This window comes from Variovorax sp. AC103, from assembly GCF_979254005.1.
On the sequence record NZ_CEEDFC010000009.1, the window covers coordinates 172581 to 229449 of the forward strand.

Annotated in this window: 47 protein-coding genes and 1 pseudogene (2 of these 48 only partly in view); 22 read left to right on the forward strand and 26 right to left on the reverse strand. The window is 67.4% G+C overall.

The window, feature by feature from the left end; genetic code table 11:
* The 3 genes in view from AC0IYU_RS15400 to AC0IYU_RS15410 are tightly spaced (each overlapping or abutting the next) and all read left to right on the forward strand, a layout consistent with a single transcriptional unit that may run on beyond the window.
* Positions 1-84, forward strand: partial view of a (2Fe-2S)-binding protein gene (locus AC0IYU_RS15400; RefSeq protein ID WP_472118359.1) — the 3' portion only. It extends 420 nt beyond the left edge of the window; only the last 84 of its 504 coding nucleotides appear in the window; its start codon lies off the left edge, out of view; the stop codon is at positions 82-84.
* Entirely contained in the window at positions 78-2363 is a 2286-nt protein-coding gene (locus AC0IYU_RS15405; RefSeq protein ID WP_472118569.1) for a xanthine dehydrogenase family protein molybdopterin-binding subunit, read from the forward strand. Before AC0IYU_RS15400 ends, AC0IYU_RS15405 begins: the two co-directional genes overlap by 7 nt.
* The gene (locus AC0IYU_RS15410; RefSeq protein WP_472118362.1) at positions 2360-3664 is read left to right on the forward strand and encodes a c-type cytochrome; all 1305 of its coding nucleotides are present in this window, start codon (positions 2360-2362) and stop codon (positions 3662-3664) included. Before AC0IYU_RS15405 ends, AC0IYU_RS15410 begins: the two co-directional genes overlap by 4 nt.
* A gap of 57 nt (positions 3665-3721) precedes the next feature.
* Here AC0IYU_RS15410 and AC0IYU_RS15415 read toward each other — a convergent pair whose 3' ends face one another.
* Positions 3722-4552 carry an alpha/beta fold hydrolase gene (locus tag AC0IYU_RS15415; RefSeq protein WP_472118365.1) on the reverse strand — a complete coding sequence of 277 codons (831 nt, stop codon included), beginning with the start codon at positions 4550-4552 and terminating at the stop codon, positions 3722-3724.
* Positions 4553-4972: 420 nt separating this feature from the next.
* Between AC0IYU_RS15415 and mdtD the strand changes: the two are divergent.
* Positions 4973-6322, forward strand: a pseudogene (mdtD, locus tag AC0IYU_RS15420) (multidrug transporter subunit MdtD); the annotation flags it as partial.
* Here mdtD and AC0IYU_RS15425 read toward each other — a convergent pair.
* Positions 6253-7575: an aminotransferase-like domain-containing protein gene (locus AC0IYU_RS15425; RefSeq protein WP_472118368.1), complete on the reverse strand. Its 1323-nt coding sequence runs from the start codon at positions 7573-7575 to the stop codon at positions 6253-6255. The pseudogene mdtD and the gene AC0IYU_RS15425 overlap by 70 nt on opposite strands.
* Positions 7576-7669: 94 nt before the next feature.
* Here AC0IYU_RS15425 and AC0IYU_RS15430 point away from each other — a divergent pair, with 94 nt between their 5' ends.
* Positions 7670-8272, forward strand: a complete 603-nt coding sequence (locus tag AC0IYU_RS15430) for a DJ-1/PfpI family protein (RefSeq protein ID WP_472118371.1) — start codon at positions 7670-7672, stop codon at positions 8270-8272.
* Here the strand turns inward: AC0IYU_RS15430 and AC0IYU_RS15435 are convergent.
* Positions 8269-8679, reverse strand: a complete 411-nt coding sequence (locus AC0IYU_RS15435) for a hypothetical protein (RefSeq protein WP_472118374.1) — start codon at positions 8677-8679, stop codon at positions 8269-8271. The genes AC0IYU_RS15430 and AC0IYU_RS15435 overlap by 4 nt on opposite strands.
* Before the next feature lie 74 nt (positions 8680-8753).
* On the opposite strand from AC0IYU_RS15435, the gene AC0IYU_RS15440 reads away from it, so the two are divergent.
* Positions 8754-9128, forward strand: coding sequence for a hypothetical protein (locus AC0IYU_RS15440; protein ID WP_472118378.1), 375 nt, complete (start codon positions 8754-8756; stop codon positions 9126-9128).
* A 496-nt stretch (positions 9129-9624) separates the two neighbouring features.
* On the opposite strand, the gene AC0IYU_RS15445 is transcribed toward AC0IYU_RS15440, so the two are convergent.
* The 6 genes from AC0IYU_RS15445 to arr form a co-directional block, all read right to left on the reverse strand.
* Positions 9625-9984, reverse strand: coding sequence for a hypothetical protein (locus AC0IYU_RS15445; protein WP_472118381.1), 360 nt, complete (start codon positions 9982-9984; stop codon positions 9625-9627).
* 69 nt (positions 9985-10053) lie between these two features.
* Complete coding sequence (locus tag AC0IYU_RS15450) at positions 10054-10347, reverse strand: DUF3658 domain-containing protein (protein WP_472118384.1); 294 nt, start codon at positions 10345-10347, stop codon at positions 10054-10056.
* A 159-nt stretch (positions 10348-10506) separates the two neighbouring features.
* On the reverse strand, positions 10507-11055 hold the full coding sequence (locus tag AC0IYU_RS15455) for a hypothetical protein (RefSeq protein WP_472118387.1): 549 nt from the start codon (positions 11053-11055) through the stop codon (positions 10507-10509).
* Between the two features lie 221 nt (positions 11056-11276).
* Positions 11277-11618, reverse strand: a complete 342-nt coding sequence (locus tag AC0IYU_RS15460; protein ID WP_472118390.1) for a hypothetical protein — start codon at positions 11616-11618, stop codon at positions 11277-11279.
* A 315-nt stretch (positions 11619-11933) separates the two neighbouring features.
* Positions 11934-13130, reverse strand: a complete 1197-nt coding sequence (locus tag AC0IYU_RS15465) for a GGDEF domain-containing protein (protein ID WP_472118393.1) — start codon at positions 13128-13130, stop codon at positions 11934-11936.
* Positions 13131-13350: 220 nt separating this feature from the next.
* Positions 13351-13746, reverse strand: coding sequence for an NAD(+)--rifampin ADP-ribosyltransferase (gene arr, locus AC0IYU_RS15470; protein WP_435485841.1), 396 nt, complete (start codon positions 13744-13746; stop codon positions 13351-13353).
* 131 nt (positions 13747-13877) lie between these two features.
* Here arr and AC0IYU_RS15475 point away from each other — a divergent pair, with 131 nt between their 5' ends.
* Positions 13878-15263: an MFS transporter gene (locus AC0IYU_RS15475; protein ID WP_472118396.1), complete on the forward strand. Its 1386-nt coding sequence runs from the start codon at positions 13878-13880 to the stop codon at positions 15261-15263.
* Positions 15264-15320: 57 nt separating this feature from the next.
* Here AC0IYU_RS15475 and AC0IYU_RS15480 read toward each other — a convergent pair whose 3' ends face one another.
* The 5 genes from AC0IYU_RS15480 to AC0IYU_RS15500 all read right to left on the reverse strand — a co-directional run bounded on the left by AC0IYU_RS15480 (position 15321) and on the right by AC0IYU_RS15500 (position 21493).
* Positions 15321-17051: an OPT/YSL family transporter gene (locus AC0IYU_RS15480; RefSeq protein ID WP_472118399.1), complete on the reverse strand. Its 1731-nt coding sequence runs from the start codon at positions 17049-17051 to the stop codon at positions 15321-15323.
* Between the two features lie 47 nt (positions 17052-17098).
* Positions 17099-19129: a sensor histidine kinase gene (locus AC0IYU_RS15485; protein ID WP_472118402.1), complete on the reverse strand. Its 2031-nt coding sequence runs from the start codon at positions 19127-19129 to the stop codon at positions 17099-17101.
* Between the two features lie 93 nt (positions 19130-19222).
* A complete protein-coding gene (locus AC0IYU_RS15490) occupies positions 19223-19942 on the reverse strand; it encodes an SDR family NAD(P)-dependent oxidoreductase (protein WP_472118405.1) in 720 nt (239 codons plus the stop codon).
* 210 nt (positions 19943-20152) lie between these two features.
* Entirely contained in the window at positions 20153-20731 is a 579-nt protein-coding gene (locus AC0IYU_RS15495) for a GrpB family protein (RefSeq protein WP_472118408.1), read from the reverse strand.
* A gap of 12 nt (positions 20732-20743) precedes the next feature.
* A complete protein-coding gene (locus AC0IYU_RS15500; RefSeq protein WP_472118411.1) occupies positions 20744-21493 on the reverse strand; it encodes a molybdate ABC transporter substrate-binding protein in 750 nt (249 codons plus the stop codon).
* A 102-nt stretch (positions 21494-21595) separates the two neighbouring features.
* On the opposite strand from AC0IYU_RS15500, the gene AC0IYU_RS15505 reads away from it, so the two are divergent.
* Together AC0IYU_RS15505 and AC0IYU_RS15510 are read left to right on the forward strand one after the other, a co-directional pair.
* On the forward strand, positions 21596-22042 hold the full coding sequence (locus tag AC0IYU_RS15505) for a hypothetical protein (RefSeq protein ID WP_472118414.1): 447 nt from the start codon (positions 21596-21598) through the stop codon (positions 22040-22042).
* A 44-nt stretch (positions 22043-22086) separates the two neighbouring features.
* Positions 22087-23040 (forward strand): phosphate acetyltransferase, encoded by a 954-nt coding sequence (locus tag AC0IYU_RS15510; protein WP_472118417.1) that lies wholly within the window; start codon positions 22087-22089, stop codon positions 23038-23040.
* Positions 23041-23056: 16 nt separating this feature from the next.
* On the opposite strand, the gene AC0IYU_RS15515 is transcribed toward AC0IYU_RS15510, so the two are convergent.
* Positions 23057-24523: an NAD-dependent succinate-semialdehyde dehydrogenase gene (locus AC0IYU_RS15515; RefSeq protein WP_472118420.1), complete on the reverse strand. Its 1467-nt coding sequence runs from the start codon at positions 24521-24523 to the stop codon at positions 23057-23059.
* A 14-nt stretch (positions 24524-24537) separates the two neighbouring features.
* Positions 24538-25806, reverse strand: coding sequence for a 4-aminobutyrate--2-oxoglutarate transaminase (locus AC0IYU_RS15520; protein ID WP_472118422.1), 1269 nt, complete (start codon positions 25804-25806; stop codon positions 24538-24540).
* Between the two features lie 119 nt (positions 25807-25925).
* Here AC0IYU_RS15520 and pdxR point away from each other — a divergent pair, with 119 nt between their 5' ends.
* The 4 genes from pdxR (at position 25926) to AC0IYU_RS15540 (ending at position 30285) form a co-directional block, all read left to right on the forward strand.
* On the forward strand, positions 25926-27443 hold the full coding sequence (pdxR, locus tag AC0IYU_RS15525; RefSeq protein WP_472118425.1) for a MocR-like pyridoxine biosynthesis transcription factor PdxR: 1518 nt from the start codon (positions 25926-25928) through the stop codon (positions 27441-27443).
* Positions 27433-28029 carry a DNA-3-methyladenine glycosylase gene (locus AC0IYU_RS15530; RefSeq protein WP_472118428.1) on the forward strand — a complete coding sequence of 199 codons (597 nt, stop codon included), beginning with the start codon at positions 27433-27435 and terminating at the stop codon, positions 28027-28029. Before pdxR ends, AC0IYU_RS15530 begins: the two co-directional genes overlap by 11 nt.
* A 431-nt stretch (positions 28030-28460) precedes the next feature.
* Entirely contained in the window at positions 28461-28730 is a 270-nt protein-coding gene (locus tag AC0IYU_RS15535) for a hypothetical protein (RefSeq protein WP_472118431.1), read from the forward strand.
* Between the two features lie 502 nt (positions 28731-29232).
* Positions 29233-30285: a hypothetical protein gene (locus tag AC0IYU_RS15540; protein ID WP_472118433.1), complete on the forward strand. Its 1053-nt coding sequence runs from the start codon at positions 29233-29235 to the stop codon at positions 30283-30285.
* A gap of 128 nt (positions 30286-30413) precedes the next feature.
* Here the strand turns inward: AC0IYU_RS15540 and AC0IYU_RS15545 are convergent, their stop codons facing one another.
* The 8 genes from AC0IYU_RS15545 to AC0IYU_RS15580 all read right to left on the reverse strand — a co-directional run bounded on the left by AC0IYU_RS15545 (position 30414) and on the right by AC0IYU_RS15580 (position 38211).
* Positions 30414-31040: a GTP pyrophosphokinase gene (locus AC0IYU_RS15545; protein ID WP_472118436.1), complete on the reverse strand. Its 627-nt coding sequence runs from the start codon at positions 31038-31040 to the stop codon at positions 30414-30416.
* On the reverse strand, positions 31037-32050 hold the full coding sequence (locus AC0IYU_RS15550) for a hypothetical protein (RefSeq protein ID WP_472118439.1): 1014 nt from the start codon (positions 32048-32050) through the stop codon (positions 31037-31039). Before AC0IYU_RS15550 ends, AC0IYU_RS15545 begins: the two co-directional genes overlap by 4 nt.
* A gap of 105 nt (positions 32051-32155) precedes the next feature.
* On the reverse strand, positions 32156-32404 hold the full coding sequence (locus tag AC0IYU_RS15555) for a hypothetical protein (RefSeq protein ID WP_472118575.1): 249 nt from the start codon (positions 32402-32404) through the stop codon (positions 32156-32158).
* Positions 32358-32483, reverse strand: a complete 126-nt coding sequence (locus AC0IYU_RS15560) for a YHYH domain-containing protein (RefSeq protein ID WP_472118442.1) — start codon at positions 32481-32483, stop codon at positions 32358-32360. Before AC0IYU_RS15560 ends, AC0IYU_RS15555 begins: the two co-directional genes overlap by 47 nt.
* A gap of 523 nt (positions 32484-33006) precedes the next feature.
* A complete protein-coding gene (locus AC0IYU_RS15565; protein WP_435485869.1) occupies positions 33007-33444 on the reverse strand; it encodes a CBS domain-containing protein in 438 nt (145 codons plus the stop codon).
* Between the two features lie 44 nt (positions 33445-33488).
* A complete protein-coding gene (locus tag AC0IYU_RS15570) occupies positions 33489-34544 on the reverse strand; it encodes a 2-oxoacid:ferredoxin oxidoreductase subunit beta (RefSeq protein WP_472118445.1) in 1056 nt (351 codons plus the stop codon).
* A complete protein-coding gene (locus tag AC0IYU_RS15575; RefSeq protein WP_472118448.1) occupies positions 34541-36415 on the reverse strand; it encodes a 2-oxoacid:acceptor oxidoreductase subunit alpha in 1875 nt (624 codons plus the stop codon). Before AC0IYU_RS15575 ends, AC0IYU_RS15570 begins: the two co-directional genes overlap by 4 nt.
* On the reverse strand, positions 36412-38211 hold the full coding sequence (locus AC0IYU_RS15580; protein WP_472118451.1) for an FAD-dependent oxidoreductase: 1800 nt from the start codon (positions 38209-38211) through the stop codon (positions 36412-36414). The genes AC0IYU_RS15575 and AC0IYU_RS15580 overlap by 4 nt, the downstream gene beginning before the upstream one ends.
* A gap of 257 nt (positions 38212-38468) precedes the next feature.
* On the opposite strand from AC0IYU_RS15580, the gene AC0IYU_RS15585 reads away from it, so the two are divergent.
* The 3 genes from AC0IYU_RS15585 (at position 38469) to AC0IYU_RS15595 (ending at position 41561) form a co-directional block, all read left to right on the forward strand.
* On the forward strand, positions 38469-39362 hold the full coding sequence (locus tag AC0IYU_RS15585; RefSeq protein WP_472118453.1) for a DMT family transporter: 894 nt from the start codon (positions 38469-38471) through the stop codon (positions 39360-39362).
* Between the two features lie 246 nt (positions 39363-39608).
* Complete coding sequence (locus AC0IYU_RS15590) at positions 39609-40247, forward strand: dihydrofolate reductase family protein (protein WP_472118456.1); 639 nt, start codon at positions 39609-39611, stop codon at positions 40245-40247.
* 315 nt (positions 40248-40562) lie between these two features.
* Positions 40563-41561 (forward strand): hypothetical protein, encoded by a 999-nt coding sequence (locus tag AC0IYU_RS15595; RefSeq protein ID WP_472118459.1) that lies wholly within the window; start codon positions 40563-40565, stop codon positions 41559-41561.
* Positions 41562-41579: 18 nt separating this feature from the next.
* Here AC0IYU_RS15595 and AC0IYU_RS15600 read toward each other — a convergent pair whose 3' ends face one another.
* The gene (locus tag AC0IYU_RS15600) at positions 41580-45200 is read right to left on the reverse strand and encodes an indolepyruvate ferredoxin oxidoreductase family protein (protein ID WP_472118461.1); all 3621 of its coding nucleotides are present in this window, start codon (positions 45198-45200) and stop codon (positions 41580-41582) included.
* Positions 45201-45292: 92 nt separating this feature from the next.
* Between AC0IYU_RS15600 and AC0IYU_RS15605 the strand changes: the two genes are divergently transcribed.
* The 6 genes from AC0IYU_RS15605 (at position 45293) to AC0IYU_RS15630 (ending at position 55578) form a co-directional block, all read left to right on the forward strand.
* Entirely contained in the window at positions 45293-45814 is a 522-nt protein-coding gene (locus AC0IYU_RS15605; RefSeq protein ID WP_472118463.1) for an Lrp/AsnC family transcriptional regulator, read from the forward strand.
* 187 nt (positions 45815-46001) lie between these two features.
* Positions 46002-46388, forward strand: coding sequence for a response regulator (locus AC0IYU_RS15610; RefSeq protein ID WP_435485880.1), 387 nt, complete (start codon positions 46002-46004; stop codon positions 46386-46388).
* A gap of 82 nt (positions 46389-46470) precedes the next feature.
* Positions 46471-50874 (forward strand): DEAD/DEAH box helicase, encoded by a 4404-nt coding sequence (locus AC0IYU_RS15615; protein ID WP_472118466.1) that lies wholly within the window; start codon positions 46471-46473, stop codon positions 50872-50874.
* 232 nt (positions 50875-51106) lie between these two features.
* On the forward strand, positions 51107-51328 hold the full coding sequence (locus AC0IYU_RS15620) for a hypothetical protein (protein ID WP_472118469.1): 222 nt from the start codon (positions 51107-51109) through the stop codon (positions 51326-51328).
* A 138-nt stretch (positions 51329-51466) separates the two neighbouring features.
* Entirely contained in the window at positions 51467-52507 is a 1041-nt protein-coding gene (locus tag AC0IYU_RS15625; RefSeq protein ID WP_472118472.1) for a TRAP transporter substrate-binding protein, read from the forward strand.
* A 56-nt stretch (positions 52508-52563) separates the two neighbouring features.
* Positions 52564-55578 carry a bifunctional diguanylate cyclase/phosphodiesterase gene (locus AC0IYU_RS15630; protein WP_472118475.1) on the forward strand — a complete coding sequence of 1005 codons (3015 nt, stop codon included), beginning with the start codon at positions 52564-52566 and terminating at the stop codon, positions 55576-55578.
* Here the strand turns inward: AC0IYU_RS15630 and AC0IYU_RS15635 are convergent.
* On the reverse strand, positions 55568-56869 hold the 3' portion of the coding sequence (locus AC0IYU_RS15635) for a thiamine pyrophosphate-binding protein (RefSeq protein ID WP_472118478.1). It continues 321 nt past the right edge of the window; 1302 of the gene's 1623 nt are visible here — the last part of the coding sequence; the start codon falls outside the window, past its right edge; it ends in the stop codon at positions 55568-55570. The two genes, AC0IYU_RS15630 and AC0IYU_RS15635, sit on opposite strands and share 11 nt — an antisense overlap.

A 56869-nucleotide genomic window follows, 5' to 3' on the forward strand; every position in this document is an offset into this window, starting at 1 on the left:
CGGGCGGCCATCAAGCAGGCCGCCACCGGCAAGCCCGAGGTGCTGCAGTCGGTCGTGGCCATGCCCGCCAGGAGCACATCGTGAGCGCCGCAGGCATCAGCCGGCGCGCCGCGCTGCAGGCCGGCGGCCTGGCGCTCGCCTTCACCTGGGTCGGGGGCAGCAAGGCCTTCGCGGCCATCAGCGCCCGGCAGCAACCCGCCGACGCGGCCGCCGCGCTGGCGGACGGCAACCCGGCCTTCGCACCGAACGCCTTCATCCGCATCGACGCCGACGGCGGCGTGCGGCTCGTGATGCCGATGGTCGAGATGGGCCAGGCCATCTACACCGGCTCGGCGATGCTGCTGGCCGAGGAGCTCGGCGTGGAGCTCGACCAGGTACGCGTGGAGCATTCGCCGCCGAACGAGGCGCTCTACGGCATGCCGCTGCTGGGCGGCCAGATCACCGGCGGCTCGACCAGCACGCGCGGCACCTACGCCGTGCTGCGCGAGGCAGGCGCCGTGGCGCGCACGCTGCTGGTGGCCGCCGCCGCCGCGCAATGGAAGGTCGACCCGGCGAGCTGCACCGTGGCGCGCGGCGTGGTAAGCCATGCGGACTCGAACCGGCAGCTCGGCTTCGGCGCGCTCGCCGGTGCCGCCGCCAAGCTGCCGATGCCGGGCAAGGTCGCGCTGAAGGAGCCGAAGGACTTCAAGCTCATCGGCCAGCCGCTGCGCCGTGTCGACTCCGCCGACAAGGTCAACGGCAAGACGCAGTTCGGCCTCGACGTGCGCGTGCCGGGCATGAAGGTGGCCACGGTCAAGGCCTGCCCCACGCTGGGCGGCGTGCTGGCCTCGGTGGACGACAAGGCGGCGCGCGCGATTCCGGGCGTGGTAGCCGTCATTCGCATCAAGGACGCGGTCGCGGTGGTGGGCGAGCATTTCTGGGCCGCCAAGCGCGGCCTCGACGCGTTGAAGCTCACGTGGACGCCGGGGCAGAACGCCGCGCTCACCACGCAGCAGTTGCGCTCGGCGCTGACCGACGCACTGGCCAAGGGCAAGGCCATCGTCGGCAAGGAAACCGGCAAGCGGCCCGAGGGCACGCTGGTGCAGGCGACCTACGACCTGCCGATGCTGGCCCACGCGACCATGGAGCCGCTCAACACCACGGTGCATGTGCGGCCCGACGCGTGCGAGATCTGGGTGGGCACGCAGGTGCCGGCGCGCTGCGTGAGCGTGGCGGCCAAGATCACCGGGCTGGCCGAAGACAAGGTGGTGGTGCACAACCAGTACCTGGGCGGCGGTTTCGGGCGGCGGCTGGAAACCGATTCGGTCGAGCAGGCCGTGGCCTTCGCCAGGCAGGTGCCCTACCCGCTCAAGGTGGTGTGGACGCGCGAGGAAGACATTCGCCACGACATCGTGCGCCCGATGTACCACGACGACATCTCGGCGGTGGTCGACGGCGACGGCGACATCCTGTGGTTCGGCGACCGCATCGCGGGCGGCACGGTGCTGGGCCGCTGGGCGCCTGCCTTCATGGGCAAGGACGGCATGGACGGCGACCTGATCGAATGCGTGGCCGAGCCCTGCTACGACCTGCCCAACCTCAAGGTCGAATGGGTGCGGCACGACATGCCGGCGGGCCTGAACGTCGGCTGGTGGCGGGGCGTGGGGCCCACGCACAACCTTTTCGTGATGGAGAGCTTCATCGACGAACTGGCGCAGCGCGCCAAGAAGGACCCGGTGGCCTACCGGCGCGCCCTGCTGAAGAAGAACCCGCGCACGCTCGCGGTGCTCGACCTGGCCGCGGAAAAGATCGGCTGGGGCAAGGGCGCGCTGCCTGCGCGCACGGGCCGCGAAGGAAACGAAGGCCGCGTCGGGCGCGGCGTGGCCGTGGGCGACCCGTTCGGCAGCCGCGTGTGCGCAATGATCGAAGTGGAAGTTTCGCCGCAGGGCGAAGTGCGCCTGCGGCGCGCAGTGGTCGCGCTGGACTGCGGCATTGCCGTGAACGCCAGCTCCATCGAGGCGCAGATCCAGGGCGGCCTGCTGTTCGGGCTGAGCGCGGCGCTGTTCAGCGAGATCACGCTGCAGGGCGGCGCCATCGAGCAGAGCAACTTCCACGACTACCGGATGCTGCGCATCAACGAATCGCCGCCGGTCGAGGTGCACACCGTCAAGAGCGGCGAAGCCCCCGGCGGGCTGGGCGAGGTCGGCACCGCCATCGCCGCACCGGCGCTGGCCAACGCGATCTTCGCGGCCACCGGCGTGCGCTTGCGCGCATTGCCCGTGAACCGCGCGCTGCTGGCGCAGGACAAGGAGGCGCTGAAGAAGAAGGTCGCCGATGGCGGGCCTTCAGCCCATGAAGCGCAGGGCGAAAGGAGCGCGGCATGAAGCGGTTCTTCAAGGTGCTGGTGGTGCTGGTCGTCGTGGCCGCGGGGCTGTATTTCTTTCTGAACCGCACCGACAAGTCCGAGGGCGAGGCGCCGGTGCTGGCCGGCGCGCCGAGCGATGCGGCGCTGCTGGTGCGCGGCGAGTACCTCACCAAGGCCGCCGACTGCATCGCGTGCCACACGGTGGCCGGCAAGGGGCAGCCCTTTGCGGGCGGCGTGCCCTTCGTGCTGCCTTTCGGCACGATCTATTCGTCGAACATCACCGCCGACCCGGCCACGGGCATCGGCGGCTGGAGCGACGAGCAGTTCGTGCGCGCGGTGCACGACGGCGTGCGCGCGGACGGCAAGCGCCTGTACCCGGCGTTCCCGTACACCTCGTACACGGCGCTCAGCCGCAACGACGTGCTCGCCATCAAGGCCTACCTCTTCAGCCTGCCGCAGGTGAACCAGCCGAACAAGGAGGCCGACTTGGGCTTTCCGTTCAACCAGCGCTGGGCCATGGGTTTCTGGAACGCGGCCTTCTTCAAGAGCAGCCGTTTCGAGCCCGACCCGGCCAAGCCGCTCGCGTGGAACCAGGGCAAGTACCTGGCCACGGCGCTTGGCCATTGCGCGGAGTGCCACACGCCGCGCAACCTGGCCTTCGCGCTGGAGACGAGCAACAACCTCGCGGGCGAATCGATCCAGGGCTGGCGCGCCTACAACATCACGTCGGACGCGAAGAACGGCATCGGCGCCTGGAGCGACGCCGACATCGCCAGCTACCTCACGACCGGGCATGCGGACGGCCGCGGCTCGGCCTCGGGCCCGATGGGCGAGGCGGTGGAGCACAGCCTGCAGCACCTGAAGCCGCAGGACACCGCGGCGCTCGTGAGCTACCTGCGCACGGTGCCGGCCAAGCCGGGCAAGGACCCGATCGAGATCGACGCCAAGGCGCCCTGGGCCGTGGCGGCCAGCGCGGCGGCGCCTGCGGCCAACACGGCCGAAGGGCACGAGCAGGGGTTGCGGCTGTTTGCGGCGGCATGCGCCAGCTGCCACCAGTGGAACGGGCAAGGCCAGCAGACCAATTTCGCGTCGCTGCTGGGCACGCGCGGCGTGAACGACCCGGGCGGCGCCAACGTGACGCAGATGATCCTGCAGGGCGTGAACATGCGCGTGCACGACAACGAGGTGTACATGCCCGCATTCGGCAAGGCCTACACCGACACCGAAGTGGCGGCGCTCGCCAACTACGTCATCGCGCAGTTCGGCAACAAGCAGGGCACGGTGACGCCGGAGTTCGTGGCGAAGCAGCGTACGCGCTGAGGCGCTGAAGCGCGGGAGGATCCGGCATCGTCGATGACCGGATCCAGGAACTCGGCCTCAGCCCTTCACGAACGCCAGCAGGTCCGGGTTGATCACGTCTGCCTGCGTCGACAGCATGCCGTGGGGAAATCCGTCGTAGCTCTTGAGCGTGCCGTGCTTGAGCAGCTTGGCCGACAACGGGCCCGAGTCCGCGTAGGGCACGACCTGGTCGTCGGTGCCGTGCATCACGAGCACCGGCACGTCGATCTTCTTCAGGTCTTCGGTGAAGTCGGTTTCGGAGAACGCCTTGATGCACTCGTAGTGCGCATTGGCCGCGCCCATCATCCCCTGCAGCCACCAGCGGTCGATCAGGCCCTGCGAGATCTTCGCGCCCGGGCGGTTGAAGCCGTAGAACGGGCCGGTCGGCAGGTCGATGTAGAACTGCGCGCGGTTGGCCGCGAGCGCGGACCTGATGCCGTCGAACACCTCCATGGGCAGGCCGCCGGGGTTGGCCGGCGTCTTCACCATGATGGGCGGCACGGCGCTCACCAGCACCGCCTTGGCCACGCGGCCCGGCTTGGCGCGCGCCACGTAGCGCGCCACCTCGCCGCCGCCGGTCGAATGGCCGATGTGCACGGCGCCCTTCAGGTCCAGCGCGTCGGTCAACGCGGCGACGTCGGCGGCGTAGGTGTCCATCTCGTGGCCGCCCGACGTCTGCGAGGAACGGCCGTGGCCGCGCCGGTCGTGCGCGATCACGCGGAAGCCCTTGCCCAGGAAGTACAGCATCTGGGTGTCCCAGTCGTCGCCGCTCAGCGGCCAGCCGTGGTGAAAGACGATGGGCTGCGCGGTGCGCGGGCCCCAGTCCTTGTAGAAGATGTTCGTGCCGTCCTTGGTGGTAACAAAGCTCATGGTGGATCCTTTGGTGTGGTCGGGATGGGTTGCGGCTGGCGCTGAAAGCTTCTGCGCGGCAGCCAGGGTCGAGGTGCCAAGGGCGGAAACCGTCACGATGCCTGCCGCACTCGCCAGAATGCTCCGCCGCGAGGCACCTGTCGATGTTTTCGTGTGGATGTGGGACATGCTTCTTTCCATGGGTCGCGTTGCTCGGCGGCGAATGCAGGATTGCCTCGCCGACACCGGTACTCTGGTCGAACGGGCGCGGTAAATCTTGAACGGAATGCCTGTGCTTTGAACGTTGTCGCCGGCAGCCTGCGCAGGTTTGCGCTCGCCTGCGCCCCACCGGCAGCGTCGGGTACCCCGAACTCGGGATACTCCTCACCCTGCGGCGCCCGCGCCGCGTTCTGTGGAATCGAGTTGCAGCAAGCCAGACCGTTGGAAGAGAAAGCCGCCCGCAAGGCCTTGTTGTGGATCGTCGCGGGGGGCTTCTTCATGCAGTCGCTCGACACCACGGTCGTCAACACCGCATTGCCGTCGATGGCCAGCAGCCTGCATGAAAGCCCGCTGGCGATGCAGCCGGTCGTGGTGGCCTACACGCTGACCATGGCCATGCTGACGCCGGCCTCGGGCTGGCTCGCCGACCGCTTCGGCATGCGCGCCACCTACCTCGTGTCGATCCTGCTGTTCGTACTGGGATCGGTGTGGTGCGCTGGCGCGCAGTCCCTGACGCAGCTTGGCGCCGCGCGCGTGCTGCAGGGGCTGGGCGGCGCGATGCTGCTGCCCATCGGACGGCTGGCCATTCTCCGCAGCGTGTCGGCCGAGGGCTACATCGCGGCGCTCGCCACCGTCAGCGTGGCGGGGCAGCTCGGCCCGCTGCTCGGGCCCACGCTGGGCGGCTGGCTGGTGCAGTCCGCCAGCTGGCACTGGATTTTCTTGATCAACGTGCCGATCGGGCTGGTGGGGCTCTGGGCGGTGCGGCGCTTCGTGCCCGTGGGCCGGCTGGAAGACGCGCCGCGCTTCGACTTTGTCGGCTTCGGCCTGCTGTCGCTGTGCATGGTGGCGTTCTCGCTGGCCATCGATGTGCCCACCACCACGCACCGCGGCGCCTGGTCGGCCGGGCTGTTCGCGCTCAGCGCCGTCTCGGCGCTGGCCTACCTGCCGCACGCGCGCAGGCGCAGGGCGCCCTTGTTCCGGCTGGGCCTTTTTCGCGAGCCCAACTTCGGCGTCGGCCTGCTGGGCAACCTGGTGGCGCGCATCGGCAGCAGCGCGGTGCCTTTCCTGCTTCCCCTGTTCCTGCAACTGCAGCTGGGCTACAGCCCCTTGCATTCGGGCCTGATGATGATTCCCGCCGCGCTGGCCGGCATCGTCACGAAGTCGTGGATCAGCGGGCTGGTCAACCGCTTCGGCTACGACAGCTTCCTGCTCGGCAACACGCTGATCGTGGGGGGCTCGATCGTGTCGTTCTGCCTGATCTCGCCCGAATGGCCGTTGTGGGCACAGGTGGTGCAGCTCGCTGTCTTCGGCGGCGCGAACTCCATGCAGTTCGCCGCCATGAACAGCGTCACGCTCAAGGGGCTCGGCAAGGCGGATGCCAGCAGCGGCAACAGCCTGTTCTCGATGGTGCAGATGCTGGCGATTGCGCTGGGCGCCACCATCGGCGGCGGCCTGGTCGGGCTGCTGTCGGGCGAACTGGCCTCCACCGCGCTGGCGTTTCGCTACACCTTCATCGCCGTCGGGGTGATCACGCTGCTGTCGGCGGGCGTGTTTCGCTGGCTCGACGAGGCGCGGTTCACGTGCGCCGACGTGGCGAAGGGCTCGGCCGTCGACACCGACACTCCTTCGCGCACCAGCGCCGCCGCGACCCGGTCGGCGCGCGTGTCTTCCGGCAAGGGCAGCCACACGAAGTACGACGCCGGGTGGCGCACGCACCTGAGGCCCGCCAGCGCCTCGGTGGCAATCGCCTGCCGCAGGGCGGCGTCTTGCCGCTTCTGCGATTCGAGCCGTCCGACCGTGCCGTCGTCCAGCCACGCGCAGGCAATGGCGGTCGTCACGCCCGGGGTGCACCAGGTCGTGGCCCGGATCGCGCGTTCGAGCTTCGACACCCACGCCTCGGGCACCACCACGAACCCCACGCGCAGGCCGGTCGCCACGCTCTTCGACAGGCCCGAGACATACACCGTGGTCTCCGGTGCCAGCGTGGCCAGCGGCACGGGCGGCATCTTCTTCGGATCGTCGGCCAGGAAGGCATAGGCCGCGTCTTCGATGACCAGCAACCCGTGCCGCCGCGCGATGGCCACGAGCCGGCGACGGCGGCTCTCGCTCATCACCCAGCCCAGCGGGTTGTGCAGGGTCGGCATGGTGTAGACGGCCTTGACGCGGCGCTTCGCGCACAGGCGCTCCAGCGCGTCGAGGTCGGGCCCCTGCCCCGACGCGGGAACAGGTGCCAGTTCCAGGCGATGCGCCTCGGCGAGCGCCTTGAAGCCCGGGTAGGTCAGGGCGTCGACCGCCACCACGTCGCCCGGTTTCAGCAGCGCCATCACCGTCACCGCCAGGCCGTGCTGCGCGCCGTCCACCAGCAGCACCCGCGACGGCGGCACGACCAACCCGCGCGACACCAGGTGCCGGGCGACGCAGGCCCGCTCGTGCATGCGCCCGCCATGGGGCGCGTAGCGCAGCATCGACTCCAGCTCGCCACCGGCGGCGAGTTGCCGCAAGGCAGCGCGCAGCAGGTCGGCCTGCCCCGGCAGCGACGGGTAGTTGAAGTTCAGGTCCACCAGGCCCGCCGCCACCGCCTGCTGGTCGATGCCTTGGCCCGGGGGCAGCGCGGTCTCGCGAACGAAGGTGCCGCGGCCGACCTCGCCGCTGACCAGGCCCATGGCCTCCAGCTCCGCATAGACGCGCGAGGCCGTGGCCAGCGCCAGGCCGTAGTGCCCGGCCAGCCGCCGGTGCGTGGGCAGGCGGGTGCCCGGCGGCAGGCGCCCGCTGCGGATCTCGGCCGCGAACTCGTCGACCAGTTGCTTGTATCGGGCTTCAGCCATCGCGGGATGTATCCATGACAATTTTTTGATTGTATGGAGCGGCTTGCCTACGATGAGCACCTTCCGCGCCCCAACCCCAACACGCCCCCTCGCCATGCACATCGCCATCCTCACCTTCGAAGGCTTCAACGAACTCGACTCGCTCATCGCGCTCGGTGTGCTCCACCGCATCAAGACGCCGGGCTGGCGCGTGACCCTGTGCTGCCCGAGCCCGCAGGTCACGTCGATGAACGGTGTGACGGTGCACGCGCAGTCCTTGCTGGAAGAAGCGCGCCATGCGGATGCCGTCGTCATCGGCAGCGGAAGCAAGACGCGGGAGGTCGTCGGCAACCCCGAGTTGATGGCGCGCCTGGCGCTCGACCCCGCGCGCCAGCTGATTGCCGCCCAATGCTCCGGCACCTTGATCCTGGCCAAGCTCGGGCTCGTGGGCAGCGTGCCGGCATGCACCGACCTGACCACCAAGCCGTGGGTGCAGGAAGCGGGGGTGGAAGTGCTGAACCAGCCCTTCTACGCACGGGACAACGTGGCCACCGCGGGCGGGTGCTTTGCCGCGCCCTACCTGGCCGGCTGGATCATCGCCCGCACCGAAGGGCTGGAGGCCGCGGCGGCGGCGCTGCACTACGTGGCGCCCGTGGGCGAGAAAGAAGCGTACGTGGCCAACGCACTCGGCAACATCAGGCCCTACCTGCCGAATTAGGGCCGTGCGGCCTGGCTGCGTTGCTGGGTGACGGGCACGTGCACGTCCCACTTCTGCGCGGAGTTCACCGCCCGCGTGCAGACCACCGAAATCACGCGGCGGCTGTGCTCCGACAGCTCGCCGCCCTTCGTGTTCGAGAACCAGCGGATGGAGCCCCACCGCGCCGTCAAAGGCACCGCGCACCTCGGCACCAGAACCTTGAGGTTCGGCTCCATCGCTTTCCAAGTGCCGTGGGTCCTGGCGTTCTCGCGGGCGATGAATTCACGCGCCGCTTCGCGTATTTCGTAGAGGCCGTGGACCGCGTCATTGGAACGCATGCCCTCGATGCCCGAGGCGGCCAGACAGTGCGCGGACGCGGCGAGCCACAACAGGGGAAAGAAAGGCAGGAGCCGGCGAATGCTTTTCATGGTTTTACGGCGCAGGGAAGCGATAGGTGTGGGCTACATTGCCGAACGATTTCCAGGCTTGGAGGAGCGTTGAAATGACGGAAGTCTGCATGGTATTTTTTCGGGCCGGCACATGCGATCTGGCGGGGGCAGCTTCTTCGCTGCGTGAGCATGGCCTCGATGTTTCGCAATTGCCCGACGTGTTGGTTGCGAGCAGTGCGGAGTCTCCACCGTTTTGCATTCGCGTTTCGAGCGCACCGTACGTTCAAACGGAGGCGCGCGAGATCGCCGTGGGTACGCCGCACGAAGCGGCAATGCGCGAGTGCACGGCACGTTTCGAGATAGAGATCGACGACCTGGACGAAGCGCTCGACGAGATCAACACGCTCATCGAAGTGCAAGCCGCACTGCAAGAGGCGTCGAACGGCTACCTGTTCGTGCCTTGGAGCGGGCATCTGTGTGAGCCATGAAATTTCTACCTTCGCCGGGCTGCATTGAGTCGGGCGAATCGAGAATTTCCGGCGCATTTGTTTTTCGGGCCGGGCCGCCTTTCTCAATCGTGAATGCCCTTTTCACTCAAAGCCCTGCCTGTGAGGCGAGGAAGGCATCGCACGTCGAACACCGGCTACAAATTGATTGATTGAATGAATGAGCCGCTTCGCCTCGCGACATAGGGCTTGAGCGGGTGCAATTGAAGTCGAGCTTGATGCCGGCCAGCTGAGGACAGAAAGGAGGCGCACTTCGATACGCTGCCACCTTTCCCTCATCCGGCCAAGCACGGGGGGTGCTTTACGCCTGCACCGCGGTCGGCGGGTCAGCGCGGCTGCGGTACTTAGATCGCGATGACTGACCGTCGCGTTCGGGCCCGAACCGGCTGTACAGGTTTCTCCAGAGCGGACCTCCATCGCCTTGCCTTCAGCATTGGTCCGAGCACCGTCTCCGACGTCGAGGTCCAGGTCGAGCGATTCAGATGGATTTCTGCAGTTCGGCCGCTGAAACAACAGGCACAAGTGGGTCCCAATGAAAGAGCTGGACGTATGTGTCCCACCCGGATTCGCCTGAACACATAGCCATGGATGCAACCGCCATGTGCACCTTGTGCTCTGGAGCTTCGTAAATCAGCGCAAGCATCGTGCGCCACAATTCTCCAGGCTGCTCAGTTCCGAAAGTGAAATTGAAGTAGGCCCCGCTGTCTTCTCCGCTCTGAAATGCGTGGTGCCGGACAAGGTCTACACGACTCGCCAACTCGGTGAACAGGTCGGTCAGCCGAGCGATGTCTATGCCCGGCGACCTCTCAGGTTGTACCTGGACGGAGATGGATTTCAAATCTACCCTCGGTTGATGCGGGTGCTCGAAGAAACAGCGTTGCGAAGGACCGTTGATGGCCGTCTGCCGTCAGGCACGCCGGCGCCGTACTTCGCTAAAGCGCATGCGCCGTAGGCTGCCTTGCGACTCAAGTTGACCAGACTCGACGAGCAGCGCGAGCCGCTTCACGAAGAAGACATCAGGAATTCCGCTCAGGCGGTCAGGCATCGAAAGCATCGCCATCCCGACCACGCGTGCGACCTTCCTCCAATCGTCGGAGACTTGAGAAAGAATTGCCGCATCGATGCGCGCCAGCACGCCTTGAGGCAGCCTGGCGAGCCGTTCGCTTTCAGCGGGTGAAAGCTCGGTGTCTTCGTCATTCATCGTGCTGAATTGTTGGATGTGTCAGCCTAATCGGATGGGCTGCTCGCGGCCGGATTTTTCCCTGCAGCGCGACTGGCTGGTTCTGGCCGATGGAAGTCGAAGGCAGGGGAAGCCAAAGGTCAGATGGAGCCGTACGGCGTTATCCTTACCAGACAGTCGTCAGCTACTTCGAAGTTCCTCAAGATCGATACCCACTAAGGAGTTTGCCTTTATCGCGAGCGCGGTACGCAACCCTACGACGACTTGAAAGGCCTTAAGAGGCACTGAGCCGAACTCGAGGGAGGAGCGATAGACCCCCGCTGCGATGGGTTCGACAAGTTTGCCCAGAAACAACGGGATGGGGACTACTTCATCGAAAAACTGCCCGCACGCTGGGCAGCGTTTTGCACGTTCAGCCGCCGAATATTCCAGTGCTTTTTGCGGGCGCAGCCAGTAGAAATCCGGGTCCGCCGGTAGCGCAATAAAGTCTTCTTTCGTAGCACCGCCCTCCTGGAGCACCCTGCGCAGGCGTTCTGACACCAGGATATAGCCGTCATACGTAGCGGTGATGTCCCTACGACGCTTCTTCACGCGGTACTCGGGACCGATGTAGAGGGCATCGACCTTTACGCCGCATGCCGGGCAAGTCGCCGGATGAGGTCGCCCCACGACTCCGAAGCGCCATTCACCGATTTGATCATCGGGCTCGTAGGTTTCGTCGCCCAACATGTAAGAGTTGTCGTTGTGCCCGAATAGCGTATATGCCCACACTGTCTTGGCTTGCTTCACCTGCCTCCCTTGCATGTAGTCGTGCAGCCGTCGTTGGTCAATTTGTTCCTCTGCTGTGACTGGATTTTGACCACTGGCGCGACCGACCGGTCCTGGCCGACTGTAGCCGCATGATTTGCCGAAAGCTGGCATCCCATCCACGCGTGTGAAAGCCGCTACCGCTATCGTTGTTCTGGTTTTCGCCTGGCTTTCAATTCAGATATTTCTTTCTCGACGAGGGCGACGAGTTCCGGAGTTTCCTCAAAAGACTCGGCGCTAACAATCTTGGACATGGCTTCGATGGCCAACTCCAGATCCTCGTCGTAGTTGTGAATCGGCCATACGTAGACACGACCGAGCATGACGAACAGAGCGCCCGCAGCACGCACGACTTCTGGTTCGTCAGTTGCATCGGCCTTGATTCCCTCGAGCCACTTATCCCTTAACTTGGTCGAATCCATGAGATTGCCAAACCAATCGGCAGCGGCATCGTTGTCCCAAGGTTCAAAAGCCCACATTCCCATACCTTGCCTCCTTTATCTAGTACGCGACGACAGGCCGTTTCCTGGCCGAATTTTTCCAGAAGTGGCGAGCCACCGAAGGCGACCAATCAATCACCAAGGAAGACCAACTCTCCGCCTCGTGAAGTCCGGCGGCAGTTGCCCGCCAACGGTTACTTTCCAGTCGATCATTCGATAGCTCGCGTTTCTGGGTGTCTTTTCATGGCCGACCGTGGCTGAAGCGAGGTCTGCATCGCATTGCTCTAAGCGGTCGCCCGCATCTCCAATTTAATTGCCGACCTTGTCACGTTGCCAAACTCTCCAAACGCGACCCACTCCCTACGGGACGTGAATCGATGCGGGGACATCGCAGAAGGTGGCTCCCGCAAGTTCGACCCGGTTGCGCCCGGCGGCTTTGCCATGGTAGAGGGCCGCGTCGGCTTCTTTCAGGGCATTTCCCAGAGCATCTGCCCCCGTGAAGGCGTGCGAAATCCCGATCGTGATCGTGCATTTCAGCGGGGGGTCGATCCCATGGACAACAGTTGTCGAATTTTCGATGGCCGAGCGCAAGCGCTCCGCCAAGTGCGTGACTCCCCGAACGTCGGTGTTCATGCAGATGACAACGAACTCTTCTCCGCCGTTGCGGACCGCCAGATCGCTCCCACGAACATGGGCACGCAGTACCTCCGCCACATGGCACAGCACCTCGTCCCCAGCTTGGTGACCATAGCGGTCGTTGATGCGCTTGAAGTGGTCCACGTCGGCCATCACCACATAGGCCGAAACGGCCGTGCGCGATTTGAAATATCGTTGCAGCGCCTCCGTGAGTCCGCGGCGATTGAGCAGCTTTGTCAGGGGGTCGCGCGCGGCCAGGTTGCGCAAGTCATCGGACAAGCGGCGCAACACCAACCAGACAATCGAAGGCGGCAGCACGGTGGCCAGGAATGACATGTAGACGTAGAACACCAGCTGGAAATTTCCGCTCATGCGCAGTGAGTCCAACCCCGTGCCCAGAAGATGCACGAACTTGACGGTGTTGAGGATGCAGATGCCGCTGATCAGCAGCGCAAAAAATATCATCTCTCCGTACAGGTCCCTGGCAAATGTGAGCACGCCATAGATCACGGTGATGGTCATGACCAGGAACAGCAGCGCCGACATCCCTGAGAGCATGGCGTACCGGGCGACGGGGCCTAAGCTCCATTGCACCAGCATCTGCGCCACGACGTAGGCACCGGCAACTGCAAACAGCGGGCGCCACAACGGAACCGCTCGGCCAAAGAAGCGCATGGCACCCAGCCAATACGCCACCGGCGCAGCGAGTGTGAGCGTGTGATTGATGACGCTCATCAAACTCCAGGTGGGACCTCCTTCGGCAAATTGCAGCGCATATGCCAAACCCAGCAACAGATTGCCCGTCGCAAAGAAATCCATCCCCATCTTCTTGCCGTGCAGGCGCTTGCTGATGAGAAAGAACATCGCCGAGAAGCACAACAGGTGTGCGCACAGCATGCCAACGAGAATGGTTGCGACCATTTGATGTCGAGAGAATGAGGCGGAAGAACGGGCCCGAAGGGACTAGGTGACATCTAACTGGCGTTGAGCAGCAAGTCCCGGAAGACACTGCCAGAAAGAGGTTCGATGCTGCGGCCGATTCTGGCCGAGTTCTGCCGCACAGCGGTGACTGCGAGGGCCCCACGGCGATCAACAACCCAGCCCATTTCGGATCGCTTCCCAGCGCACTTGCCGGCGGGTGTCAGTTGATGATCTCCCCCATGCCCACGCGCACACGCTCCCTGAGTTGCCGTACGTACTCCGCATCGAAGAGCTCCCAGGTGGCCAGTTCGCCGACGATCCGAAGCGGCTCCCGGCTGCGGTACGAGCGTGTGGGGTTGCCCGGAAACTTCTTGTCGGTGACGTTGGGGTCGTTCTCGAAGGCACCCGTGGGTTCGACGATGTAGACGCGGCCACGGCCTTCGCCCTTCGCCATTTCGGCGGCCAGCCCGGCGCCCTTTGGCAAGGCGGTGAAGTAGATGTGATTCATGACGACGCGGCCGTCGTAGTTCGACCGGAAGCCTGCGGTGAGCAGGTCGCCCACCTGGAGGTCCGCCCGCGTGCCGTGGTAGTAGGGGCCGGTGTCCAGTACATCCATCGCGGGTCGCTCCTCTGCGGAAAGGAAAAGCCGCGGAGTCTACCCGGGTCGATTTTCAAGCGATTGCCACACCCATACGCGGCAGCCAGCCCGCGAAGCGTCGCCTAATTCGCGTCCCGGACAATGCCCCCATGCCCCCCCGCAACCGCATCGTCCCGCTCATCGTCGCCTCCCCGCTCTTCCTGCAGAACCTCGACACCTCGGTGATGGCCACCGCCCTGCCGACCATCGCCGGCGCGCTCGACGTCAGCGTGCTGCACCTGAACCTGGCCATCACCTCCTACCTGCTGAGCCTGGCCGTGTTCCTGCCGGTGAGCGGCTGGCTGGCCGAGCGCTTCGGCGCCCGGCGGGTGTTCTGCGTGGCGGTGGCGTTCTTCTCGCTGGGCTCCACCCTGTGCGGCGCCGCGCAGACGCTGCCGCAGCTGATCGCGTTCCGCGTGCTGCAGGGGCTGGGCGGCGCGATGATGCTGCCGGTGGGCAGGCTCATCCTGCTGCGCAGCGTGCCGCCCGCGCAGATGGTGTCGGCCATGGTGTGGTTCACCGTGCCGCCCGCGTTCGGCCGGCTGGCCGGGCCGCTGTTCGGCGGCGCCATCGTCACGCTCACCTCGTGGCGGTGGATCTTTCTCGTCAACATTCCCTTCGGCCTGCTCGCCATTGCCGGGGCGCTGCGCTTCATCAACAGCGACCTGCCCGAAGACAGCGCGCCCGCGCCCTTCGACATCGAAGGCTTCGTGCTGCTGGCCGTGGGGCTCACCGCGCTGCTGGGCAGCCTGGAGATGGTGGGCAAGGCGCTGCTGCCGGTGCCGGCCATCTGGGCGCTGGCGGGCTTCGGTGCGCTGGCCTCGCTGGTGTATCACCTGCGAAGCCGCCACAAGGCCAGTCCGCTGATCGACCTGGGCATCTTGCGCTTCTCGACGTACCGCGCGTCGATCGTCGGCGGCACACCGCTGCGCATTGCCATCGGTGCCTCGCCGTTCCTGCTGCCGCTGATGCTGCAACTGGGCTTCGGGCTGTCGCCGCTGGCCTCGGGCAGCCTGACGATGGCCACGGCGCTGGGCTCGCTGGCCACGCGCACGGTCATGGCCCGGGCAATTCGCACGGTCGGGTTCCGCTCGCTGCTGGTGGGCGCCACCTGCCTCACCTGCCTTTGCTATGTGAGCTACGGCTACTTCCGTCCGACCACGCCGCATGTGCAGATCTTCATCACGCTGCTGTTCGGCGGGCTGGTGAACTCCATGGTGATGGTGTCGCTGCAAACGCTGGGCTTCTCGCAGATTCCCAAGCCCCGCATGAGCCATGCGGCCACGCTGAACAGCATGGCGCAGCAGCTGTCATTGAGCCTGGGCGTGACGCTGGGCGCCTCGCTCGTCACGCTGGCGGCGTGGTGGCACGGCAGCGGCGCCCAGCTGACGGCGGCCGATTTTTCTCCGGCCTTCGGCGTGGTGGGGGCGATGACGCTGCTGTCGCTGCTGTCGTTCACCAAGCTCTCGAAGGACGAAGGGGCGGGTTTGCGCTGACACGGTCACGCATTGCTGCGCCGCCCGCGCTCGAAAGCACGTCGGCCGGCGGCCCGTTCAGGCCAGCACCGCGAGCAAGCTCACTACCCCCAGTCCCACCGCCGCCAGCGCATCGCCGGCGATCAGGCCGCCACCGAACAGCGACGCGCCGCTCATGTCCTGCGGCGCATCGGGCCGCGCGGGCGCACGATGCGCCCACACGCTGCCTGCGACCCCGCCCGCGCCGAGCCACAGCGACGTGGGCAGGCTGACGAAGCCGCCGAAAGACAGCGCATACGGCGACGGCAAAACGATCGCGTCGAGCACGAAGCTGCGCGGACGCAGCCACTTGCGCAGCACCTCGATCGCCAGGCCCGCCGCCATGCCCACGCCGATGGCCGTGCGCTGGAACGGCAGGTCGGTGGTCAGGCTGCGCAGCACGCCGACGAACTTGTAGGTCATGGCCGAGCTCCACTCGGCCGGCTGCTGGTCGGCCTTCAGCACGGTCTGGTCCTGCAGCAGCACGGGGTAGGCGGCCATGAAGAGCTTCGCGAACACCACGGCCAGCACGGCGCCCACCACGACACCCAGCACCTGGTAGCGGAACTGCACCACGCGCGAGGTGCCCAGGCGCCAGCCGGTGGAGCGGTCTTGCTGCATGTCGCAGGCCACGCCGGTCGCCACCAGCAGCACCGCACCGGCCATCAGGCCCACGCCGGGGTCGCGCAGGCCCAGGGCGGCAAGGATGACGATGGTGACGACGAACGCCGACGAGATCGGGTTGGCGTCGCTCACGCCCACCGAGATGCCGTTGACCAGCGCGAACACGAAGACCAGCGCCACCGCCACCACAAGAAAGAACACGGGCTGCCCCAGCAGCCAGTGGCCGCAGGCCACGGTGGCGCCCGCCCAGAACACCACCCACAGCACGAGGCGCCTGCCGTCGATGCGCAGCCCCGCACCGGCGACGGGCTGCGGCGCATCGAGCGCGGCCTGGCGCCGCGCGTGCGGCAGCGCCCGCGCAAAGATGAGTGCCATGTCCACCAGGGCGGCGCCCATGATTGCGCCCAGGGCAATGAGAAACATGATCTTGCGCGGCGGGTCGCCGGCCTGGAGCCAGCCGATCGAGACGAAATACGGCTGCAGTGCCACGCCGATCAGGCCTCCCATCACCGCGGGAATGCCGATGCGCGCGCCCACCACCAGCCCCGCGCCGAAGGTCGATGCCGACAACCCGATGGCGCCCAGCCAGGGCAGGCGTGCCGCGGCCAGCCCGGTCATCAGCCCGAGACCCATGCCCCCGCCGAGCTGGCGCACCGAACGCCGCAGCAGCGCGGGGTCGGTCAGCGCCCGCAGGATGTTGGCCACCGCCAGCCCCGACGGAAACGCCAGGCGCATGCGGTCGACCAGCACCGGCGTGTAGAGCATGCCCACGCCGACGCCGAACATGCCGACGCAGGCCAGGTACAGCACCATCTGCCAGGCCGGCGGCTGCGGCAGCCCCATCCACGCCATGGCCTGCAGCAGCACGCCCAGGCCGCTCATGCTGGCGACCGAGGCGGCGGCGGTCTGGATGTAGTTGGCGCCGTGCCGCCCACTGGCGCCATAGCCCGCGGTGACGACGGAGCCGAGCAGGCCCGCCAGCACCTGGCCGCCGACGAAGAAGCCCAGCGAGAGGTTCATGTAGGCCGCGGTCACGCCGGCCAACGGCCCCAGCACGCACATGCCCACGGCCGCCAGCAGCAGGTGATAGCGCCAGCTGCCCTCGACGGGCAGCCAGCGCCAGCGCGGGCCTTGGGGTGAATCCATGGGCGAGATGATCTCGCAGTCTGCGAGCTTGGGCGGAAGACGGCTCGCTAAGCCGCAGTCGGCGCCTGCCCGCGCAGCGCGGGCTGATCGGCGTCGGGCTTGCGCTGAAGCGGCAGCCACAGCGTGAAGCGCGTTCCACCGAGGCCGGATTCCCAGCTCACCGCGCCGCCGATGGCCTGCGCGCGCCGCTGCTGGTTGCGAAGGCCCCGGCCGCCGCGCTGAAGGGCGTGGTCCACCGCGAAGCCCGCGCCGTTGTCCTCGATCACCACCGACACGCCCTGGCCGTCCGCGGCGGTGCTGAAGCCGATGGTCGTGGCCCTCGTGTGGCGCAGCACGTTGGCCACGCACTCCTGCATGATCCGCAAAATGTGCAGCGCGCTGCTCGGGTCCAGCCAGGGCAGCGCGGGCACGGGCTGCACCTCCCAGCGCAGCGCCACGCCGGCGCTCTCGATGCGCGGCGCCAGGCGAAAGCGCAGCGTGGCCAACAGCAGCAGCAGGTCGGCGTCCAGGCTTTCCATGGAGTCGATGGCCAGCTTCAGGTCGTCCATGCAGCCCTTGAGCACGCCGGACACCTCCGCGTCGTTCATGGCGCCCTGCTCCACCGAACGGATGGCGCTGATGAGCGACGAGCCCAGCCCATCGTGCATGTCCTGCATCAGGCGCCGGCGCTCGGCACCGAGCATCTGCTCGTTCTCGATCACGCGCAGCCGCAGGTAGCTTTGCTCCAGCTCGGCTTCGCGCGCCTGCAGGCGTTGCGCCAGGCCGGTGTTCAGGCGACCCACCTCGGCGAACGCGTCGGTGTACCGCTGGAACATGATGTACGAGAAGATGAAGAACAGGCCGATGATGGCGTAGGGTGACGTGTACACACTCTCCGGGCTGACCAGGTTGTTCTGCAGCAGCCCGTCGTACGAGGTGAAGACCACGGTGAAGAAGGCCCAGCCCGCCACCAGCCGCCCTTCGGGAAACTTCGAGCGCAAGGCCTTGCGCAGGTTCACCGAGAAGATCAGCACCGCCACCGGCAGCACCACCAGGTTGAGCAGCGGCGTGAACAGGTAGAGGCTGGCAACCGACCTGGACACATGCGGCAGCGTGCCAATATTGCACACCACGGCCAGGGCCACCGACGAACGGGTCAGCCACACCGAGGGCTGCCGGTGCAGGCGCTGCAGAAACAGGTGGATGAGAATGATCAACCACAGCATGGAAGCCACGGTCATCCATTCGAACCACTCGTCGGAAATGGGCAGGTAGTCGCCGCTCACGAAGTAGTGAAGCATGCGCACGAAGGCCAGCGCCGAGATGGCCGAGAACAGCAGGTAGAGCGATTCGCGCCGCTTGCCCGCCCACACCGCGAACGCGAACGCACCGACCGCCAGGAACGCGGCGCTGCCCATGAAGGGCAATTGCACCTGCAGCAGCTGGCGCGCCTGGTAGCGCCAGTTCAGCGCATCCTGGTCGCCCACCCAAACGGTCGAAAAACCGCTGCCGCTGCTGCGCAGCCGGTTCACGCGGATGAGCACGGTGGTGGGCGCCGGCGTGTGGGCCGCCGCGTTCAGCGGCAGCAGCAGCGGATGGTTGTAGCCGTTGTGCACGGGGCTGCCGTGCGACTGATACAGCAGCGCGCCGTCGCCGTACACCGCAATGTGGCCCAGGGTCTTCCAGCGCGGAAGGTAGAGCAGCAGCGGCCGCGCCGACGGCGCCAGCCCGGCCAGGTCGATGCGGTACCAGTCGGTGAGGGTCTGCACGCCGCCGCTCGGTGTGGGCACCAGCTCGCGCGCAGCCGTATGCGGCAGGCTGATCGCCTTCCATCCTTCGCTCGGCAGCCCGGCGTCTTCGCTGCGCCGCTCGGGGGCCGAGTAGCCCGTGCCGGGAACCGACAGCAGTTCGGCCCGGGTGATGTGGACCGCACCGTCGCGCTGCAGTTGCGCATCCGCTGTCGCCGATTGGCTGGCGGCCATGCAAGACAAGGCAATCAACGGCAGGGCCAGCCACAGCTTCGCGGTCCAGCCGCCGAGCCACCGGGAGTGCTTGCTGGGTAGCTTCACGGCGGCGGAAGAAGACCGGGGTGAGGGCATGGTGCGATCGAAGTGACCAGCGGCTGGAACAGCCGGGAAGGCCGGCCATTATCCATACGCCTGAGGATGCCACCTTCGCTGCTTCGCGCGGCCTCAACTCACCATGTAGCCGCCGTCCACCGGCAGGATCACGCCGGTCATGAACGATGCGGCCGGCGTGCACAGGAACACGGCCGCGCGTGCCACATCGTCGGGCGTGCCCCAGCGGCCCATGGGCGTGCGCGCCAGGATGGGGCCGGCGCGCGCCGCGTCGTCCTGCAGCGCCTGGGTCATGGGCGTGGCGATCCAGCCCGGCGCCACCGCGTTCACGCGGATGCCGTCCGCCGCGTAGGCGATGGCCAGGGACTTGGTGAGCTGCGCCACCCCGCCCTTGCTGGCCGCATAGGCCGGCACCAGGCCGCCGCCGAAAAAGCTCAGCATCGACGCCGTGTTGACGATGCAGCCCTTGCTGGCCTTCAGCCGCTCTCGCGTGGCGCCGCACACGCGCATGGTGCCGGTGAGGTTCACGGCGAGCACTTTCTCGAACACCTCGATGTCGTGCTCGGCGCCGCGCTGCAGGATGCCCGCGCAGTTGAAGACGATGTCGAGCCGTTCGATGTCGGCCAGCGCCGCGTCGAGGCCGGCGCCCGAGCCGATGTCGGCCTGCCTGAGCTCGACCGCCGCATCGAGCGTGCCGTCGCCGCCGCTGCGCCCCAGCGCCGTGACCTGCGCACCGAGCGCGGCCAAGTGGTTGGCGATGACGGCGCCGATGCCCTGCGTTCCGCCGGCCACGAGTGCGCGCTTGCCGTTGAAGAGTCCGGGCTGGTAGGTCATGGTGGGAGTGTTGCCTTGGGAGAGTGGAGAGGGATGTGCGTGCGCAGTGTAGACAAGCACCCGCCCGCCACGGGCCTCCACAAAATCTCCCAATTCGGTCGCCATCATTCCCCTGTCCGCTTGATTCCTCCGGCGGACACCTCCCTCCACAGGCCCTTTGCGAGATCGGGGCCATTCAGCCCGCCTTCGTGCGGGCTGTTTTTTTTGGGGTCAGCGGGACGCCTGAATCTGCCTGATGACAGCTTCCTTCTCGCGGTTGTAGACCTGCGGGTTCGCCGGATCGATGGCGTGCGCGCGATCCTTGGCACGCTCGTATCTCTCTCGCAGGTCGGGCCTGCGCCGCAGGATGTCGATGAAGGCCAGCGAATCGACGTGCACCGGATCTCCCCGATGGCAGATGTGCACGTTCACGTTGTAGGTCTGTCCTTCGTGCCGCACGCTGCCGCACACATAGGGCTTCTCGTCCTTGTCGACCCACACCGGGCGCCGGTGGAAGCCCAGGCGCTCGAACGCGGCCTGCTCTTCGCGCAGGTCCGAACGACCCGAAAGGGCCGCGATGTCGACCATCGGCTTGCCCCTCAAGCCATCGATGGCCGTGCTTCCGATGTGCACGAGCTCGACGCCGTCGATGCCCTGCGCAACAAAGGCGAGCACCTGCCGGAACACCTCGGCGTACGCGGGGTTGAAAGGGACGATGTGACGGTGCCGCAGGTCCTCGTCGAAAGCCTCGATGTGCATGGCCGGCTCCTTCTCGTGAATGCCCGATCCCGGCCGACTGTAGCCGGGCATGGGCGGGGCGCGTCAGGGCGCCTCCATGCCCTTCTGCACCAGCACCGCACGCCCCTCGGCGCTGCCCAGCAGCGCCAGGAAGGCCTGCGCGGCCGACGGGTCGCGTGCGGCCGAGCCCACCGCGCCCGCGTACACGGTGTAGTTCTGCACCTCCGCCGGAATCGGCCCGACCAGCGTGGCGCCCGGCACGGCCAGGATCTCGCTGACCTGGTGCACCGCGATGTCGGCCTCGCCGTTCACCACGCGTTGCGCCACCAGCCCGCCGGGCACCAGCACCGCCTTGGCCTGGATCTGCGGCGCGATGCCCATCTTCACGAACAGCTGCGACAGGTACACGCCGCTGGAGCCGCCCGCGGCCGGGTCGATGTAGGCGACCGCGCGTGCGTCGAGCAGCGCCTGCCTGAAGCTGGCCACATTGGAGATGTCCGGCGCGGGCGCACCCTGCTTCACCGCCACGCCGATGGCCACGCGCGCGAGCCGCGCGGCGCTGCCGGCCGCCACCTTGCCCGACGCACCCAGCTGCTCGATGGCGGCCGGCGTGAGCACCACCAGGTCGAAGGCCTCGCCGTTGCCGATGCGCTTTTGCAGCGCGCCGGTGGTGTCGTTGTCGATGCTGAGCTTGTGACCCGTGCGCTGTTCGAACACCGGGGCCAGCGCCACCACCACGGGCTTGAAGGCACCAGCGGTCAGCACCTTCAGCTCGGCCGCCAGGGCGCCGGTGCACAGGGTCAGGAGCGCGAGGGTCAGGGTGAGTTTTTTCATGTGTTGCCTTGAAGGAAGAGTGCAGCCGCCACCGGCCGAAGTCTCGCATTGCCGTTGCGATGCAATGACCCTGCCGCACTGTATCGACTAAGCTTTGCCGCCATGCAGTTCCCGTTCCCGCCCAAGAACCGATGGCTGTGCGCAGCCGTCCTGACGATGGCATGTCTCCAGAACGCGCTTGCGGCCGACGAAGAGTCGGTGCGTGAACTCGCCGAGACTTCCCAGCACATGCTCAACGAACTGGCCAGCCAGGTGACCGACCTGCGGGCCATGGCCGAGCGCAAGACCTTCAACACCGTCACCAAGACGCTGGAAAAGCAGGTTGGCCAATGGCCCACCGAGACCGACGCCACCGAGAAATACCGGCCATGCAAGAACGCGCTCGAACGCGCGCTCGACGTGGCGCGGCTCACGCACGCCAAGGCCACCGGCACCAAGGCCGCCACGCCGGCCGAAGAAAAGGCGTGGCTGCAGGAACACGCGAAGCTGACCGACAAGCGCACCGTCTGCGAGCGTGTGCTGCGGCATCCGCTGATCCGGGCGTCCTGACCCCCACGCTCGCGCCGCTTCTTCTTCCACTTTCCGGAGCCCGCATGGCGTCTTCATCCACCGCCGCACACCCCCACTACGACCGCCTGATCGCCGCGGCGCGCACCCTGCCCCCGCTGCGCGTGGCCGTGGTGCATCCGGTGAACGACGTGTCGCTCGAAGCGGTGCTGTCTTCCGTGCGGCTGGGCCTGATTGCGCCGGTGCTCGTCGGCCCGCGCGAACGCATCCAGGCCGCGGCGGCGGCCATCGGCGCCGACCTGTCGGCCTTCGACATCGTGGACGCACCGCACAGCCATGCGGCCGCCGATGCCGCCGTGGCCATGGCCCTGCGCGGCGAGGTCGACGCGCTGATGAAGGGCAGCCTGCACACCGACGAGCTCATGGGCGCGGTGGTGCGCCGCGAAGGCGGCCTGCGCACCTCGCGGCGCATCAGCCACTGCTTCGTGATGGACGTGCCGGGCCACTCGCAGCCGCTGGTCATTTCGGATGCGGCGATCAACATCGCGCCCACGCTCGAGGAGAAGGTCGACATCGTGCAGAACGCGATCGACCTTGCGCATGCGCTGCACATGCCTGCCGTGCGGGTGGCGATTCTGTCGGCCACGGAAACCGTCAACCCCAAGGTGCCCTCCACGCTGGACGCCGCCGCGCTGTGCAAGATGGCCGACCGCGGCCAGATCACCGGCGCGCAGCTCGACGGCCCGCTGGCCATGGACAACGCCATCGACCCCGAGGCCGCGCGCATCAAGGGCATCGTGTCGCCGGTGGCCGGCCGCGCCAACGTGCTCATCGTGCCCGACCTCGACGCGGGCAACATGCTCGCCAAGAGCCTCACCTTCCTGGGCGGCGCCTACGCCGCGGGCATCGTGCTGGGCACGAAGGTGCCGGTGATCCTCACGAGCCGCGCCGATTCGGAATCGGCACGGCTCGCCTCGTGCGCGGTCGCGTCCATGCTGGCGAAGGCCGGGCGCGAGCGGCTCATCAAGGCCGTCGGCTGACGGCCTTGCGAATTCATCAGTCCTGCAGGCAGAGGTACTTGAGCTCCAGGTAGTCCTCGATGCCGTGGCGCGAGCCTTCGCGGCCGAGCCCCGACTGCTTCACGCCGCCGAAGGGCGCGACCTCGTTGGAGATGAGCCCGGTGTTGATGCCGACCATGCCCGTCTCCAGCTGCTCGCCCACGCGCCAGATGCGGCGGCGGTCTTCGGTGAACACATAGGCCGCGAGGCCGAACACCGTGTCGTTGGCCATCGCGATGGCTTCTTCTTCGGTGTCGAAGCGAAACAGCGGCGCCAGCGGACCGAAGGTTTCCTCGCGCGCCACGCGCATGCGCTGCGTCACGCCGGTGAGCACAGTGGGCTCGAAGAAGGTGCCGCCCATCACGTGCGGCTTGCCGCCGGTGCGCAGCTGCGCGCCCTGCGAGAGCGCGTCGTCGATGTGCTCGCGCACCTTGGCCACGGCGCGCGCATCGATCAGCGGGCCCTGCGCCACGCCGGCTTCCAGCCCGTTGCCCACCTGCATCGCTTCCACCGCCTGCACCAGCCGCTGCGAGAGCGCGTCGTAGATGCCCGACTGCACGTAGATGCGGTTCGCGCACACGCAGGTCTGGCCGGCGTTGCGGAACTTGGAGGCGACGATGCCCTCGACCGCGCGCTCCAGGTCGGCGTCGTCGAACACGATCAGCGGCGCATTGCCGCCGAGTTCGAGCGACAGCTTCTTGATGGTCGGCGCGCACTGCTGCATCAGCAGGCGGCCCACGCCGGTGGAGCCGGTGAAGCTGAGCTTGCGCACGGTGTCGCTCTCGCACAGCGCGGCACCGATGGCCGGCGCGTCACCGGTCACGATCTGCAGCACGCCCGGCGGCAGCCCGGCCTCGAGCCCCAGCACGCCGAGCGCAAAGGCGCTCAGCGGCGTGAGCTCGGCCGGCTTCACGACGATGGTGCAGCCCGCGGCCAGCGCGGGGGCGACCTTGCGCGTGATCATCGCGGCCGGAAAATTCCACGGCGTGATGGCGGCGCACACACCGATGGGCTGCTTGAGCACCACGATGCGCTGGCCAGCGCGCTGAGGTTGCAGCACCTCGCCGTCGACCCGCTTGGCTTCTTCGGCGAACCATTCGATGAACGAGGCGGCGTACGCAATTTCGCCGCGCGCTTCGGCCAGCGGCTTGCCCTGCTCCAGCGTCATGAGGCGGCCCAGGTCGTCCTGGTGCGCGAGCATCAGGTCGGCCCAGCGGCGCAGCACCTGGGCGCGTTCGCGCGCGGTGCGTGCGCGCCACGCGGGCAGCGCGGCGGCGGCGCCGGCAATGGCGCGCTCGGTCTCGGCGCGGCCCATGCGGGGCACGTCGGCAATGTGCCGGCCCGTGGCGGGGTCGGTCACGGCGAGCGTGGCGCCGCTGTCGGCGGCGGTCCATTCGCCGTCGATGAGGCAGGCGGGCTTCAGCAGGTCGGGGCGCTTCAGGCCCAGGGCGTGGGTGTTGTTCATTGCAGTGATCCCGCTCATGCCTTCAGTGCGCCGTCGATGATGCCCAGCGCGCGCTCGAACAGCGCATCGGGAATGGTCAGCGGGTACAGGAAGCGGATCACGTTGCCGTACATGCCGCAGCTCAGCAGCAGCAGGCCCTGCTCCATCGCCTTGGCCTGCACGCGCTTCACGGCTTCGGCGTCGGGCGCGCCGGTGGCGGGGTCGCACAGCTCGATGGCAACCATCGAGCCCTGCGCACGCACTTCGGCGATGGCCTGGTTCGACTCCTTCGCGTCAAGCAGCCGCGACACCAGGCGCGAGCCCAGCTCGGCGGCGCGGTCGCACAGCTTCTCGGCTTCGATCACGTCGAGCACCGCGTGCGCGGAGGCCACGGCCAGCGGGTTGCCCGCGTAGGTGCCGCCCAGGCCGCCCGGTGCGGGCGCGTCCATGATGTGCGCACGGCCCGACACCGCCGACAGCGGCATGCCGCCCGCCAGGCTCTTGGCCAGCGTGACGAGGTCGGGCTCCACGCCATGGTGCTGCATGGAGAACAGCTTGCCGGTGCGCGCGAAGCCGCTCTGCACCTCGTCGGCGATGAACACGATGCCGTGCTCGTCGCACAGCGCGCGCAGGCCCTGCATCAGCTGGGTGGGCGCGACGTTGAAACCGCCCTCGCCCTGCACCGGCTCGATGACGATCGCGGCCACGCGCTTCGGGTCGATGTCGGTCTTGAACAGGCGCGCCAGCGCGGCCAGCGAGTCCGCCGCGCTCACGCCCTGCAGCCCGCTCGGAAACGGCACATGGAACACGTCGGCCGGGAACGGGCCGAAGCCCAGCTTGTACGGGGCGACCTTGCCCGTCATGGCCAGCGTCATGAGCGTGCGGCCGTGGAAGCCGCCGCCGAAGGCCACCACGCCGGCGCGGCCCGTGTGGGCGCGCGCGATCTTCACGGCGTTTTCGAGCGCCTCGGCGCCGGTGGTGAAGAAGGCGGTCTTGACCGGGCCCGCAATGGGCACCAGCGCGTTCAGGCGCTCGGCCAGCGAGATCACGCTTTCGTAGGGAACGATCTGGTAGGCGGTGTGCGTGAAGTTCGCCAGCTGCGCCTGGATGGCGGCGACCAGCTTCGGGTGGCGGTGGCCGGTGTTGAGCACCGCGATGCCGGCGGCAAAGTCGATGTACTCGCGGCCCTCCACGTCCCACAGGCTCGCGTTCTCGGCGCGCTGGGCATGAAAGTCGCACATCACGCCGACGCCGCGCGGGGTGGCGGCAAGGCGGCGGGTCTTGAGTTCGCTGTTGGTGGTCATGGAGGCTCGCTTGAAAAAGAAGGGGGTGGTGATCGCTCGGAAGATCTGATTGAATCCCCTATTGGCCCCACCGAAAAGATCCACTTTTGCTACAACGCATGGGGCCAATTGAAAACCGCATGAAATCCATCTGTGCCGACCTCGTGCTGCAGCGCCTGGCCCCCGACGCGGCCACCGCGGCGACGGCGCTGAACCGCCAGCTCTACGACTGCCTGCGCGAGGCCATCCTCGACGGCAGCCTGCCGCCTTCGAGCCCCCTGCCCGCCTCGCGCGACCTGGCGCGCGAGACCGCCATGTCGCGCAACACCGTACTGCACGCCTATGCCCAGCTGCAGGCCGAGGGCTATGTGCATTCGCGCGTGGGCAGCGGCACCTTCGTGGCCGCGACCACGCCCGAGAGCCAGCTGAGCGCCGGCCGCGCGCGCACCGTCGCGCCCGAGGCGCCCGGCACCGTGCGGCTCGCCAAGCGCGCACAGGCGCTGGTGGCCGACGCCTCCGCCGCGCCACGCCAATGGGGCGCCTTCATGCCCGGCGTGCCCGACGTGACGCAGTTCCCGCACCGCACCTTCGGACGCATCGTGTCGCGGCTGTGGCGCGCGCCCACGCCCGAGCTGCTGACCTACTCGCACGGCGGCGGGCACCCCGCGCTGCGCGAGGCCATTGCCGAGCACCTGCGCGTGGCGCGCAGCGTGCGATGCGACGCAAACCAGGTGCTGGTGACCGAGGGCGTGCACCAGGCCATCGACCTGTCGCTGCGCATGCTGGCGGACCCGCGCGACACGGTGTGGGTCGAAGAGCCCGGCTACTGGGGCTTTCACAAGGTGCTGCAGATGGACGGCACGCGCGTGCGCGCGCTGAAAGTGGAGGCCGGCGACGAAAGCCCCCAGGCCGGCTGGCCGCGCGGAGGCACGCCGCCGCGCCTGATCTTCGTGACGCCCTCGCACCAGTACCCGCTGGGTTCGGTGATGAGCCTGGCGCGCCGCCGCGCCCTGCTCGACCACGCGCGCGCCTCGGGCGGGTGGATCTTCGAGGACGACTACGACAGCGAATTCCGCTTCGCGGGCCGGCCGATTCCCTCGATGCAGGGCCTGGAGGCCGACAGCCCGGTGATCTACGTCGGCACCTTCAGCAAGACGCTGTTCCCGGGGCTGCGGGTGGGCTACATGGTGCTGCCGCGCGCGCTGGCCGCGCCCTTTCGCACCGCGCATGCCGACCTGTACCGCGAAGGCCATGCCATCACGCAGGCGGCGCTGGCCGAGCTGATCGAGCAGGGCCACTACGCGGCGCACATCCGCCGCATGCGGGTGCTCTATGCGCGAAGGCGCGCGCTGCTGGCGGGGCTCATCGCCACGCACCTGGGGCCGGCGTTTCTGCATCCGCAGGCCAGCAATGCCGGGCTTCACCTGGTGCTGCAACTGCCCGAGGGCAGCGACGACGTGGCGGTGGCGCGCGACGCCGAGGCCCAAGGCGTGCTCACGCGCCCGCTATCGCGCTACTACCGCCGAGGCGGCGCACAGCGCGGGCTGTTGCTGGGGTACGCGTGCGTGCAGGAGGCCGACATCGAGCCGGCGTTTCGCGTGCTGCTGGGCTGCCTGCAGCGCGCCGGCGCGGCTACCATTCGCGCGCATGTCTCCTGATGCCCTGCTCCCCGTCGCTGGATCGATCGGCTTCGAAGGCCCGTCGCTCGAGGTGGCGCGCCGCCTGATCGGCGTGACCCTGCTGATCGACGGCGTGGGCGGGCGCATCGTAGAGACCGAGGCCTACGACAGCACGGAGCCCGCCGCCCACGGCTTCGGCGGCCTGCGGCCGCGCAATGCCGCGCTGTTCGGCCCGCCGGGACGCGCCTACGTCTACCGCTCCTACGGCATTCACTGGTGCCTGAACTTTGTCTGCCGCGAGGCCGGGCACGGCGCCGGAGTGCTGATTCGCGCGCTGGAGCCCACCCACGGCATCGAGCGCATGCGAGAGCGACGCGGCCTCGACGACGTGCGGCTGCTGTGCGCAGGCCCCGGCCGGGTCGGCCAGGCGCTCGGTGTGGACCTTGGCTTCGGCGGCATGGCGCTGAACGCGCCGCCCTTCGCGCTGCTGGCGCAACCCGGCGACCACCCGCCGCTGGAGATCGCGGTCGGGCCGCGCATCGGCATCTCGAAGGCGATCGAACTGCCCTGGCGCTTCGGTGAGAAAGGCTCGCGCTACCTGAGCAAGCCGTTTCCGCGGCAGTGAACGCAGGCATGCCCGGCTCGGGTCGGGTGTGTCAGGCGGCACGCGGTGCCAGCTGCCGGATTTGTGTCTTGCGTGGAAGCAAATGTGGCGCTTCCTTGCACGGTGGCAGCAGGCCGGCGAGGCCCTTGCACGGCGTATTGCAGAAGCTGTATTTGTTCGCGCTTATCGAGACTTCGTGCCGCTCGTAACGGCTATAGCGCCGAGACGTTCTCTACAGTGAATGCCCCTGTCACTCACTACCCCAACAAGGGGACAAGGAAGGCGCTACACACACAGCACACAGATCTTTGAAGGCTGCTTGCCTCGCGGCAGGTTGTCGGTGCGAAAGCAGCGATGCAGATGCGAGGTATCAAAGGCGACGGCCGGGGTGTTACTAGCATCCCGACCGTCTAACCAAATCAGTGCAACAACCTTGGAAGGAACGCACAAAAATGGCTACCAAGACTATAGCCCGGCCACCCACGCCCGGAGCTTCCGAAGACAACGCCCAAGACTCGGCGGATCTTCTTGAAAACACCCTCTCTCAGCTCGAAGCTCTCCTGTGGGTCTGCCACGGGGAAGACATCGACTGGTTCAGCGGGGATGGGCCTCGGCAACTGGACAACTTGCTTTGGCTTGCGGCTGAACTGGCGCGGAAGGCTGGGGAGTTGTTTCAGCTGAACGAGAAGGCGCGGAAGGAGGCGCCTGCGACCGGCACCTAGCGGCCGGTCTGACGGGCTGCGAATTTCGCCGCCCGTCTATTGAGTGCGGACTGCCAGGTGCCCAGATCACTGCTAGCGTTCAATCGCCAGATGTGAGGGGCTCGGATGGTCCCGTGAGTTGTGGATACCCTGCAAGGCAACGGCGCGGCACACGCGTTTGGTCCAGCGGAACTGGCCGAAGCGGTGTGGTCTGCGGATGTTGATGCTGTCGTTGATGAAGCATTGCACGCTGAATATCTGATTGTCAAAGTCCGGCTTCCATAGCAGAAGGTGAATGACGTAGTGCTCATTCGGGGTCAGCCGCAGAGGTTGCCGAATTCGTCCTTGCCTCCCATGCTGCGAGGAATATGTGACGCGCCTCGTAATGCTGGCTTGACCATGGCTTTCGGTTCAGTGCGAGGTTGATGATGCGATCGTGAAGCTTTCGTAGTTCGACTATTTAGTTGATAGATCGATCTCTCCATGACCCTTTAAAGAACGCCGTAGGCACAATGGCGCGGCCATGATCACCACTGCTGTCGCCCAACCCGTACCCACCGTTGCTGCTCCCGCGCAGGCTGCATCAGCACCTGTGCCCGGGCCAACTGGGCCTCAAGCCGCGACGGTGCCTGTGACCCCGGCATATAACGCGATCACCGTTCAGTTACAAGATGGAAAGAAGGACAAGGACTGGTATGTCGATCCGACTTTTTGGGCAGCAGTCGTTCCAGCGATAGCGGTGCTGGTAACCATCTGGAATACAAACAAGCAGCTGAAGTTCAGCAGGAATTCCCAAGACAGGCAACTGGCCGATGACAGGGAGCGGCAGGAACGAGAGATCAAAGCCGAACATGAACGCGCGAGACTCGATCGCGTCACGAAGGCTCGGCAAGAGATTTATAGCGGCATGCTTGCGGACTATCAAAAGGTGCAAGGCTTAATCGCTAGCTTGCCCGAAAGCGACCTCGACAAGGAAATCACTTTCACTGAAATTGCGGTGATGAGCGCCAACGTGAACAAGCTGTGGGTTTGGGGCGAAACGGAGTCGGCGTATCAGGTTCGAGAGTTTTTCTCTCAGGTCAACGAAATGGCATGGCTGGCTCGTGGCAAAGCCGAAGCAATCCGAGCGCTGAAGCGCCAGTACAACCACTTAAATAATCAGTTAACTGAGTCGACGCGCGAGCGCGACAAGTCAGTGCATCAAATTCGCGAGCATGAGGCGATGGCGGAGTACCTGCACAAAGAAGAGACTTGGATTCAGCTAAACGACCTTTTGCAGCGGGACTACAAAGCGCATGAGGCGAATAGGAGCTCTGCGAGTGACCTGTTGCTTAAGGTATCAGTGCGAATCGTTGAGCGTCGCGAGGCATACCAAGAGTTTCTTATCGAAGCTCAGGATAAGTTGATGATCCAAGTTAACAAGGTCATGGCACTAGCCCGAGGCGACGTTCAGCTTGACGGCGATTTTTCGCGACTGGAGAAGCAGAGCCACGAAATGTCCGCACGGGCGCGTGCAGCCATTGTCAGCATGCGCACAGAGTACGAAGAACAAATGGAGCTTGCTCGGCTCATCTAGCAATCGAGGATGGAGGGGACATATGAGTGCCTGGGACTTTCCCTACGAGATGAACGAGCGCGTCTACAGCGCGGAAGACATAGCAGACGCGGCTGCCTGAAGCGCCTGCGCGCTCGCAAGCACGGCGCTTACCCCGCGTGAGAGGAGCCAAGCTCCGTATGCAATTGCTCGAAAATCTGATCGGCCCCCCATGCCTGCGCGGCCGTGAACGCGATCTGCCGCTGCTGCAAGGTGGAAAGAGGCTCGCTCGGCTTATAGGCTAGATCGTGCTCCGCCTCGCTCCAGGCGTGCTGAAAGAGCGTCTTTACCTGCAGCTCGAAGAACTCAGGCATCTTTGCACGGTCCGCGTCGTCGTCGATCACGTCTTCAGGCATCGCCAAGATGAAGTGCCTGCCGACGTAGCCAAATTGGTTCACGGCGTCGGGCACCAAATCCTTGCCCTCGATGCGGCGAAAGTAGCGGTCGACCGCCGCGCTCACAGCGTCCACATCTTGCTTGTAAAAGACGATCGCCCTCGCGCCAACGAGATCCTGAATCTGTTCGAAGGGGTGCTCGTATTTCAGCGCGCCGTCGTCCTTGCGCTTCATCGCTTTACCCAGAAATCGATCAGGGCTCTTCGCGCGGGCGGACACCCGGTCGATGCGCGGGATGCCGGTCAGCGTTTCCTGAATGTGCGCTTGCAACTTGCTCGCGAGCGGCGCCAGGATGGTCCCGTGACGCGCGCTGTATTCGGAAAGCAACTCGTCTTTCGTCATTTCGTGCTCTTAAGCTTTTCATCGACGATGTGCCCAGCAGCGACAAAGACAGCTTTGTCCTTGTGGTGCTCGGTTTTGAAGCACTCGTCGAACTTCTCAGCCGGCGCGGTCATCATGGCGCCCGTGTCCAACTCCACTTGCTTGTATGCCAAGTGGCGCGAAAACTCCGTGACGTCGAAGCGAAACTTCTCGTGGACCAGCCGCGGCGGATCGACCTTGGCGATGATGGCTTGCTTCGCAGCGTCGGACATGTGGAAGCTGTCGCAGAACTCCGAGATCGTCATGGACTTCTTCGAAATGTTGGCGGCCAATTGCACCGCCGACGTGAGCTGCGTTTTGATCGCGATGTCGGTCGTCGCCTGAAGGGCTCCCTTGATCGCTTTCGCCAACCGCTTCGTCCCCTGCGCCGCGGTAGTGGAGAACTCGGAGCGCAGAAAATCGACGATCCAGTAATCGGCGACAGCTTTGCTACCGTGGTTTACCTGCTTGTCGACGACGTGTCCCTTCCAGAGCTGGGTTGGCGTGCCGTCCCAAAGATACGTTGCCGCCTTATAGGAATAGGCGCTTTTCATGAAGACCTGCTCGACGAAGCTGACGGTAAGCCTCTCGCTCTTCTTCTCGGCCACGATGCCTTCGTCCGCCGGAAAGCGGGAGATCACTACGCGCGTATCGCTCTCGCCGTCCTTGCCGATGCAGATGAACAACAATCCCATCCCGGATACTCCCCCCGTCGAAGCCTGCAACCGTTTCGCCAGTGGGGTAGAGGCGGACACCGACGGCTTCTGCAGCAACGCGAGCAGCTCGGTTCTCACGGCGTTTTCCTGATTCTCGCCGTCGGAGACGAACATGACAGGCACATTGCAGTCTTTGCCCGCGTTGTCGTAAATGTCGGTGAGCATCTTGCAAAGCTTTCCGTTATCCAGCGGGATCTGCGTCCCACTGACGACCGCTACTTCCGGCTGATTCTTTTTCGGATAGGTCAGGAAACTAAAAATCTTCTCCACTGGCATTCGTCGTCTCCGAAGTTTTGGTTCGAGCCGATGATGGGACTTTGACACCAAGATAGTGTCCACGTATTCACCGTGAGTTGTGGTGGACACGAGGCGCTTATGAGGCTAACGGCCGATCAGGTTGGGGCGCCCCGCCACTTCCAGTGGTGACAGAATTTCGAGCTGAACGGCTGCTTGGCGCCAGTCGGCGTGAGTACGTCTGCGGGCGGTATAGGTCGGCAATTGCTGCGAAGCGGGTTCAGGCTCGAAACGCCAGATCTCAAATCGAGCGTTGCTATTGAGATAGCTTAGATTTTTTCGGGGCTCGTCAGTGGCAGTGGGAGCCCCCATTCTTGTTGTCGCGATGACAGCCATTTTTGTCAGTACCTCCTGAGTGCGCGAGTACTCCACAGCTCAAGCAAAGCGCGGCGATCAGTATTGCAACCTTCTTCATGACATCTCCTCGTTCCAATGAGCGCTGGAGTGTGTACCCCCGCTTCTGTGATCGGGCAGGGGTTTACGAGCGTTCTCCCATGAACATGGGATGAAAGCGGGGCATCGAGCATCGAATGTGACGATGATCGGTGGCTGAGGCCGTTGAATTGAAAGTCTGATTCAGGCGGCGTAGCCGCCATTAGGTAGCAACGGCTTTAGTTCAAATGTTCCCAGGCGTATTCAAACCCTCCTGAGTGGCACTAGCCACCAACACCCCGTTCAAGTCGCGCACCGCCGCAATGGACGACTCCTCCCCCGCTCCGCACCTCGAAGCAAAGCCGCCCATCCGCACTGAACGGACGATGAACCTAGATCGCATGGTTCCGGCTCGCCACATGCGGCCGCTCCCCATCGCGGTCCCGCTGCGCGCACACGAATGCCCATGGCCGCAAAGTTGAGCCACAAGTCCGACAGGTACGCGAACGCAGCCGCGTGCAGCGCGGCGACAGCGGCAAAGAACCGCAGGGCTCCAATGCCGTTCCTCACCCCAAAACATCCTTCCCCTGCTCGTTGAACTCCGTCTGGCTGAGGGCCGTGCCGATCTCCCGCGGCAGCGCGTCGCGCACCGAGAACACGCCGAGAATCTTCGTTCCCGACACCAGCGGCAGATGGCGAAAGCCCCGTTCGAGCATCAGCACCACGGCGTCGGACACCCGCATGTCGGGTGGCACGCAGATCGGGTTGGGCGTCATCACCTCGCGCACCGCCGTGCGATCGGCGTCGAGCCCGCGGGCCAGCACCCGGGTCATCAGGTCGCGCTCGGTCAGGATGCCCAGCAGGGTGTCGGGCAGCTCCATGACGAGCACGCTGCCGCAGTTGGCGCGCGTCATCACGCAGGCGGCGTCGCGCACGCTGGCCTGCGGGCCCAGGCTGACGACATGCGTGCGCGAGATGGACTGAAAAACAGTGCGCTCGGCCATGGTGCGACCTCCGGAAGTGGCGTGATGGTGCGCCCGGCCGCCGCTCAGCGCAAGGAGGCGTTGAGCCGCTCCAGCGCCTGGGTGCCGGGGCAGAGCTGGGCCGGGCCCAGCGCGTTGAGCGGCCGGTCGCTGGTGTTGAGCGCCGTGTGCAGGTCGGTGGCCAGCGGGTCGACGTAGAGCAGGCCCGTCACCACCTCGCCCATCTCGTGGTGCCGCTGCATGTAGGCCATGGCGGCGTAGCGGTCGCCGGGGTTGTAGTCGGGGTGCAGGCTGCGCAGGCGCAGCAGCGTGCCGTCGTGCTGGCGCACGTCCAGCACTTCGCCCGGCCCCATGTCGACGGTGATTTCTTCCCGCCCGCTGATGAAGTCGATGCGGCTCACCGCCTCGTTGTGCTCGCGCACGTAGTCGTAGCTCTTGGTGCTGCCAGGGTGGTTGTTGAAGGCGACGCAAGGGCTGAGCACGTCGATGAAGGCAGACCCGCCGTGGCTGATGGCCCCCTTGATCAGCGGCACCAGCTGCGCCTTGTTGCCCGAGAAGCCCCGCCCCACGTAGCTGGCGCCCAGCTGCAGCGCCATGGCCACCAGGTCCACGGGGTTGTCGGTGTTGACGACGCCCTTCTTGCTCTTGGAGCCCTGGTCGGCGGTGGCCGAGAACTGGCCCTTGGTCAGCCCATAGACCCCGTTGTTCTCCACGATGTAGGCCATGCGCACGCCGCGCCGCATGGCATGGGCGAACTGGCCCAGGCCGATGGAGGCCGAGTCGCCGTCGCCCGACACGCCCAGGTACAGCAGGTCGCGGTTGGCGAGGTTGGCGCCGGTGAGCACGCTGGGCATGCGGCCGTGCACGGTGTTGAAGCCGTGCGACGCGCCCAGAAAATAGTCGGGCGTCTTGGAGCTGCAGCCGATGCCCGAGAGCTTGGCCACGCGGTGCGGCTCGATGTCCAGCTCCCAGCAGGCCTCGATGATGGCGGCGGAGATCGAGTCGTGCCCGCAACCGGCGCACAGCGTGGAGATCTTGCCCTCGTAGTCGCGCCGCGTGTAGCCGACCTTGTTGGTGGCCAGCGTCGGGTGGCGCAGGCGTGGCTTGGCAAGGTAGGTCATGCGGATTCCTTCCATTCCTTCGTGGGGGTGGCGCGGGACGCATGCGCCTGTGCCTGCGTCTGCTGCAGGTGCGTGCCGATCGCCTCGACGATGAAGCGCGCCGTGATGGGCGTGCCGTCGAAATGCAGCACCCGCACCAGCCGGGCCGGGTCGGCGTCCAGCTCGTTGACCAGCAAGCTGCGCATCTGCGCGTCGCGGTTCTGCTCGACCACGAACACCTGCCTGTGCTGCGCCAGGAACTGCACCACGCTCTGGGGGAAGGGAAAGGCGCGCAGCCGCAGCGCGTTCAGGTGGATGCCCTGCGCCTCCAGCGCGTCCAGCGCCTCGTGCATCGACGGGCTGGTCGAACCGAAATAGATCACGCCCAGCTCGGTGGCTTGCGCGGCCGGCCGCGGCACCGGCTGCGGCACCAGCGTGGCCGCGGTCGCAAACTTCTTCAGCAGCCGCTCCATGTTGTAGATGTAGTCGGGCCCGCGCTCCGAATACCGGGCGTAGGCGTCGCGCGTGGTGCCGCGCGTGAAGTAGCTGCCCTTGGTCGGGTGCGTGCCCGGCAGCGTGCGCCAGGGAATGCCGTCGCCGTCCACGTCCTTGTAGCGGCCGAAGTCGCGGCCCGCCTCCAGCTCTTCGGCGGTCATGACCTTGCCGCGGTCGTAGGCCTTGGCGTCGTCCCAGGCAAAGGGCTCGCACAGGCGCTGGTTCATGCCGATGTCCAGGTCGGTCATCAGGAACACGGGCGTCTGCAGCCGGTCGGCCAGGTCCAGCGCGGCGGCTGCGTGCTCGAAGCACTCGTGCGGGTCTTCGGGAAACAGCAGCACGTGCTTGGTGTCGCCATGCGACGCATACGCGCACGAAAGAATGTCGGCCTGCTGCGTGCGCGTGGGCATGCCGGTGGAAGGGCCGCCGCGCTGCACGTTGATGAGCGTGACGGGAATCTCCGCAAAGTAGGCCAGGCCGATGAACTCGGTCATCAGCGAAATGCCCGGCCCCGAGGTGGGCGTGAAGGCGCGCGCGCCGTTCCAGCCGGCGCCCACCACCATGCCGATGGAGGCGAGCTCGTCTTCGGCCTGCACGATGGCAAAGCGGTGCTGGCCGGTGGCCGGATCGACGCGGAACTTGGTGCAGTATTTCTGGAAGGCCTCGGCCACCGAAGACGACGGCGTGATCGGATACCAGGCCGCCACGGTGGCGCCGCCGTACACGCAGCCCAGTGCCGCGGCGCTGTTGCCGTCCACGAAGATGCGGTTGCCCACCCGGTCGGCACGCCGCACCTTCAGGCCCACGGGTTCGCGCAGGTTTTCCCTGGCGAAGTCGCAGCCCAGGTGCAGCGCCTGCACGTTGGAGGCCAGCAGCTTCTCCTTGCCCTTGTACTGCTCGCCGAACAGCTTTTCCACCACCTCGGGCTCGATGCCGAGCAGGATGGCCAGCGCGCCCACGTACACGATGTTCTTGAACAGCTGGCGCTGGCGCGGGTCTTGATAAACGGCGTTGCAGATCTCGGTGAGCGGCATGCCGATCACGCGGATGTCGCTGCGGAACTTCGACGGCGGCAGCGGGCGCGTGCTGTCGTAGAAAAGATAGCCGCCGGGCTCCAGTTCGGCCACGTCGGCGTCCCAGGTCTGGGGGTTCATCGCCACCATCATGTCGGTGCCGCCGCGCCGCCCCAGGTGGCCCTCTTCGGTCACGCGCACCTCGTACCAGGTCGGCAGGCCCTGGATGTTGCTCGGGAAGATGTTGCGCGGGCTCACCGGCACGCCCATGCGCAGGATGGCCTTGGCGAACAGCTCGTTGGCCGAGGCCGAACCCGAGCCGTTGACGTTGGCGAACTTGATGACGAAGTCGTTGATGCCTTCGATCTGTGGAATGGCGCTCATGCCGCCACCCCCTGCCCTGCGGGCGTCATCTTCAGCAGGAACTTCTGCATGTCCCAGGCGCCCGTGGGGCAGCGCTCGGCGCACAGGCCGCAGTGCAGGCAGACGTCTTCGTCCTTGACCATCACGCGGCCCGTCTTGAGCCCGCCGGACACGTACAGGTCTTGCGCCAAGTTGAGCGCCGGCGCCTTCAGCCGTGGCCGCAGCTCGGCTTCGTCCGCGTTGTCGATGAAGCTGATGCAGTCCATCGGGCAGATGTCCACGCAGGCATCGCATTCGATGCAAGCGGGCTCGGTGAACACGGTCTGCACATCGCAGTTCAGGCAGCGCTCGGCCTCCTTGAAGGCGGTGGCTGCGTCGAAGCCCAGCTCCACCTCCACGCGAATGTTCGCCAGCGCCGTCTCGGCCTTGGCCCAGGGCACCTTGTAGCGCAGGTCGTTGGAGGTGTCGTTGTCGTAGCTCCACTCGTGGATGCCCATCTTCTGCGACACCAGGTTGGTCATGGGCGCGGGGCGCACGTACACCGGCTCGGCGCGCAGCAGCTTGTCGATCGACACCGCGGCCTCGTGGCCGTGGGCCACGGCGGTGATGATGTTCTTGGGGCCGAAGGCCGCGTCGCCGCCGAAGAACACGTGGGGCACCGTCGACTGGAAGGTGTTCTTGTCGAGCGTCGGCAGGCCCGACTTGTCGAAGCCAACGCCGCAGTCGCGCTCGATCCAGGGGAACGCGTTTTCCTGTCCCACGGCGACCAGCACTTCGTCGCATTCGAAGTAGGCGTCGGGCTCGCCTGTTGGCACCAGCGTGCGGCGGCCCCGGTTGTCGTATTCGGCACGGACGATCTCGAAGCGCATGCCCAGCAACTTGCCCTCCTCGTGCACGAAGGCCTTGGGCACGTGGAAGTCGATGATCGGAATGCCCTCGTGCTGGGCGTCTTCCTTTTCCCAGGGCGAAGCCTTCATTTCGTCGAAGCCGCTGCGCACGACGACCTTCACGTCGGTGCCGCCCAGGCGGCGCGCCGAGCGGCAGCAGTCCATGGCCGTGTTGCCGCCGCCCAGCACGATCACGCGCCGCCCGATCCTGCTGACGTGGCCGAACGAAACCGAGTTGAGCCAGTCGATGCCGATGTGGATGCTCGCCGCCGCTTCCTGGCGGCCGGGCACGTCGAGGTCCCGTCCGCGCGGCGCGCCGCAGCCGACGAAGATCGCGTCCCAGCCCTGCGCCATCAAGGCCTTCATCGAGCCGATGCGCTCGCCGCCGCGGAACTCGACGCCCAAGTCGAGGATGTAGCCCGTCTCCTCGTCGATCACCGACTCCGGCAGGCGAAAGCGCGGGATCTGCGTGCGGATGAAGCCGCCGGCCTTGGCCTCGGCGTCTAACACCGTCACCTCGTAGCCCAGCGGTGCCAGGTCGCGCGCAACGGTGAGCGACGCCGGGCCCGCGCCGACGCAGGCAATGCGCTTGCCGTTCTTCGGCGCGGGCCTGGGCATGCGCGCGCGCACGTCGTCCTTCATGTCGGCGGCCACGCGCTTGAGCCGGCAGATCGCCACCGGTTCGGGGGCCTGGGCGTTGCTTTCCTCCACGCGCCCACGCCTGCAGGCAGGCTCGCAGGGCCGGTCGCAGGTGCGCCCCAGGATGCCGGGAAAGACGTTGGACACCCAATTGATCATGTAGGCGTCGCCATAGCGGCGCTGCGCGATCATGCGGATGTATTCAGGGACGGGCGTGTGCGCCGGACAGGCGTACTGGCAATCGACCACCTTGTGAAAGTAGGCCGGGTTGGCTATGTCGGTTCGCTGCAAAGCGTTGTCTCCTGACGGTCGCCCGGGAGCCCGAAGGGGCCGGCGCGCGGCTCTGCGGCGAGTATGCGCCGCACTGGCAGCTCGCAAGACTTGGTGGAATCCCGCAGAAACACGGGCCATATGGGGCCGACCTTGTGCACGCTCCGTGCGCAACGCGACCACCCGGCACTGCACCGTCGGCCGACTGCCGGCAGCACCTATGCTAGGCGGTCAAGAACAAGGCCCCTCCCCGGCCACTGGTGCAAGACAAACCTCCCATGCAATCGACCGGAACCCTGCGCGGCATCGCTGCGATGCTGTTGGCCTGCGCCTTCTTTGCGTGCATGGACGCGCTGCTCAAGAACCTGGCCGGGCACTACCCGCCGGTGCAGGTGATGGCACTGCGCGGCCTCACCGCGCTGCCCCTGGTGTGCCTGTACATCGCATGGCGGCGCGAGGCCGGCGGCGTCTTCAACCGCCGGCTGCGGTGGCGGCTGCACCTGCTGCGCACCGTGCTGAACATGGCGATGCTCGTGCTCTTTGTGCATGGCCTGAAGACCCTCGGCCTGGCCGAGGCCTACACGCTCACCTTCATCGCTCCGCTGTTGATGGTGCTCATCGCGGTGCCGATGCTGGGCGAGTCGGTGCAGCCCCGGCACTGGATCGCCATCGGGCTGGGCTTCATCGGCGTGGTGATCGCACTGCGGCCCGAGCAGGGCGCCTTTCTCTCGATGGGTGCGCTGGCGGTGCTGGTCGCTGCGGTCTTCTATGCGCTGTCGAACATGCTGGGCCGGCTCATCAGCCGCACGGAACCCAGCGCCGCATTGGTCTTCTGGACGACCGCCGGCATGGCGGTGGGAGGCACCTTGCTGGCGGTGCCGCAATGGGTGCCCATTCAGCCCCAGCACATGTGGGTGCTCGCGGGCCTGGCCATCAGCGGCTTCCTGGGCCAGATGGCCATCGCCGAAGCCTTCCGGCACGGCCAGGCCGCTGCCATCGCTCCGTTCGAATACAGCGCCCTTGCGTGGGGGTTGATGCTCGACTGGTGGATATGGAAGGCCGCGCCCGATGCATGGACGCTGGGCGGCGGAGCACTGATCGTTGCAAGCGGACTCTGGCTGGCGCGAAGCGAGGCGCCGAGGTCTGCAGTAAAGAAGCGGCAAGCCGTCTGAGCTTGCCGAGCTGTCCGATCTTCGCCATGTCCCTCGGACGCATGCGAAGGCCACCGCCGGCGTCGCTGTCTCTGCCCATTCAGCTCCATTCTTCGCCCGACATGCCCAGGGGCTCCAGCTGGCTCGCTCGCGCGAACTCGTCGAGTGGCTGCCGCATGTGTCGCGAATCGGCTCCTGTGGACACCATCCACTTCTCCAGGACATAATTGTGGACAGCGTTCACAACAAGGATGGAAGGCCAGCCCCATGAGCAAAGTATTCGTCAACATCGGACTCAGCCTCGATGGCTACATGGCCCCCGAAGGGATGACCATGGACGACCCCGGCTACAAGAACTGGGGCGCCAAGTGGGGGGCAATGATGGGTTGGCTGGTCAAGCTGCAGCACTTTCGCGAGAACGTCCTCAAGCTCGGACCCGGGGGAGAAACCGGCCCGGTCAATGACCTGGTTCGCAGCACCTTCGAGCGCATCGGCGCCAACATCATGGGCAAGCGGATGTTCGACCAGGGCGAGGTCGCCTGGCCCGACGACGCGCCGTTTCACACGCCGGTCTACGTGCTGACCCATGAAAAGCGCGAGCCCTGGGTGCGCCCCGGCGGCACGACCTTCCACTTCATCAATGACGGGCCGGAACGTGCCCTGGCGCTCGCGCGGGAATCCGCCGGCGGGCGTGACATTCGCATCGCCGGCGGCGCGGACGTGATCCAGCAGTACCTGAAACTCGGTGCCATCGACGAATTGGAGATCGCCCTGGCGCCGGTGTTGTTCGGCAGCGGGCGGCGCCTGTTCGAGAACCTGGGCGAGCTTGGGACGCAGTTTCGAATCGACAGCGTTCTGGCGGGTCCAGCCGCCACGCACCTGCGCTATTGCAACGCACGAGCGTGACCGACAAGCAAGACAGTGTGACGCCACGCCGATAGACGGACGCGCGAGCGCGCAAAACCACGAGTCCCGACCGTGCCTCAGCCGGGAGCGTCGTTCTTGTCACCGTGCCCCTTCTGCGGTAAGTTTTGCCCGGCTCGAGGGTCGTCGAACAACGCGTTCGCATCGAATCGGCGGGCGCATTTCGATACAGGCACGCAACCGACGACCGGCGCCGACACTGCGACGACGTGCACGATCAATCACGCCGCCGGGCCGCGCAATCGGAATGGATTTCGGGTCGCACAGCCAAATCAACAACATCAGGGAGGATCCAGAATGACGCTCGTCTATTCGTCTTTCAACGACCACTTGGGCACGCTGCCGCCCGAGCTTTCGCGACACGGCATGGCGTTGCGCGCGCAAGTGCAGCAGCGCATCGGCACCTTGCCGGATTCCGGCCTGTCCGCCTTCCTCTTCCTGCCCGACCAGACCGACCACCCCGACCACGAAGACGCACCGCAGGTTTTCGCGCAGGCCGTCGAGCAGATGTACCTGCCCAAGCCCCACGTGGGCGACGAGATTCCGCTTCTGTTTCTCGGCTATCACGCGATGAATCGGCTCAGCGGCAAGCGAGCGTCGCAGGGGTTTCTGCTGACCGACCAGGCGATGTACGTGCAGGACGATTTCACGGTGCTGCTGGCGGCGCCAATGGCGCAAAGCCACGTGCTGCCCGGGCGCATCGGCGAAGTGCCCTCGTTCGTATCGACGCTGCTCGAACGCTACAAGTCCTGGAAGGACTGGGCCGGCGTGTCGGGCTTGCCCGAGCCGATGCTGCTCGAGCGATGCGGCGCGCTGCTGGCGCCGGTCGTGAGCGCAACCATCGAATACCACGCGCAACATGCCAGCCAGCGGCAGGCACCGCAGCGCACATGGAAGTTGTCCGAACTGGTGGCCGACCACGGCGCGGCCGATACGCTGCTCGACCCGCTCAACCCCAAGCTGTCGAAAAAGCTCGGCAAGGTGGCCGGCAAGTTCCAGGTTCCGGCCAATGAAACGCTGCAGTTTGCGCTGGTGGATTTCCCGCTGTTCGGCGGTCCTTACGGCCTTGCACTGACCACGCAGGCCTTGTACGGCAAGGACCTGATGGAAGCGCCGGTGCGCATTGCGTTGCAGAGCGTGGATGCCAGCGCGCTGCAAATCACGGAAAAGGGCGACGAGCTGCTGACCGGCTCGAACGAGCCCGTCGCGCTGCCCGCGCACATGGAGGCAGCGCTTCGGGAGCCCTTTCTCGCGTTTCTCAAGCAGGAAATCGTGAGCCTCCAGTCGCAAGCCTGAGCGGCGCGCGCGCCTCGCTCAGGCCCCTGAGCCGGCCACGATCGCGATGCCGCGAATCTGGCCTGCCGTCGGCGCGCCTTCGGCCGACGCCGGCTTCGCATAGCGCGACGGCGCAAAGCGGTGCAGCAACTCGGCTTCGCGAACGCGCGCCGACGCGAGGTTGTCCAACTTCACATGCCCGAAGCCGCGCACCGACATCGGCAGCACGGCCACGCGCGCCGCGGTCGACTGGTTGTCGGCGGTGAGCTCGGTGCACATGTCCTGCAGCAGGCCGTCGAAGTGCGCGATCAGCTCGCGCTCGATGCGGCGCTCTTCGGTGTAGCCGAACAGGTCGAAGGCGGTGCCGCGCAGCCGCTTGCCGTGCGCCAGCCACTTCATGGCCGGCAGCATCCAGGCGCCAAGGCGCACCTTGACCGGCGCCTGCCCGTTCGCCGGGCGCGCGAGCAGCGGCGGTGCCATGTGGAACTCGAGCTTCAGATCGCCTTCGAACTGGTCTTTCAGCTTCTGCAGGAAGGCGCCGTCGGTGTAGAGCCGCGCCACTTCGTACTCGTCCTTGTAGCTCATGAGCTTGAGCAGGCTGCGCGCCGCATTGCGCGTGAAAGGCAGGCTGGTGTCGCCGCCCGGCAGCGCGGACTCGGCCTGCTGCAGCGCGCGAATGCGCGTCTCGAAGCGGGCCGCCCACGCGGCGTTCTGGTAGCCGGTGAGATGGCGGCGCGCATCGGCCAGCAGCGCCTCCAGCGGGCGCTCGTCGGCCTGCTGCGCTTGCGCATTCGTCGGCGCCGCGCGCAACTGGTCGAGCGCGGCGGGGTCGCCCGCCGCGAGCCGACCCAGCGAGAAGGCCGACTGGTTGGCCGCCACGGCCACGCCGTTGAGTTCGATCGCATGCATCAGCGCCTCCAGGCTCAGCGGCACCAGGCCGCGCTGCCATGCGTAGCCGGTCGCCACGATGTTGGCGGCCAGCGTGTCGCCCAGGAACTCTTCGGCCAGGCTCTGCGCGTCGAAGGTCTCGACCTGTTCCTCGCCCGCGACGAAGCGCATCTTCTCCAGCAGCAGGTCGACGTGCAGATCGGCGTCGGGGTTGCGCAGCGACTCGGCCACCGGGATCTCGTGGATGTTCGCAAGCACGCGCGTGCGCCCGTGCCGCACGGTCTGCAGCGCATCGGCCGATGCGCCCACCACCACGTCGCACGCCAGGATGGCGTCGGCCTGCTGGGTGTCGATGCGCACCTGGTTGAGCCGCTCGGGCGCGTCCGCCAGGCGCACGAAGCTCAGCACCGAGCCGCCCTTCTGCGCGAAGCCCATGAAGTCGAGCACGCTGGCGGACTTGCCTTCGAGGTGCGCGGCCATGGCGATGACCGCGCCCACGGTCACCACGCCGGTGCCGCCCACGCCGGTCACGAGCAGGTCGTACGGCGCGCTCCATGCGTGCGGCGCGGGGTGCGGCAGCGCGGCCACGCGGTGCAGGAAGGCATCGCGCCCCGCGGCCAGCGCGCCGCTCTTGCGGCGCAGCTTGCCGCCGGTGACGCCCACGAAGCTGGGGCAGAAGCCCTTGGCGCAGGAGTAGTCCTTGTTGCAGCTGGTCTGGTCGATCTTGCGCTTGCGGCCCATCGGCGTTTCCTGCGGCAGCACGGCCACGCAGTTGCTCTGCACGGTGCAGTCGCCGCAGCCTTCGCACACGGCCTCGTTGATGAACAGGCGCTTGGGCGGCTCGGCCAGCTCGCCCTTCTTGCGGCGGCGGCGCTTCTCGGCGGCGCAGGTCTGCTCGTAGATGAGCACGGTCACGCCGGGCATCTCGCGCAGGCGGCGCTGCACCTCGTCGAGCGCGGCGCGGTCGTGGAACTCGGTGCCCGCCGGAAAGCGGTTCCTGATGGCGTCGTAGTTGCCGATGGCATCGCTCACGACCACCACCTTGGTGACGCCTTCGGACTCGACCTGCCGCGCGATGGCGTCCACGCTGATGACGCCGTCGACCGGCTGCCCGCCGGTCATGGCGACCGCGTCGTTGAACAGGATCTTGTAGGTGAGCGTGGCCTTGGCGGCCACGGCCTGGCGGATCGCGAGATAGCCCGAGTGGTAGTAGGTGCCGTCGCCCAGGTTCTGGAAGACGTGCGGCGTCTTGGTGAACATGGCGTGCGAGATCCAGTCGACGCCCTCCCCGCCCATCTGTATGAGCCCCGCCGTGCTGCGGTCCATCCAGTTGGCCATGAAGTGGCAGCCGATGCCCGCGCGCGCGGTGGAGCCTTCGGGCACCTTGGTGCTGGTGTTGTGCGGGCAGCCGGCGCAGAAGTACGGCAGGCGCTTGACCGCGTCGCTCGCGTTGCCCAGCAGCTCGGGCGGCGTGAAGTCGCGCACATGCTGCAGGTGGTCGCCCAGGTCGTGGTTGTCGGGGAAGTGCACGGCCAGCCAGTGCGCCACCAGCTCGATGAGGCGCGAAGGGCGCAGCTCACCCAGGGCCGACACCAGCGGCAGGCCCGCGCGGTCGTGCTTGCCCACGAGCACGGGGCGCGCACCGGCAGGCGCGTTGTAGAAGATGTCGCGCAGCTGCGTCTCGACCACGGCACCCTTTTCTTCCACGACGAGGATCTCGTCGAGCCCCTGCGCAAAGGCCTTCAGGCGCGTCTGCTCCAGCGGAAAGCTCAGGCCCACCTTGTACAGCCGCACGCCGGCGCGCGCGAGCTGCTCGGGCGAGAGCTCGAGCCGGCGCAGCACCTCCATCAGGTCGTGGTGCGCCTTGCCGCAGGTGACGATGCCCACCTTGGCATGCGGGCTCACGATGACGTGGCGGTCGATGCTGTTGCGCTGGGTGAAGGCGGCCACGGCCGCGAGCTTGTCTTCGAGGCGCGACTCGATGCGCAGCGAAGGCAGGTCGGGCCAGCGGTAGTGCAGGCCGTCGGGCGGCGGACGGTGGCCGGTGGCGGCGCGCACGGCGTCGGCGTCTTCCCAGGCGGCGACGCGCGCGTTGACCGCGTCGAGGTCCACCGTGCCTGCGCTCTCGACAATTTCGGACAGCGCCGCCATGCCGACCCAGGCGCCCGAGTAGCGCGACAGCTCGTAGCCGTACAGGCCGAACTCCAGGTACTCGGCCACGCTGGCGGGCTGCATCACCGGCATGCGCCAGGCCATGAAGGCGTGGTCGCTCTGGTGCGGCATCGACGACGACACGCAGCCGTGGTCGTCGCCCGCCACCACCAGCACGCCGCCGTGCGGCGACGAGCCGTAGGCGTTGCCGTGCTTGAGTGCGTCGCCCGCGCGGTCCACGCCCGGGCCCTTGCCGTACCACATGGCGTACACGCCCTCGACGGTGCGCTCGGGGTCGGACTCGACGCGCTGCGTGCCCAGCACCTGCGTGGCGGCCAGCTCTTCGTTGACGGCAGGCACGAAGCGGATGCCGGTCTGCTTGAAGCGCTCGCCGGCCTTCCAGATGGCCTGGTCGACCATGCCCAGCGGCGAGCCGCGGTAGCCGCTGACGAAGCCCTGCGTGTGCAGGCCGCGCGCCGCGTCGCGCCGGCCCTGCATCGCCAGGATGCGGATCAGCGCCTGGGTGCCGGTGAGGAAGACCGAGCCGGCGTCGGCCCAGAGGTTGTCGGAGAGCTGGTAGTCGGGCCGTCTGAGTGCGGTTGCGGTGTGTGGGGCGTTCATGCCCGGAATTGTTCTGCCGCACCCGGAGGAAGTGTTTCTTCAATACACTGGCGCAGACCCTTGTTTGAAGAATAATCCTCTCGAAAATCGCCATGAACGTTGGTTCTGTTTCTCTTGACGAGCATTGCCTCAAGATTCTTTCTGCGCTGCAGCACGACGGGCGGCAGACGGTGCAGCAGATCTCCGAGGCCGTCGGGCTGTCGCCCACGCCCTGCTGGAAGCGCATCAAGGACATGGAAGCGGCCGGCGTGATCCGCGGCTACACGGCCCTGGTCGACCCCGAACTGGTGGGCCTGCATGTGTCGGCCGTGGCCGAGGTGAACCTCGACCGGCACAGCGAGGCGCTGGTGCAGCGCTTCGAGGAAGTGGTGGCCGCGAGCCCGCAGATCATCCGCTGCGTGTCGGCCACCGGGCCGGCGGACTACATCCTCCACGTGACCGTGCCGGACATGAAGCACTACGAGCGCTTCTTGCACGAGGTGCTGTTCAGCCTGCCAGGCGTGACGCATGTGCGTTCGAGCATCGTGCTGCGGGAGATCAAGTCCGAGACGGCGCTGCCGCTGGCGCACCTGCTGGGCACGGCGCCCCGGGCAGCGGGCGCGCGGCGCGGTTGAGCCCGATGCAGCAGGTCCCTCCAGCGGGCAAGCCAACGTCCGCGAGGTCGCAGGGCATGGAGATCGGCCGGTAGGTCCGGCGTAGGAGACCCGCTCACAGCGACACGCGTGCATGGACCACCACGGCCGTACAGGCTTCGCCTCACCGTCGGCACCAGGGACACACAGAGAATTTCAGGGAAAAAAAATGGCTGTCATCACATTCCTCGTCGAGGACAACAAGACGATTCGCGACCAGCTCATCCCCACGCTCGAGGACCTGACCAGAGCCCGTGTGCTGGGAACCGCAGAGACCGAGGCACAGGCCATTCATTGGCTGAAGTCGCACGACGGCGACTGGGACGTGGCTGTCGTCGATCTCTTTCTGAAGGAGGGTTCCGGGCTGGGGGTCTTGCGCGGCTGCGAGCAGCGCGCGCCGCACCAGCTCGTGGTGATCCTGTCGAACTACGCGACGCGCGAGATGCGGGCGCAGTGCCTGGCGCTGGGTGCCGACGCCGTGTTCGACAAGTCGACCGAGCTGGACAACTTTCTTCACTTCGTGCAGCGCATTCCGGGTCAGGCGGACCGCAGCTGAGAGGGCCGTGCCTTGACATTTGCCCGCGCAGTCCCGATCTTCGTGGCTGCAGGCGCATGCCGTCGCGTGCCTGTCCGCCCCCGTGACCCTGAACCCGTTCCACCCCGCCGTCGCCCAGTGGTTCCTTGGAGCCTTTCCCGGCCCCACGTCCGCTCAGGTCGCGGCGTGGCCGGCGATTCGCGCCGGACGCGACACGCTGGTCGCGGCGCCCACCGGCTCCGGCAAGACGCTCACCGCTTTCCTGGCCGCGCTGGACGACCTGGTGCGCCGGGGGCTGGCGGCGGGCGGGCTGCCGGATGAAACCGCCGTCGTCTACGTCTCGCCGCTGAAGGCGCTGTCCAACGACATCCGCCTGAACCTCGACGCGCCGCTCGCGGGCATTCGCGCCGCGCTGGCGGCGCTCGGCCTGCCCGACGTCGACATTCGCACCGCCGTGCGCACCGGCGACACGCCGCAGCGCGAGCGCCAGCAGAGCCTGCGCCGGCCGCCGCACATCCTGGTGACCACGCCGGAGTCGCTCTATGTGCTGCTGGGTTCGGCGTCGGGCCGCAAGATGCTCTCGAACGTGCGCAGCGTGATCGTCGACGAGATCCACGCCATTGCCGCGAGCAAGCGCGGCAGCCACCTTGCGCTGTCGCTGGAACGGTTGCAGGCGCTGTGCGTGGCGCACACAGGCGCGCGGCCGGTGCGCATCGGCCTGTCGGCCACGCAGAAGCCGATCGACGAGGTGGCGCGCTTCCTGGTCGGCGCCGGTGCGCTGCACGCCGACGGCACGGCCAACTGCGCCGTGGTCGACATCGGCTATGCCAAGCAGCGGGACCTGGCGCTCGAGCTGCCGCCGACGCCGCTGGAAGCCGTGATGTCGGGCGACCAGTGGACGCAGGTGTACGCCCGCGTGGCCGAGCTGGTGTGGCTGCACAAGACCACGCTGGTGTTCGTCAACACGCGCCGCATGGCCGAACGCGCGGCGCGGCACCTGGGCGACATCCTCGGCAAGGAGGCCGTGGCCGCGCACCACGGCAGCCTGTCGAAAGAGACGCGCCTGGACGCCGAGCAGCGCCTCAAGCGCGGCGAGCTGAAGGTGCTGGTGGCGACCGCGTCGCTGGAGCTGGGCCTGGACATCGGCGACGTCGACCTGGTGTGCCAGCTCGGCTCGCCGCGCGCCATCGCCACCTTCCTGCAACGTGCGGGGCGCTCGGGCCACGCGGTGGGCGGCGTGCCGAAGGCGCGGCTGTTCCCGCAGTCGCGCGACGAGTTGGTCGAATGCGCCGCCCTGCTCGACTGCATCCGCCGCGGCGAGCTCGACGCGCTGCGCGTGCTGCCGGCGCCGCTGGACGTGCTGGCGCAGCAGATCGTGGCCGAGACCGCCTGCCGCGAATGGCAGGAGGACGATCTCTTCGCGCTGGTGCGCCGCGCGTGGCCCTATGCGACCCTCACGCACGAGCGCTTCATGGACGTGGTGCGCATGGTGTCCGAAGGCTTCACCACGCGGCAGGGGCAGCGCGCGGGCTACGTGCACCGCGACGCGGTGAACCGCCTGCTGCGCGAGCGCAAGGGCGCGCGCATGACCGCGCTCACCTCGGGCGGCACCATTCCGGAGACCGGCGACTACACGGTCATGCTGGAGCCGCAGGCCGACAAGATCGGCACGGTCAACGAGGACTTCGCGGTCGAGAGCCTGGCGGGCGACGTGTTCCAGCTCGGCAACACCAGCTACCGCATCCTGAAGATCGAGCCGGGCCGCGTGCGGGTGGAAGACGCGCACGGCGCGGCGCCCAACATTCCGTTCTGGCTCGGCGAGGCGCCGGGGCGCAGCGACGAGTTGTCGTTCGGCGTGTCGCGGCTGCGCGAAGAAGTGGCGCAGGCGCTGGAAGAGGGCGGACAAGGCGGACAAGGCGGCCGCGACGGCGCGATGGCACTGCTGACGCAGACCCTCGGCCTGGACGACGAAGCCGCGCGCCAGATCGTGGCGCACCTCGCGCACGCGCTCGACGTGCTCGGCGCGCTGCCGACACAGCGCACGCTCGTCATGGAGCGTTTCTTCGACGCCTCGGGCGGCATGCAGCTGGTGATTCACTCGCCCTTCGGCAGCCGGCTCAACCGCGCGTGGGGGCTGGCGCTGCGCAAGCGCTTTTGCCGCACCTTCAACTTCGAGCTGCAGGCCGCGGCGACCGAAGACGCGATCGTGCTGTCGCTGTCCACCAGCCACAGCTTCGCGCTCGACGAGGTGGCGCGCTACCTGCACTCGGCCTCGGCGCTGCACGTGCTGGTGCAGGCGCTACTCGACGCACCGCTGTTCGGCGTGCGCTGGCGCTGGAACGCGACCACGGCGCTCGCGCTGCCGCGCTTCAGCGGCGGGCGCAAGGTGGCGCCGCAGCTGCAGCGCATGCGCTCCGAAGACCTGCTCGCGGCCGTGTTCCCCGACCAGGTGGCGTGCGCGGAGAACCTCGTGGGCGAGCGCGAGGTGCCCGAGCATCCGCTGGTGGCGCAGACCCTGGACGACTGCCTGCACGACGCGATGGACGCCGAGGGCTGGCTCGCGCTGCTGCGCCGCATGGAGTCGGGCGAGGTGCGCGTGCTGGCGCGCGAACTGCCCGCGCCCTCGCCGCTTGCCATGGAAGCGCTGAACGCGCGCCCCTACGCCTTCCTGGACGACGCGCCGCTGGAAGAACGTCGCACACAGGCCGTGCAGAACCGCCGCTACACCGACCCCGAAAGCGCCGACGACGTCGGCCAGCTCGACGCGGACGCCATCGCCAGTGTGCGCGAAGAGGCCTGGCCGCAACCGCGCAACGCCGACGAGATGCACGAGGCGCTGGGCATGCTCGGCGCGTTGAGCGACGACGAGGTGGCGCACGAAGTGGCGCGAGGTGCCGGCTGGAAGCAATGGCTCGCCGCGCTCGCGAAAGCCGGCCGCGCGACGCGCCTGCTGCGCGAAGGCAAGGGACGCGGTGCGCGCGGCCTGTGGGTGACGGCCGAGCGCCTGCGCCTGCTGCAGGCCGTCGCGCCCGATGCACCCATGCAACCCGCCATCGAAGCGCCCGCCGACGCCGAGCAGCCGGCCGACCGCGACACCGCGCTGCGCGAGTTGCTGCGTTCGCGCCTTGGCGGCCTCGGGCCGGTCACCGTGGCGCAACTGGCCGCGCCGCTGTGCCTGCCGAGCGCCGACGTCGAAGGCGCGCTGCTTGCGCTGCAGGCCGAAGGCAGCGTGCTGCAAGGCCGCTTCACGCCGGGCACGGCAAGCGTCGAATGGTGCGAGCGCCACCTGCTCGCGCGCATCCACCGCTACACGCTCAAGCGCCTGCGCCGCGAGATCGAGCCCGTGGAACCGCGCGATTTCGTGCGCTTTCTCTTCGAATGGCAGCGCATTGGTGCGGCCTCCCGCGTGAGCGGGCCGGAAGCGCTGTCGGGCATCCTGTCGCAGCTCGAAGGCTACGAGGCGCCCGCGCCGCTGTGGGAGGCCGAGCTGCTGCCCGCGCGCGTGAGCGACTACGCCGGCGCGTGGCTCGACGACCTGTGCACGGCCGGACGCGTGCTGTGGACGCGGCTGCGCCCGAGCACCGCGGAAGGCCGCAAGGGAGCAGGCAGCCTGTCGTTGCGCGCCACGCCGGTCGTGCTGTTGCCGCGCCGCAGCGCGGCGCTGTGGACCAGCCTGGCGCCGGCCCCCGTCGACGACGAAACGCTCGGCTCGCGCGCCATGCGCGTGGCCGCGCACCTGGCGCAGCACGGTGCCTGCTTCTTCGACGAGATCGCGTCGGGCACGCGGCTGCTGCCGGTGGAAATCGAGGAGGCGCTGACCGAACTGGTCGCCAAAGGCCGCGCGCGCTGCGACAGCTATGCCGGCCTGCGCGCCTTGCTGGTGCCGGCATCGAAGCGGGCCTCGGCCGACACACGGCGGCGCCGCCGCACGCCGCTGTTCGGCATCGAGGATGCGGGGCGCTGGACCCTGGTGCGGCCGCCCGCCGCGGCCGAGACGATGACGGCAAGCTCCGCGGAGGCGATGGAGCAGGTCGTGCACGTGCTGCTGCGCCGCTACGGTGTGATCTGCTGGCGCCTGCTCGAACGCGAGGCCGCATGGCTGCCGCCCTGGCGCGACCTGGTGCGCGTGTGCCGGCGGCTGGAGGCACGCGGCGAGATTCGCGGTGGCCGTTTCATCGCCGGGGTGTCGGGCGAGCAGTTCGCGCTGCCCGAAGCGGTCGCTTCGATGCGGCAGGTGCGCAGGCAGCCCGGCGACGGCGCGCTGATTGCGCTCGCGGCCAGCGACCCCGCCAACCTGCTGGGCAGCATCGTCCACGGGCCCAAGGTGCCGCGCGTCGCAGGTTCGCGCGTGCTGTACCGCGACGGTGTGCCGATCGCGACCAGCGTGGCCGGGGAGATCGCCTGGCTGGTGACGCTGGACGCGGCGCAGGCGCTGGCCGCACGCCGCGCGCTGTCGCTCGCACCGGCGCTGAGCCTTGTCGACCTCGCCGTGCAGCAGCAGGCCTGAGCGCCGCGCCACGGGTTCGAGCAACGCGCTGCACAAAACGAGAACCTCTGACTACGTGTTCGGGGGGTGCGGTCACCCGAATTGGGTATTGCGGAATATTGACGTTTGTTTACATTCATCCGCACCGTTTCGGGGCCGGCCGGCGCGGCGAAAACAACGATGCCGGGCACAGGGGGATCGAATGCCACTCTTTTGCTTGATGAGGCTCCAGCACGCCCGTTTTCCGCTTCGCGTGGAGAAGCCGGAAGACGTCCGGCGCATTTCCGTCCTGGCGGCCACGGGCCTGGTCGAGGCCGAATTCAACGTGCCGCCGGCAGTCAAGGGGGCCTATGTGGTGCCGCGGATCGTCGTGGTGAAGTGCATCACCGACGACGGCCTGCAGGAGCTCGAACGCTTTGTCGGCGAGCGCGTCGGCACCCGGGGTGCCAGGCATTCGGACGATCGCGGCAACTGAGGCCGACGTCCGCCCAAGCCGGCGGCACCCGCCGCCGGACAGGTCGGCGCGGCTTTCCGACATCACTTCCGCGGCGTTGAGCGCTGCGGGTCGCGTTCGCGCGTCCCGCGCAGGTGATCCTGTGTAATGATGAAATTCGTGGCTTATTTCCTTGTCTTTTTGATGTTCTTCGCGTCGCTGTGCAACGCGCAGACGGCGCCCGTTCAGCGCCTGCGCATCGTCGGCGGCCTGGGCGGTGTCACGCAGTACACGGGGCACGAGGAACAGTTCTGGACCCGCGACCTGGCCGCGCTGTCAGGCGGCCGCTACACCGCGAGCATCGTGCCCTTCGACCGCGCGGGCGTGCCGGGCCAGGAAATGCTCAACCTGATGCAGCTGGGCGTCGTGCCCTTCGGCACCGCGTTGATGAGCCAGATGTCAACGCAGTTTCCGGAATTGGGTGCACCCGACATGGCCGGCCTGAACCCCGACATTCCGACGCTGCGCCGGGTCGTGCGCGCGTTCCGCCCCTACCTGACCGAGACCTTGCGCGAGCGCTACAACGTGGAACTGCTGGCGGTCTACATCTATCCGGCGCAGGAAGTGTTCTGCAGCAAGCCGATGCGGCAGCTGGCCGACCTTGCGGGAAGGCGCACGCGCGTCTCGAGCGCGACGCAGGCCGACTTCGTCTCGGCGCTCGGCGGCACGCCGGTGTACACCGAGTTCGCCCAGATCATCGCGAACATGAAGTCGGGCAACACCGACTGCGCCATCACCGGCACCATGTCGGGGTACACGCTGGGACTGCACGAACTGACCAGCACCCTCTACACCACCCCCCTGAGCTGGGGCGTGGCGGTCTTCGCGGCCAACCGCGAAAGCCTCGCCGCGCTGCCGCCCGACCTGCAGGCCCTGCTGCGCAAGGAGCTGCCGCGGCTGGAGGCCGCGGTGTGGGCCCAGTCGGAACGCGAAACCGGCGAGGGCATCGCCTGCAACACGGGCGCGGCGGGCTGCAGCAAGCCCGTCAAGGGCCGCATGGTGGCCGTGGCGCCGTCGCCGCAGGACGAAGCCCGGCGCCAGGAAATCTTCGCGACCCGCGTGCTGCCGGGCTGGGTGCAACGCTGCGGGCCCGTGTGCGCCAAGGTCTGGAACGAGACGCTGGGACCGGTGGTCGGCCTGCGCGCCTCCGTCGCGCAGTGAGCTTCCGGCCCGCAGTGAGCTCCCACCCCTCAGTGAAGCAGCACTTTCCCCGCCGCGTGACCGCCATCGTCTATGGCGTGGCGATTCTCTTCCTCGCCATGGTGGCGACCGTGGCCAGCGTCGTCGTCTGGGAGGCGCGCCAGAAGACGCTGAGCGACCACGAGAGCCAGGCGGTGCGCTTCGTCGCCGGCTCGGAAGCAGCTCTCAATCGCGCGCTGCTGAGCGTCGACATGCTGCTGGCCGGCGCGAACGAATTGCTGCGCGACTCGACCGCCGGCAGTGCCGGCGTCAACGCGGGCCGCTTCGAAGCGCACCGGCTGCTCGACAACGTCGTGAGGCAGAACCTGCTGGTGCGCCATGTCGCGTTCGTCGATGCCGGCGGCACGGTGATCGCCTCGTCCGACCGGCGCGGCGCCCAGCTGCCGCTGGCGCTGCCCGCCGGCTTCGTGCGCAGCGTGCTGGCGAACCCGGTGTCCACGCTGGCGATCAGCGCGCCGGCCTCCAGCCTCGTCACCTCGCAGAACGTGCTGTTCTTCGCACGCGCCGTGACGCTGGCCGACGGCGCGCGGATGGTGGGCGTGGCCGAGGTGCAGCTGTCGCTGCTGGCCACGATCATGACGCAGGGCGCGGGCATCCGCGGCCTGGAGGTCACGCTGGAGCGCGACGCCGGCCCGCTGCTGGCGAGCCTGCCGCCGCGCGACGACCTCACGGGCAAGCAGATCGAGCCCGCCCTTCACGAGCAGACCAGCGACGGCAAGCCTTCGCGCATGGCGGCGCGCCTGAGCGGGCTGCCGGCCATCGTGGTGGCGCGCCCGACGCTGCATCGCAACATGCTGATCGTCGCGAGCATTCCGTTGACGGCGGCCCTGCGGGACTGGCGCCGCGAGCGCGACCTGATCGCCTGGACCACCGCTGGCATCGCGCTGATGATCCTGGCGGTGGCGCGCTTCACGCACGTCCAGCTGCGCCGCCAATGGCGCGCCAGCAACGAGCTGGTCCGCTCCAAGGCCACGCTGGACCAGGCGCTGGAGTCGATGATCGACGGCTTCATCCTGCTGGACGCCGAGAACCGCGTGCTGAGCTGGAACCGCAGCTTCGTCGCGATGTTTCCCTGGACCGCGCCGATGATCGCGCCGCAGCTGCCCTTTCGCCGCATCATGGACGAGACCGCCAGGCACGTGGTGCACGACCGCGGCGCGGCCGACTGGACGGCCCTGAACATGCCGCAGATGAACCAGGTGCACTCCGAGCAGGAGGCCCTGCTGCAGAGCGGCCAGGTGATCCGCGCCACGCGCAGCCGCACGCCCGACGGGGGCACCGTCTGCGTGTACCAGGACATCACCGAGAAGCGCCGCCACACGGCCGCCATCATCGAGAGCAAGGCGCAGTTGCAGGCCACGCTCGACGCGCTGCCCGACCTGCTGCTGGAAGTGGGCCTGGACGGCCGCTGCCACGGCTACCACGCGCCGCGCGGTCCGCTGCCGGTCACCGACGTCGAAGACCCGGTCGGGCGCATGCTGCCGGAGCTGCTGCCCGCCGAGGCGGTGGCGGAGGTCATGAGTGCCCTGCGCGAGGCCGATGCCACGGGCTATTCCGCAGGCCGCCAGTTCGAGCGGCGCGGTGCGCGCGACAGCGCCTGGTTCGAGATTTCGGTCTCGCGCAAATCGGTGGGCGACGAGGTCGACACCCGCTTCATCGTGATTTTGCGCAACATCACCGAGAGCAAGCTCGCGGCGCACGAGATCGAGCACCTGGCCTTCTACGACACGCTGACCGGCCTGCCCAACCGGCGGCTGCTGCTCGACCGCCTGAAGCAGGCCATCGGCACGGCCGGCTCGCCCGCGCGGCGCTCGCGCCTGTGCGCACTGCTGTTCCTCGACCTCGACAATTTCAAGACCCTGAACGACGCGCTCGGGCACGACATCGGCGACGTGATGCTCAAGCAGGTGGCGCAGCGGCTCAAGGACTGCCTGCGCGAGGGCGACATCGTGGCGCGCCTGGGCGGCGACGAGTTCGTCGTGATGCTGGAAGACCTGAGCGCGCAGGCCGTGGTCGCCACCTCGCAGACCGAGACGATGGGCGAGGCCATCCTGGCGCGGCTCAACCAGCCCTACCAGCTCGGCTCGCAGCAGCATCACAGCACCTGCAGCATCGGTGCGGTGCTGTTCGAAGCGAAGCACGCATCGATGGAAGAGGTGCTCAAGCAGGCCGACATCGCGATGTACTACGCCAAGACCAGCGGCGGCAACGCGCTGCGCTTCTTCGAGGCAGGCATGCAGACCAGCATCACCGCGCGCGCCGCGCTGGAAAACGAGCTGCACACGGCCATCGCGTCGCGCCAGTTCGTGCTGCATTACCAGAGCCAGGTCACGAGCGACAACCATGTGACCGGCGCGGAGGTGCTGGTGCGCTGGCAGCATCCGTTGCGCGGCTTGCTGATGCCGCGGGAATTCATCGACGTGGCGGAAGACACCGGGCTCATCATTCCGCTGGGCCTCTGGGTGCTGGAGACTGCCTGCAGGCAGCTGACGGCCTGGGCCGCCGACCCCGGCCGGGCCCACCTGCAGCTGTCGGTGAACGTGAGCGCGCGGCAGTTCCGCGAAGACGACTTCGTCGACCAGGTCCGCGCGGTGCTGCAACGCACCGGCGCCGACCCCGCCAGGCTCAAGCTGGAACTCACCGAGAGCCTGCTGCACGACAAGGTGATCGACACCATCGAGAAGATGGACACGCTGGCCGCGCTGGGCCTGCAGTTCTCGATGGACGACTTCGGCACCGGCTACTCGTCGCTGTCTTACATGACCCAGTTGCCGCTCAGCCAGGTCAAGGTCGACAAGTTCTTCGTGCACAGCATCGGGTTGAATCCGAAGGTCGAGCTGATCATCCAGACCATCATCGGCATGGCGCGCAACCTGGAGCTGGAGATCGTGGCCGAGGGCGTGGAGACGCAGGCGCAGCGCGACTTCCTGGAGCGCCACGGCTGCCTGCTGTGCCAGGGCTACCTGTTCGGCATGCCCCAGGCACTGGAAGCCTACGAGCACGCGCTCGACGGCGGCACGGCTACCGCCTGATCTGCGGCGCGGGCACGCCCTCGATCATCACGTTCAGGCAGGCCGGCATTCCGCTGGCGAGCGCACGATCGGCCGCCGCCGGCAGCGAGGCCGCATGCGTCACGCACTCCCCGTGCGCGCCGAAGGCCTGCGCGACCATGTCGTAGCGCGTGGGAAGCAGCTCGCAGCCGATCAGGCGCTGCGGGCCGTGGTCGCGCAGCTGGATCTGGTACTCCGCATTCCAGCGCGCGTCGTTGCCGACCACCGCGAGGAAGGCCAGGCCGTAGCGAACCGCGGTGTCGAACTCGGCGATGTGGAAACCGACGGTGCCGTCGCCCATCACCGCGACGACCGGCGCCCCGGGACGGGCGCAGCGCGCGGCCAGTGCATAGGGCAGTCCGGCGCCGATCGCGCCGGCGACGCCGTTGATGACACGGTGCGGCGCCCGCAGGCATGCCGTGGCCCACTGGCCGATTTCGCCGCCGTCGCACACGAGCACCGACTCGGGATGGCTGTCGAGCAGGGCCTGCAGGGGCCGCAGCATCTGCACCGGATGCAGGCGTTCCGGCGATTGCGCGCAGGCGCTGTCCCACGCCGCGGGCCGGTAGCACACCGCGTCGCGCACTTCGCCTCGCCAGGTAGAAGCGGCCACACCATGCGCCGCCTGCGTCAGCGCGCGCAACGCCGATGCCGCATCGGCCTGCGCGGTGATCTGCAACCGGTCGCCCACGGCACGGCGGCTGCGCGCGATCTCGTCCGGGTCGGCATCGACCTGGTGCACTTGCGTCGCAGCGGGAAAGGCCGCGCCGAACCTCAGCGTGAAGTCGAGCCGCTTGCCCACGAGCAGCAGGCAGTCCACGCGCGGCAACAGTTCGGCGAATGCGCCGAGGCTCGCATCGGCGATGCCGCGCGGGCTCTCCATGCCGATCACCGGGATGCCCGTCGCATGTTCCAGCGCCTCGGTCAGCGCACGACCGGCACGCGTCATGCAGGACGGCCCCACGAGGATCATCGGGTGCGTGGCCTGCGCAAGGCGCTGGATCAACTGCGCCGCGAGGGCCGGATCGAGCGGCATCGGGTCGGGCGAGAACGCGCCCACCTCCAACACGCCGTCAGCGGCCGCACCTTCGAGCGCGTCGGTCGGCAGGCTCAGGTGCACCGGTCCCGGCCGGCCGGACCTGGCGAGGCGGATGGCCCTGGCGACATCGGCGGCCACGTCTTCAGCACGGGCGCATGTCCAGGCGGCCTTGCAGACCGGTGCGGCCATCTCCGCCTGGCGCATTTCCTGGAACGCACCTTGTCCGAGCTGATC

Excerpts from the sequence above, each read along its gene's own strand:
- AC0IYU_RS15495 (WP_472118408.1), bottom strand. The coding sequence starts at position 20,731 with ATGCCCGGCTACAGTCGGCCGGGATCGGGCATTCACGAGAAGGAGCCG.
- AC0IYU_RS15540 (WP_472118433.1), top strand. The coding sequence starts at position 29,233 with ATGATCACCACTGCTGTCGCCCAACCCGTACCCACCGTTGCTGCTCCC.
- AC0IYU_RS15410 (WP_472118362.1), top strand. The coding sequence starts at position 2,360 with ATGAAGCGGTTCTTCAAGGTGCTGGTGGTGCTGGTCGTCGTGGCCGCG.
- AC0IYU_RS15450 (WP_472118384.1), bottom strand. The coding sequence starts at position 10,347 with ATGAATGACGAAGACACCGAGCTTTCACCCGCTGAAAGCGAACGGCTC.
- AC0IYU_RS15435 (WP_472118374.1), bottom strand. The coding sequence starts at position 8,679 with ATGAAAAGCATTCGCCGGCTCCTGCCTTTCTTTCCCCTGTTGTGGCTC.
- AC0IYU_RS15515 (WP_472118420.1), bottom strand. The coding sequence starts at position 24,523 with ATGAACAACACCCACGCCCTGGGCCTGAAGCGCCCCGACCTGCTGAAG.
- AC0IYU_RS15490 (WP_472118405.1), bottom strand. The coding sequence starts at position 19,942 with ATGACCTACCAGCCCGGACTCTTCAACGGCAAGCGCGCACTCGTGGCC.
- AC0IYU_RS15600 (WP_472118461.1), bottom strand. The coding sequence starts at position 45,200 with ATGAACGCCCCACACACCGCAACCGCACTCAGACGGCCCGACTACCAG.
- AC0IYU_RS15595 (WP_472118459.1), top strand. The coding sequence starts at position 40,563 with ATGACGCTCGTCTATTCGTCTTTCAACGACCACTTGGGCACGCTGCCG.
- AC0IYU_RS15585 (WP_472118453.1), top strand. The coding sequence starts at position 38,469 with ATGCAATCGACCGGAACCCTGCGCGGCATCGCTGCGATGCTGTTGGCC.
- AC0IYU_RS15455 (WP_472118387.1), bottom strand. The coding sequence starts at position 11,055 with ATGTTGGGCGACGAAACCTACGAGCCCGATGATCAAATCGGTGAATGG.
- AC0IYU_RS15480 (WP_472118399.1), bottom strand. The coding sequence starts at position 17,051 with ATGGATTCACCCCAAGGCCCGCGCTGGCGCTGGCTGCCCGTCGAGGGC.
- AC0IYU_RS15460 (WP_472118390.1), bottom strand. The coding sequence starts at position 11,618 with ATGGGAATGTGGGCTTTTGAACCTTGGGACAACGATGCCGCTGCCGAT.
- AC0IYU_RS15505 (WP_472118414.1), top strand. The coding sequence starts at position 21,596 with ATGCAGTTCCCGTTCCCGCCCAAGAACCGATGGCTGTGCGCAGCCGTC.
- AC0IYU_RS15500 (WP_472118411.1), bottom strand. The coding sequence starts at position 21,493 with ATGAAAAAACTCACCCTGACCCTCGCGCTCCTGACCCTGTGCACCGGC.
- AC0IYU_RS15565 (WP_435485869.1), bottom strand. The coding sequence starts at position 33,444 with ATGGCCGAGCGCACTGTTTTTCAGTCCATCTCGCGCACGCATGTCGTC.
- arr (WP_435485841.1), bottom strand. The coding sequence starts at position 13,746 with ATGGATGTACTGGACACCGGCCCCTACTACCACGGCACGCGGGCGGAC.
- AC0IYU_RS15425 (WP_472118368.1), bottom strand. The coding sequence starts at position 7,575 with ATGGCTGAAGCCCGATACAAGCAACTGGTCGACGAGTTCGCGGCCGAG.
- AC0IYU_RS15560 (WP_472118442.1), bottom strand. The coding sequence starts at position 32,483 with ATGAAGAAGGTTGCAATACTGATCGCCGCGCTTTGCTTGAGCTGTGGA.
- AC0IYU_RS15590 (WP_472118456.1), top strand. The coding sequence starts at position 39,609 with ATGAGCAAAGTATTCGTCAACATCGGACTCAGCCTCGATGGCTACATG.
- AC0IYU_RS15550 (WP_472118439.1), bottom strand. The coding sequence starts at position 32,050 with ATGCCAGTGGAGAAGATTTTTAGTTTCCTGACCTATCCGAAAAAGAAT.
- AC0IYU_RS15415 (WP_472118365.1), bottom strand. The coding sequence starts at position 4,552 with ATGAGCTTTGTTACCACCAAGGACGGCACGAACATCTTCTACAAGGAC.
- AC0IYU_RS15575 (WP_472118448.1), bottom strand. The coding sequence starts at position 36,415 with ATGAGCGCCATTCCACAGATCGAAGGCATCAACGACTTCGTCATCAAG.
- AC0IYU_RS15440 (WP_472118378.1), top strand. The coding sequence starts at position 8,754 with ATGACGGAAGTCTGCATGGTATTTTTTCGGGCCGGCACATGCGATCTG.
- AC0IYU_RS15570 (WP_472118445.1), bottom strand. The coding sequence starts at position 34,544 with ATGACCTACCTTGCCAAGCCACGCCTGCGCCACCCGACGCTGGCCACC.
- AC0IYU_RS15485 (WP_472118402.1), bottom strand. The coding sequence starts at position 19,129 with ATGCCCTCACCCCGGTCTTCTTCCGCCGCCGTGAAGCTACCCAGCAAG.
- AC0IYU_RS15465 (WP_472118393.1), bottom strand. The coding sequence starts at position 13,130 with ATGGTCGCAACCATTCTCGTTGGCATGCTGTGCGCACACCTGTTGTGC.
- AC0IYU_RS15535 (WP_472118431.1), top strand. The coding sequence starts at position 28,461 with ATGGCTACCAAGACTATAGCCCGGCCACCCACGCCCGGAGCTTCCGAA.
- AC0IYU_RS15545 (WP_472118436.1), bottom strand. The coding sequence starts at position 31,040 with ATGACGAAAGACGAGTTGCTTTCCGAATACAGCGCGCGTCACGGGACC.
- AC0IYU_RS15430 (WP_472118371.1), top strand. The coding sequence starts at position 7,670 with ATGCACATCGCCATCCTCACCTTCGAAGGCTTCAACGAACTCGACTCG.
- AC0IYU_RS15475 (WP_472118396.1), top strand. The coding sequence starts at position 13,878 with ATGCCCCCCCGCAACCGCATCGTCCCGCTCATCGTCGCCTCCCCGCTC.
- AC0IYU_RS15510 (WP_472118417.1), top strand. The coding sequence starts at position 22,087 with ATGGCGTCTTCATCCACCGCCGCACACCCCCACTACGACCGCCTGATC.
- pdxR (WP_472118425.1), top strand. The coding sequence starts at position 25,926 with ATGAAATCCATCTGTGCCGACCTCGTGCTGCAGCGCCTGGCCCCCGAC.
- AC0IYU_RS15520 (WP_472118422.1), bottom strand. The coding sequence starts at position 25,806 with ATGACCACCAACAGCGAACTCAAGACCCGCCGCCTTGCCGCCACCCCG.
- AC0IYU_RS15555 (WP_472118575.1), bottom strand. The coding sequence starts at position 32,404 with ATGGCTGTCATCGCGACAACAAGAATGGGGGCTCCCACTGCCACTGAC.
- AC0IYU_RS15610 (WP_435485880.1), top strand. The coding sequence starts at position 46,002 with ATGGCTGTCATCACATTCCTCGTCGAGGACAACAAGACGATTCGCGAC.
- AC0IYU_RS15530 (WP_472118428.1), top strand. The coding sequence starts at position 27,433 with ATGTCTCCTGATGCCCTGCTCCCCGTCGCTGGATCGATCGGCTTCGAA.
- AC0IYU_RS15605 (WP_472118463.1), top strand. The coding sequence starts at position 45,293 with ATGAACGTTGGTTCTGTTTCTCTTGACGAGCATTGCCTCAAGATTCTT.